Source organism: Bartonella senegalensis OS02 (genome assembly GCF_000312545.1).
Lineage (GTDB): Bacteria > Pseudomonadota > Alphaproteobacteria > Rhizobiales > Rhizobiaceae > Bartonella > Bartonella senegalensis.
In genome coordinates this window covers 217,510-266,376 of sequence record NZ_HE997541.1, presented here as the reverse complement: position 1 = coordinate 266,376, position 48,867 = coordinate 217,510, and the positions used below count along the sequence as shown (strand labels likewise).

Below are 48,867 nucleotides of genomic sequence, written 5' to 3'. Positions count from 1 at the left end.
CTCAATCACTTTCAAGGCTTCATCACTCAATGGCACGCGAAAATCGGAAACCTTTCCTACAATACCTTTCATATTGTCTTTTGGTATTGTCCATATATTTTTATCTATTTGTTCAAGACGCAAATAGCGCAATGAATATGACCGTACTCCAGTCAAAATCAGAAGCTTCAGTGCTAAATTTGAAAGAATCTTATCATCCAAATTCTGATAAAAAGCTGAAACTTCTTGCCATGGCATAGCAGGAATATTTTGAACATTTTGAATAAATTTCCCCAATAAAGCTTTTGCTTTTGGTACCAATTGCATATCCACATCTATGCCACGCGCTGCCGCATGTTTTATAGCAATATTCAAACGTGATAAAGCTTTGCTCGCTGTTTCATTTTTTGTTTTCCAAATAGGCGACAAACACTCTTTTACATCAAATTGCGTCAATTCAGTAATTGCTATATCCCCAAGTTTAGGAAAAACATGCAATGTAAGAGGTGCTAACCACCTTGCTGCTTTACCTTCATTTTTCAATTCGCTTTTTTTAGCTTCAAAAGCACTTAAAACTATTTCTTGTAAAGAAATACTATCAACTGCCTGCCGTAATTTTTCATTTTTCCTTTTACGAATCGGGTCAATACCTTGGTGCAAAAGGTCACGGCAAGCTGTAGCTTTAAGCCTCGCTTCTTTCAAAGATACAACGCTACAAGAGCCTAATCCCATTTCACGACGTTTTTTATTGAAATCGAATCGAAAAACCCAACGCCCTTGATTTTGTGCTGTTTTGATAAGCCATAGCCCAGCCCCATCCGCATATTTGCCTTTAGATAGATTTTTTACAGATAAGACAGATAGTCTATCACGTGTCCTTGTTCTGCGAACCACCTTTAAAAAACCACCTTTTGAACCACCTTTTGTATCACACTTGGAGCGCTTTCATTTGATACCAAGATTATATACAAAAGGCAATTATATAAATAAAACTTAATAAAAACAATATATTATAAATAGAGAAAAATAAAACGCGCTATCAGGTGATAGCATAGAAAATTCTAAAGGAAGAAAAAATAGGTGCAGCGGCTCGCACTACAAAATGTGGATTTTTCCTTATTTTTCAGTAATTAAAATAAACTGCCTTTTAAAGACCTTTTTGAAATAGCGCTAAAGCGTTATTGAACAGATCCGTGATTATGGAAAATTACGAATCAAAGCTTCTTTTGAACACAACGTTTTAGCTATACTCATAATCTTAAAAGTCTCATTTTTCAAAATCGGCATCTGAGAAACTTTTTTCACCATCTCACAATCAAAATCAATGACCTCTGTCCACCACGAAACAGTATTTTATACAAAAAAATAAAGGCTCCATCAAAGATAGAACCTTTTAAACCAATGGAATTTTATAAAATTAGAATTTATAAGCTATACCTACACGGAAATCATTTGTCTTATAATCAAGCTCAATCTCGTCTTTAAATTTCTTTTTACCAAAATCTGAATAACGATATTCCGCACGAACAATAAAATCATCGGTTATTGCAAAGTCAACACCACCCCCAACAGTATAACCAATCATCGTCTTTGTCTCATCTGACGTAGCAGAAAAAGGGTCTGCTCCAGTAATCGAGGTGGACAAAATATCTTGGAATTGCCCATAAGCAACCCCACCAGAGATATAAGGCATCATACGCGCAACAGGAAAACCAATCCGTGCCCGTGTGGCACCCGTCCATTTTTGCTTCAAAGTATGACTAAAAGTGAGACTATTTTTTTCTGTTTCTTTGTGTTTCATTACAACCTGCTTCTGCTCACCCTCTTCCGTACTAGTACCCTCTGTTCCACTTTGATCAGATTCCTCATGAACGACAGTTTTCGTATCCTTTCGCCCCAAAAACAGTATGTCTGTATCAACCCCGAATATTAAACCATTTCCAAATTCGAGATTAGCTCCCGTATACAAACCACCTATAAAACCAGACAGCTTAGGCATATATTGTTTCTCAACCGGAACCCATTTTTTATTCTTACTACTCTTTTTATTCTTACTACTCTCGTCAGGATGGAGAGGAATATCAACATCACGAGTCATGGCAGAAATTTTACTCGAAAAACCACCAATTTGGCCTCCGAAATAAAAACCTGCCCAAGAAAAAGGAGGAGAAGTAATAACTGGTGGAATAACTTGTTCTGACTGCTGAGGAACTATTACATCTGCAGCCTGTGCTAGAGAAGCTGGAATAAAAGCAAAAACGGATGCTATTATAAATCTTGTATTCATAAAATTATACCCCATTGCTATTATTTAAACATAACAAAAAACATCATATTTAGAAAAATAGAAAAAACCGCAAAATCTTATGCTAAAAAATAACTACATGCTTTTATAACTAAATTACATCAAATATAATGACATTAAAATTTAATTTTAGCAAATAAATTTAATCTCTTTTAAGTCATTTTCTATCAGAGATAAATTAAATTATAAAAATAAAACCAAAAGATGTTATATTATGAAACTATAATACTCTTCATTATTCAAATAAGCGTATCAAAATTCTAAAAATAGAACACTCAGAGATTTTCAGAGATTTTTTGCATGAAATCCCCTTGGAAGAGTACATTTTATTTTTATCATAGCAGATTTTTTTGAATTTAATAAATAAATTACACAAATAATTAAAATCAATATATTATAAAATATAATATTTCAAAAAAAGCTTGATATTTTTATTAAATCTTAAATAATAAAAAAATATTTATAATCACTTTTAATAAATTTTATAAAAATAAAAAGTAAACTGAATTTATTTTAAATTACTAATTTCTATACTAGATACGCAAATCTTATAGAAACATTTGAGACGTATTAGGCAAAAACACATATTACAGATACTATAAAATCCTCCATATCTTAAAAATCAATACTAAACCTCCCTTTAAGATCACAGCCCCTTATTACCATTGCTTCATCAATAACATCATTAAAGAAAGCCAAAATGGTATTATTGCTCTTCTAAAATTTCTCTCATCATAAAAAAATCTTAAACTATTTTATTTAAAAACTGCTCTACCATCACTGATTTCTATATTATCTTCTCCCCTTACTGCAAAACGATCTTGATTAGGAAAAGTAATAAAACATCCCTTCATACAAATTGTGACTGTTTGGTAAGGATACAACGAAATATTTGCAGGGGTACTCCCTTCAACAAGGGTGAAAGACTGTACCTTTAAATCGGTATTCTTCACAGTTGCCGCAAAAGCTGTCATGATAAAAAGATCCAACAAGATGACTGCAACAAAAACACGAAGATATTTTAGCATTCCAGGATTCCTTCCTGAACAAAACGCTTATATAATACAAAGCGAAGAGCATTTGTTACCTTAAAAGATGAAGTAATATTAGGCACATAAATAGCCAAATTAAATGAAAATTTCTTACTGTCGAATGCAGTAAAACTCACCTGAGGGGCAGGATTTTTTAGAACACCTTCTGTCGCAGCAGCAATCTCTAGCAAGATTTCAACAACACGTTCTGGAGAAACATTAGGAGAAACAGCAATAGGGATATCAATCCGCCCCATTTTGCTCCTTCGAGTCCAATTACTAACGTTATTATTAATAAGACTTGAATTAGGAATAATAATCGTTTTGCGTTGCAATGTTTCAAGTTCTGTCGCACGAATACTAATACGTTTGACAATCCCTCCAACTGATCCAGCTTCCACATAATCTCCAAGTTTAAATGGCCTTCCAACCAGAATAATAAGTCCCGAGACAAAATTTTGAACAATATTTTGTAAACCAAAACCTATACCAAGTGAAAGCCCGCCAGCAATAAGTGCAAAATTTTTGAGATCCAAACCTGCCATTGACAATCCTATCAAAGTAGAAACAACAACACCAGCATAACTGATGACTGTTTTGATAGAATTACGGACACCAGCATCAAATTCCCCATGCACCAATACCGTTTCATCTAGCCAGCAGATAAAACGGTGAATGAAGAACCAACAAGCAAAGAAAGCAATGATTCCAACAGCAATAGAAATTAAAGAAACAGAGACATTTCCAATTTGAAAGCCCGTCATAAACTGCCACAACACCGTCCGCAAATCAGAATAGGAAAATCCAAATTGCACAGCAATAGGCATCGCACAAAATACAACCACAATGAAACTGAGGAAAACACTTATGATAACCCCAAATTGATTCATTGTTTTCTCTTCTAAATGGAGCCATTGCATCAAAGCATGCCCAACTCTTGTTTTCATGAATTGCCCTTTAATTCCAATCACTTGAGCGCTTTTAATCCCCAAATACATGAGAATCAAAAATGCACCACCAATCACGATTTGCTGCATAATAAAATGCGCAAAACCAACATATCCTAAGGAATTCATCATAATGAGCAAAAATCCCAATACAATGAGAGGAATACGTATATAAAGTGGAAAAAAGCGCAGTTTCCTCTCTTCAACTTGAAAAAATTTACGTCTCAACTGCAAAGGCACCAATGAAATTATAAACAGCAGTATCGCAAACAAAACAACAGCAATAAAACTTTTGGCAATTGTCAAAGAAAGAGAAGCTGAGACGACTTGATAAATACTATCAAGAACAGCATCAAACGCCAAAATACCACCGAGCAAAGTGAGCGAAATGACTAATTGATGTGCCTCAAATGGCCTAAGATCGAAAAGACGCCCATGAACCTTATTTGATGATAAAAGAACAAGAGCTAAACGATTGATAAAAAAGACTAAAATAATTTGATGTCCAATGGTATAAAATATCGTTGCGAGTTTTCCTAGCTCCAGGCCAAAACTATGAAACAAAAAAAGCACCAGATAAACGCAAACAACACAGACAAGCAGAGGCAAAAGAATTGAAACAAAAGCAATTAACAAACGTTGTAAATAGGATATTTCCTCATTGCCCTTTGTAAGATGGCAGTCCACATGTGCGAGAATTTTACGAGAAAAAAAAGAAAGCCCCACAGCAACAAAAAGTGGAATCAAAAAGGAAAGAAAAAGCTGTAAAGACTTGAAATGAAATACAAATTTACACCAAGAACTAAACAGTAAAAGAAAATCAGAGGAAGCCTCTTTTGTTTTTTCAACGAAATGTTTGAGCATCGGTATCGAAAACTTAAGTTTGTTCGTAAAGGTACGTTTAAAAAGTTCTCGAGACTGAGAAAGAGAAAGTTCATCTATTCTATTTGTAGCTAAAAAGATCTCTTCGAACTGCAGCACTATATCATTAATCTGTGCTTTTTTCTTCATCAGATGAAAGCGCTCTTTCAATTTTTTTGGCTCATCTTGCAACTGTGTCAATTGATCAAGAAGCACGTTGATATCATGAAGAGGAGCACGCAAAACAAACGCTGCTTCTATGGCACGTCTATTGATATCACGCGCGCACAAGCGCAGCTTTGCCAAGACATGTTCATCTCCTGATTCGTTTGTAAAGTCTTTTTCTAATTTTTTTGTCTCTTGTTCAAGTGTTTTAAGAATTTGCTGTTGCTTTTGAATAATTTCATCCGTTGAATAAGAATTTACCGATTGCTCAATAAGAGCTTGTGATTCCAGATGCGCCCATACGCAAGAGCTCGATTCTAAAACACTCCCAAGAGTGAAGAGAAAAATGCATATTTTTTTTAAAAAAAACGGATACATATCTACCTTAAGTCTAAGATGTGGAATCCCCTCTTCGTAGAAATATGAAAGAAGACAAATATTTTCAACTTGGTTAGAATAATTTTTATAAAAGCTTCCCCTTATCCTATAATACTGATAAAAGAGAGAATAAAGCAAGTTGACATCAAATAAGATAAAGAAAGCAAACAAGTATGTTTTTTTTGCACCTCTATTGCAAAAAAGAAAAATTTCCTTCTTTCACGATCTGGCTTCTTCTGTCGAGCTTCGGCGTGTTATTAAAGAATGGTCTAAGCGCGTATGCTCATTTGATGGTGCAACCACGTGTGAACAATGTCATTACGACTCATACATTTGGCTTGGAAAACAAGTATGATCAAGTGAACATTACAACAGCTACAAACAAAGAGTTTTCAACACTCGATACAAATTATGTTTTGCCTTTCAAGACGTTTCAAAAGATCCTAGGCACATCTTTAATAGCTACCATAGCTATTTGCACAGGACTCCGTAATTTTCACACGCAATGTTTTGCAAAAAAACGTGCCCCTCCCCTTTTCTTGAACTATGAAACCATCATCCTATTTTACTCCCGCGTTTCATTTTAATAACCATTAGATTGCCTATTAGCGGAATATATTATGCGCACACCCAGTTGGTTAATTACCCTTTATTGTTTTATCCTTTTAAGTAGCATTTACGTTGCCTTGCCCAATTTATTTTCGCAAGAACAAGTTAAAAACTCAAAATTCTTAACTGACACCCGTGTAACGCTTGGTCTTGACCTTCAAGGAGGCTCCTCTCTCCTCCTAGAAGTTGACACAAAAACTCTAAAACGTGATCAACTCCACATGGTTTTGGGCAGTGTGCGCAATACGCTTCGTGAAAAGCAAATCCGTACATCAAGCGTTCGTGTCTTAGAGGATAGTATCATTGCTGTTATTTCCGATCCATCAGAAAGTGAAAAAGCTGTCTCTGCTTTAAAAACGCTGATGACACCTATACACAGCAGTTTTGGAACTACAGCCAGTGATATCACGATCAGTGCTCAAGATAAAACCATCCGTGTCATGTTAACCGAAGCTGGTGTGAAAGAACGTATCAGCAATGCTATTGAGCAAAGCTTAGAAATCATCCGTCGTCGTATAGATCAGGTTGGTGTAACGGAACCAGCCATTCAAAAGGTAGGAATTGATCGTATTATGGTTCAATTACCCGGTCTACAAGACCCAAAGCAACTACGCGATCTTTTAGGAACAACCGCTAAGATGACCTTTCATCTTGTTCCCTCCAATGTGGATATAAATAACTTACCCACAGGTGTTTCAATTCTCCCCGGCTATACTGATGAGACACAACGTTATGCAATTTATGACCAAATTGCTTTGGATGGAAATGTCCTCAAAGATGCCCGTGCAGGTTTTGATCCACAAATGCCAGGGCGTTCTATTATTTCATTTACCATGAATTCAACGGGATCAAAAATATTTGCAGACATAACACGGCAAAATATTAACCGTCCCTTTGCAATCGTTCTTGATAACAAAGTTTTAACCGCTCCAACCATCAATAGCGTCATTCCCAACGGACAAGGCCAAATTACAGGAAATTTTGATCCCAAAGAAGCATCAACTCTAGCAGCTCTCTTACGGGCTGGTTCCTTACCGGCACCGCTAACGGTGATTGAAGAAAGAACTGTAGGCCCAAACCTCGGTGCTGATGCCATCCAAATGGGGCTTTACACAGGCATCATTGGCTTTGTTCTTGTTACGATTTTTATTTTTCTTCTATACGGAATTTGGGGGATTATTGCAAATATAGCCCTAGCGCTTCACACTATTCTAACATTTGCGGCATTAAGCCTTCTGGGTGCTACACTTACACTACCGGGTATTGCTGGTATTATTTTAGGCATCGGGATCGCTGTTGACGCCAATATTCTTATCAATGAACGTATCCGTGAAGAAAGTCGAAAAGGCATCAGCGCCTTTGCTTCCTTGGATCGTGGTTTCAAACAAGCTTTCGCAACCATTGTTGATGCCAACGTTACTGCAATTATTGCAACTATCTTATTATTTTGGTTTGGCACTGGTCCTGTTCGCGGTTTTGCTGTCACAATGTTGCTTGGTATTATTATCTCCATGTTTACAAATATTACCATTGTGCGCATTATGATGATTTGGGTTGTCCGTAAATGGAAAATTAAGACACTGCATATTCACTCTGTTTTCAATGTCATCTCCCAAAATACAACTTTCCGCTTTATGAAAGCGCGCTTCATTGGTATTGGTATCTCAATTGTTTTATCTCTTGCTTCTATTTTTCTGTTTTTTAAACCGGGCTTGAATTTCGGAATTGATTTCATTGGCGGTAGCCAAATGAGTATTACCACAAAAACTCCAGCAAATTTAGCAACCTTACGTTCACAGCTTTCTGCTCTTAATATCGGTGAAGTGACCCTACAGAATATGGATAATGCAAACACCGTGCTCATCCGTATTCAAAAGCAAAGTGGTGGCGAAATACAACAAACCGCTACCATTGATAAAGTTAAAACAGCGGTACAAAATATCTATCCTCATGCCACATTCGATCAAATAGAAGTCGTTGGCCCCAAAATTTCAGGTGAACTTGCTACAGCTGCTTTTACTGCGGTTATTCTTGCCGCAATTGCTATGTCTCTTTATATATGGTTACGCTTTGAATGGTTCTTTGCAGTTGGAGCAATTGTAACACTCATCCTAGACACCACAAAGATGATTGGTTTTTTTGCTTTATTTCAATTTGATTTCAATTTAACTGCCATCGCGGCTCTTTTAACAATTGTTGGTTATTCCATAAATGATAAGGTGGTAGTTTATGACCGAATGCGCGAAAATATGCGCCTTTATAAAAAAATGCCCCTGCGTGAACTGATTGATCTCTCCATTAATCAGGTTCTTATACGCTGTCTTTTTACATCCGCTACCACAGTTCTTGCTATGCTTCCTATGGCGTTATGGGGCGGAAATGCTGTGCATAATTTTGCATTTCCTATGGTGTTTGGAATTATTATTGCAACATCATCTTCAATCTTTATTGCTGCTCCTATTTTACTGTTACTCGGGAATTGGTGGCGTGAAAGAAATAATCGCACAAACACGAAACTACAATGAAAATGCCGCGTTAATTCATATATGAAATAGCATTCCTTCCCTTCTTATAAAAAAGCTATAATCGCTTGAATGAGTTTATTTTTTTGAAAAAGTTATAAATATTATGCTCCATGATACACCACTTATTACAACAATCGTCGCAGGTTTATGCTTAGCATTTCTTTTAGGAATGATTGCCAATCGTTTGCGTATCTCACCACTCGTGGGATACTTGTTAGCTGGTGTTATTGTGGGGCCAAACACAGGCGGTTTTAGAATAGATTCTGGTATTATCAACCAACTTGCTGAAATTGGTGTCATTTTGCTGATGTTCGGTGTTGGACTGCATTTTTCATTAAAAGATCTATTATCTGTCAAAGCGATTGCTATCCCTGCTGCCCTTGCACAAATGGCATTTTCTACTTTTCTAGGCTTGTGCCTCGGACTAATTATGGGATGGGGTTTCAGCAGTAGTATAGTTTTTGGTTTAGCTTTATCAACAGCAAGTACGGTTATTTTGCTACGTGCTTTGCAAGAACGCCATCTGATTGAGACAGAAAAAGGACGCATTGCTGTTGGTTGGTTGATTATTGAAGATTTAGCGATGGTCCTTATACTTGTTCTCATACCATCACTGGCAAACATCCTTGGCAATACAAAAAAAGAAGCTATTGATCCTCTTATTCACTGGTTAGACTTAAGCATTTGGGGAATCTTTGGGCTCACTATTCTCAAAGTTATTCTATTTATCATTCTCATGCTCGTAATTGGACGACGCGTTATTCCGTGGTTACTAAAAGTAAGTGCACATTCAGGATCACGAGAATTATTTCGCCTGAGTGTCTTTGCTACCGCACTAGGAGTAGCTTTCGGAGCTGCTCATTTATTTGGTGTTTCTCTTTCTCTTGGGGCTTTTTTTGCAGGTATGGTTATGGGTGAATCAGAATTAAGCCACCGTGCTGCTGAAGAATCTTTACCCCTACGTGATGCATTTTCTGTTCTCTTTTTTGTTTCCGTAGGCATGTTATTTGATCCAGAAAAAATATTAACGCACTTTTTTCCTCTCTTAGCAACATTATCCATTATTATCCTAGGAAAATCTGCTGTTGCCTTTTTCATCCTGAAAGCTTTTCGCTATTCTAATGCAACAGCTTGCACAATTTCTGCCAGCCTGGCTCAAATTGGAGAGTTTTCTTTTATCCTTGCAGGTTTAAGTTTAAGCCTTGGACTTTTAAACAACGATGCTCATGATTTTATTCTTGGAGGAGCAATTCTTTCTATTTTAGTCAATCCCCTTGTTTTTATTGCCTTTGACAAAATTAAAAAGCATTTAGAAAATGTGCCTAAAAACTTACAAGATACACAAAAAATCATCGATATTGATCCGCAAGATCCTGACCAAGAAATTTTACCAATGACCTCAAAAACCAATCATATCGTCATTATTGGTTACAGCCATATTGGTAAATATATTGCTTTATCTTTAATAAACAGAGGTGATTCTGTAGTTATCGTAGAAGAATCAAAGCGCCTTACGGATAAAGCGATTGCAGACGGTTTTGAAGTTATTTGTGGCAATATCATCAAACAAGATGTCATGAATGCAGCAAATGTGAACAATGCATACAAAATTGTTATTACAATGCGCAATACTATTGAAGTAGGAGAATGCATAGTGAATATACGTGATATGAATAAGGATATCCCGATAATCGCACATGCACTCTCCGATGTAGACACAGCTTACCTCATTGATCTAGGAGCAGATATTGTAGTAACTGATGATGAAGAAATAGCAAATGGTTTTATTGAGCATATAACTGGACAAAGATTCATCAAAGATATTATACAATCATGAATGGCATTGACAGAAAATATATAAAAACAAAAACGGATAAAGCAGCATGAAAATGAAGCAGTTAATATGGCCATTTATCGGTATCTTAGCCATGCTGGTATCTATCCGGATTCTTTATATAAAGCTCTCTGCCATTTCATTCAGTGATGTACTGGAACGACTAAGCAATTTAAGTGTACAACACTGGCTATTAGCTTGTTTATGCTCTCTTTTAGCCTATGCTGCTCTTGCTGGATATGACCGAATTGCTTTGCAACATCTCGGTCATAAGATTTCTTGGTTTTTTATTGCTCTATGTTCATTTACCACCTATGCACTTTCACACAATATTGGCGCCTCAGTTTTTTCTGGTGCAGTCGTGCGCTACCGTGCTTATAAAATGAAAGGATTAAGTGGTACGGAAATTGCCATATTGGTAGGATTTTGCTCTTTTACTTTTGTAATAGGGACAATCTTGCTTTTTGGAATCGTTTTAATTTTGCAACCGAAAATTATTACTCTTATTTATGATGATCTTCCTGAATGGCTTGGCACAACAGTTGGTGTGATTTTACTTGGTTGTACAGCACTCTATATCTTTGGTAGCTGGCTTCAATTAAAACCCCTACATTTTGGGAAAAAAATTCAACTTTCTTATCCAAAGTTGAGAATTGTCATTCAACAGCTTCTCATTGGCCCCTTAGAGCTTTTAGGAGCAGCAGGAATTATATACGCAGTGCTCCCAGACAACGCAGATATTCACTTTATTTCTGTGCTTGGCGTTTTTCTGGCATCTTTCACAATAACCCTTCTCTCCAATGCCCCTGCTGGAGGAGTTGGTGTTCTTGAAGCTTTATTTATAACAGGCATGTCCAGTGTAAATCCAACCGATGTTGTTGCAGCACTTATTGTATTTAGAATGCTGTATTTGATCATACCGCTCATCATATCGTTATTTGTTGTCGCAATTTTCGAAACTCTACAATATTGTAAAAAAACACGAAAAATACCACCTGAATAAATAAACCCGCTCTCTTTTTGTACACATATGAATAAAGATAATCATAGTAAGTTTGAGTTCATTGTGTGTAGACTTGCCGGCGTTTTCATTTATCTTGTTTGAGACTGTCTCTTGAAGTATCTCTCTTTCAAAATCGACCGCACTCACTGTTCGAAATACAGAAAAATATTTGATACTTAAATTCTTTTTCAAAAAGCCGCTTAATTAGCCCTCCTAAACAAATTCAACCATGAAAAACAATAATATTGCCTATCATCTCCAATTGATTTGAAATATTGGATTTCTTTATAAGAGCCTTCTTGCATATTTTTTATACAAGAAAAGAATAAAAAAAATTTCTATAAACAACAATATAAAATACAATCAACAATTTGAAAAAAATTGTCTTTAAAAAATGCAGAAATAAAGCAGGTATAAGCACTCTTTTTGAGATTTATGGCTATTTAAAAATCACCACACACCTTTTTTTCTCTCCTCGAATTCCTCCAGCAGATTATCGATGAAAGCCCTTTTCTGACATGGGAATTCATGAATAGCTCTTACTATCCATTATTTGATATTTAGAAGCCTATGAAGAATAAAAATACCATCCTACAGCTCAATTTCTCATTCTTTTCACTCTTTCTAAAAAGAAAGCATTTTCCTCTCACCTGTCCCCAATTATTAACTTCTCTCCGGCAACACAAGCGGAGAGATAAGAATTTTAGAAATATTACGACGATCCATTTCAATAACTTGAAAGCGCAAACCATCAGCTTCAAAGCTTTCACCTTCATTCGGTAAATGACCAAACCGCCAAAGCATAAATCCTGCCAAAGTAGTATAACGGTCTGCCTCATCAACAAGATTACGTTCAAGATAACCACTTAAACGACGGATATCAGCATACCCTTCAACAAGAAGGCTTCCATCTTCAAGCTTTTCTGCTATCATGAGTTCCTCATCATCATCAGGAAAGTCACCTGCAATAGCCTCAAGAATATCGGTTGGTGTAGCAATTCCTTCAAAAGATCCATGCTCATCAACAATAATTGCAAGCTGAATTGAAGAATGACGGAATTGCTCCATCAATCGTAATACGCTTGTATTTTCATGAACAACGAGCGGCTCTCGCATCGCTTTTTTCCAATTAATCTTTTTCCCCTCAGCCAAATTCAACAGAAGATCTTTGGTCAAAGCAACGCCAACAAATTCATCCACTTTTTCACGTGCAAGAATTAAGCGGCTATGTTTAACCTGTTGTAATTCTTCACGCATTTCATTCTCGTCACTATTGAGATCTAACCACTCAATCTCATTACGCGGCGACATAATAGAACGAACAGGACGATCAGCCAAGTCAAGAACACCACGAATCATTTCCTTTTCTTCAGGCCGAAACAGTTCAGAAGCTGCTGCCTGTTCAGCAATAACATCTACAGTGTCACTCAGATTACCATCTTTGTTTCCACCTCCTAACAATCTCAAAACAGCATCAGCTGTTCGACCACGCAAATCATTTGTTGTAATCATCTTTTCACGATTACGACGTCCAATTTGATTAAAAGCTTCAATAAGAACAGAAAAACCAATAGCGGCATATAAATACCCTTTTGGAATATGAAAACCAAACCCTTCAACAATGAGAGTAAAACCTATCATCATCAAAAAGCCAAGACAAAGGATCACAATAGTAGGATGACGATTAATAAAACGCATAAGAGCGCCTGATCCACACATCATCACGCCCATAGCAACCATAACTGCTATATACATAACCGCTGGCTGCTCTTTTGCAATCATCCCTGTTGCAGTAATAATACTATCTAAGGAAAACAGAGCATCAAGCACCACAATTTGAACAATTACCTGCCAAAAAACAACATAAGCACCACCTGTTTTTCTTTCATGTGCGGCACCTTCTAATCTTTCATGTAACTCTAGCGTTCCCTTTGCCAGCAAAAAAGCACCACCACTAATTAAGATAAGGCTATGCCAACTAAAAACAAAGGATGAAAATGCAAAAATCATCGTATCGAGATTCATCACCCATCCAATAACCGTAAGTAGAAAAAAGCGCATCACTAATGCTAAAGTGAGACCTATCAGGCGCGCGCGATCACGCAAATGCATCGGCAATTTTTCAGCTAAAATTGCAATAAAGACAAGGTTATCTATTCCTAAAACAATTTCAAGAAAAATCAAAGTAACCAAGCCAAACCACGCATGGGGATCAGTGATCCATTCCATCATAGTTCACCTTTTAAAAATGCCTTTAAAAACTCAAAAGCATGCGGTTGACAAAACAAACTCATGAGCTTTCATTCTCATAATTGAACAAAACCATTGAACGCAAAAAAACTGCCTGCAAAGCAAGCAATAAAAAAACACTGCCTAAATACACAAAATTATTGATAAAGTTTATAAAACAGAATGATGGCCCACACCATTTGCAACCACACCAAGGTCCCTCTGTATTTTGCTCGGGCATTACGCTCGACAATCCTCCAACTCCAGTTCTGCATAATAATCAGAATACTTAATTATAGAGCCTTTTATAATGGGTCTATTTTTAGATAAGATCAAGGGGTAGTATAATATATTTTAACCTTATTGTATTTTGAACCCTACAACGAGTTTAGCTAGAGACTTTACTATTTTCATATAAAAACAATAAAACTATCTAGACAGAATTCCTTAGGAGCGTTATAGAACCTTTCATTGTCCGAGTAACCATGGGTGATTAGCTCAGTCGGTAGAGCAGCTGACTCTTAATCAGCGGGTCGTGGGTTCGATCCCCTCATCACCCACCATTGAATTTTATATTACAAATAAGTTATTGATTTATTGCTGTATGTATGTAGCTTGCCACTGGGTTTTGTATATTTTGCCACCAGGTTTTGTACCAATTTATTTTGTTTCACATGATTTTTAAGGGGTTCTCAAAGGGTCTTCAAAGGGTGTTTTAAGATTCGTCATTTTTTGTGAGAATCTATCGGTTTTTGCTTCTCAAGCATCGGATCACTATTTTGTGCTCAAGCGGATATTTCTAAAAAAGTTGTCGTTATCCGTTAGGTCACTAAAGCATGTAAAGTCAGATTGGAAAGCCAGAGGGACGATTCCTGTTGATCCATGACGTTGCTTGGCTATGATAACCTCAGCTTTGCCCTTAACTTGCTCCATTGCTTCTTTCCATTTGTGATATTCAGCACTGCCTTCTTTTTGTTCTTCATTTTTGAGATAATATTCTTCACGATAAACAAACAACACAATATCGGCATCTTGCTCGATTGAACCTGATTCACGTAAATCGGAAAGTTGGGGGCGTTTATCTGTTCTATTTTCAACTTGTCGTGATAATTGCGAAAGCGCAATGATGGGAATATTGAGTTCCTTTGCAAGCGCTTTAAGCCCCATAGTAATGGCTGTAATCTCTTGAACGCGGTTTTCAGAAGAACGCTTTGAACCGCTTGTCATCAGTTGAATATAATCAATGATCAAAACATCTAAACCATGTTGTCGTTTAAGACGCCTTGCACGCGCGGCTAGTTGCGCAAGAGATACAGCTCCCGTTTGATCGATATAAAGAGGAATGGTTTGAAGGGAATGCATAGCATGAATGATATTGGTAAATTGATCATCAGAAAGATTACCCCGTCGTATATCAGAAGAAGAAACCTTTGTTTGTTCTGAGATAATACGGGTTGCAAGCTGTTCTGTTGACATTTCAAGGGAGAAGAAACCGACAATCCCCCCTTCACTGGCTTGGCTATCATCATGTTGCTTGCAAGCATTGGCAATATTAAAGGCAATATTGGTTGCAAGGGACGTTTTACCCATCCCAGGGCGCCCTGCTAGGATAATCAAATCAGATGGTTGCAACCCGCCCATTTTATCATCAAGAGTTTTAATATGGGTTGCCATGCCAGAGAGCTGTGAGGAACGCTGTTTTGCAGCACTTGCCATGTTAATGGCTTTTGTAATAGCAGTATCAAAGTTTTCAAAACCAGCTCCATATTTGCCTTTTTCTGCCAATGCAAACAACTGATTTTCAATCGCTTCAATTTGTTTAGAGGGGGTAAGTTCTAGGGGAGAATCAAAAGAACTATTGACAATGTGAGTGCCAAGGTTAATTAAAGAACGCCGAATAAACAGATCATAAATAACCTGTCCGTAATCTTGAGTATTGATGATTGTGACAGCTTCTTTGGCTAAACGAACAACATACTGGTATACAGTAATGTCGCCAATTTTCTCATCATTTGCAATAAAGGGCTTCATGGTAATGGGGTCTGCAACTTTTCCCTTTTGAATAATTGTTAAGATGATATCAAAAAGCCTTTGATGGAGAGCTTCAAAAAAATGTTCTGGTTTGAGAAAATCAGAAACGCTCTCAAGAGCATCATTATTGATCATGATTGCCCCGAGCAAAGCTTGTTCTGCTTCAATATTATGGGGAAGTTGCCGAAAAGAAGGGGCAAAATTATCTCTTGGTTTTTCTATTTCTAACACGTTTAAGTTTCTCATGCCTCTTTTCCTTGATTGGGTGCCTCTAAGGTGATTTCTGTGATGTATCCGCTTTGTTTTTCATAGCGATGGGTCACGGTTGCAGCCTTCCATGGACCATTGATTTCGCCTCGAAACCCTTGAAGCAAAAGCGGTTGACCGGCCATGATTTCAGGGCGCCCCTCAAGGCTTACAGAACCACTGCCCATGGCGCGGCAAAGCCTATCCGACTCAGAAGCTGCTGCTGCTTGTGCTTGCTGCTCACACGGATAACACCTCCGCAGACGGCGAATGGGCCCCGTATACCCTGTGCGATGCGTAACAACGTGCTGTTGCCCTTTTGTGCGATCAAAATACCGTGCTTCTATCATGCCATATTGGGTGCGCGGCTCGAGACTAAATTCCCAATGGGAACACTCCTGTTGATGGATTGTCTGGAGGGGCAGATTATCCCCGCTTAAAAATAAAAACCTATTGTCTTTGATCAAAAAACGCGCCTGCATCCGATCTGCAAGGCGGGTTAAAAAATCAATCGCCGATTGATCTGTCCGAATCACATAAGGCAAGGCTTGTTTGGTAAATTGTGGACTGACCTTTGCTTGATAGCCATGGCGTTTGGCAAGGCTCTCAACAATCTCAGCGATGGTTTGATGATCAAAATGTTCGCTCACCTGTTCTTTGATCTCCTCACGCATCGAGGCACTTTTGCCACAAAGGCGTAAAATCTCTCCCTCACTGCCCCCACAACTGATCACCGATTCCACAACAAAACGCCCCATAAAGGCACGAATGCTGTCCTGATAACCAAAGGTGACATGGAGTGCACTGTTACTGGAGGGAATCTCTAAATCATTGCCGCTATCATCAAATTCTGCTTCAAAGCTATCGGCTTCATTACTCGCATGGTCTGTGATGGTTGCCGTTAAAAGACGCTGGTAAAAAACCTCATGAACAAGTTTATCCCCCACCCTTACTTCAATAAAGGGATATGTGCGCATTAGTCCCATAGCCGTTTGACCACACTGTTCTTTTCGCATGATACAAATTCAGGCAGAAAGACTTTTAAGCCCCGCGGCAAAAAAGCATCATACCCAGCAATCTCTGGATTAGCCTCCAGCGTGGCTTCTACATAACCCCTCAATGACCCAGCTTGCCTTCGGTCTCCTAAAACAGACAAGGCATGCTGATAACAAATCAAGTCTAAACTCATATCCTCTAATTCTACAACGAGATGCTTTGCGGGGATCCTCATGGGGTGTCCTCCTCTTGATACTGATCACCTTGATATTGCCCCACTTGATATTGACCTTGCGGCTTGCCCCCATCAAAAAACGGCAACAGGCTTATGGAATAGCGAATACGCCCCGATTGACCAGAGCGACTAATATAGTCATGGTCTTTACGAATATGGGTAATGACAACGGATCCATGCATTAAGGCACTGTAGCTATCATCACCCATCCAACGGATCATCTGAACGGGTTGAGCTGCCCGAATGGTTCTGGTGATGGCATCAATGGCAACCCGGTCACCAAACTCTTCTGGAAACAACACCCCGTGGAGGGTTTTGGGATCATTGCCATAACCAGTAAATTGCAAACCAGGGGCCCCACCAAAACGCTCTAAGCAAACCCATGAGGCAGAGAACTCCTCCTCAAAAGATTGGAAGTTCAACCAGTCCACATAAAATTGATGCGGTCCTAACATCAGCAAAGGATCTTGCATGGTCTCTCCCCTCTCATTCTATTGCCCTCATTCTGTTCCGCCGTGCAAAGCATTGGCCCCTGCCCGTTGCAACGCATGGCGAACCGCATAACCAGTTGCAATGGGATCACGCGCGCCATTGACATGCACCGTGACATTTTGATGGTGGGTGATGGGGACGCGCTCTTTCTCTTTTGTTTCTGGAACAGAGCTATGGCCATGCCCTACCCCCGCAAATTGCACAATCGGTTGAATAGCTGTTTTGCCTCCCAAAAAACTTGGTAAATAATCTCTTAAATCAATCGACCCAATCCACCCCTTTATGCGGTGAGGTAAAGATTGACAAAAATCCGTCAATTGTGAGATGGGGCCCATAAAACCATCAACAATCCAACTGGCTAAATCTTCACCGGCTTGTTCCATGCTCGCCTTAGCACTCTGCGAAAGCTTTTCCTGTGTAAAAAAACTTCCCAACCACCCCCAAAAATTGGAAAGGTTTTGTTTAATCCCCTCCCACAAACCTTCAAAGCTTTGAGCAATAGAGGAAAGACCCTGTTTGAATTTTTGCCAAGTTTGAGAGAAATCAAAGGCAGCGGCAATGATGTTTTTCCAACGTGTGATGGTTGCCGTGTCAGCACCAAAAAAACGCATAACCGCCTCAAAGGCACGCCCAAAAGCGCGTATTAGCCCCCGTGCAAATCCTTTGACAAAGGAAGAAAAGCGATCCCAATATTTCCACAAAGTAAAACCAGCAGCCAGTATGATCGCCACAACAGCGGTAATCACAGCCCCTACGGGGCTAAAAACAGCCCCCACAACAGAGGCTATGCCAGCAGCAACCACTTCTATGGCTGTTCCTATCCAAGCAAAGCTACTCGCAAATGCTGCACCTGAGACGGCAACCCCTTGGAACGCAGCCACCAGTAAAGTCATGGGGCGCAAAAGTTTGAGGAAACGTGCCCCAAGTCCTGTGGTAAGCAAACCCAGTGAGCGCCCTGAAGCCAAGAGCCCGCGCCAACTTGTCTTCAGCGCACCGCTCACAGCCCTCATCTTGATAAAAGAGGCAATCAATTGCAGGACCCCAAGGCGGGTTCCCGCCATGGTAAAACGTACAACCCGTAAAGCAATATTAAAAGCCATCAGGGCAGCAATGGTTTTGATAATCACACTAGTTAAAACAGGGTGTTCATTAGCCCATGCCATCAGCACGTTTAAAAAACCACCAACACTCGCCATTAAACTGTTCACATGGGGCAATAAAACCTCACCAATGGTGATGCCTAAAGCCACGATACGGTTTTGCAACAGTTCAAATTGCCGCATGGCACCGGTTGCTTGTTTGTCTGCCTCTTGTTCGACAGAGCCTTTAAAGACTTTTGGGTCTTTCACAGACTCTAAAGCTTGCCCTAACAGTTCGGGGTTACCCACCAGTTTAGCAAAATCCCCAGTAAAGTCGCGTCCTGCAATGGCAATCAGTGAACGCATCCCCTGTTCGGATTTGCCCAACACATCAAAAAAGCGCACCAAGGTACCGGTGGCATCTTTCTCCAAATCTTCCATGAATTTTTGGCGAGAGAGACCAATATTACTAAAGGCATCTTCAATATGTTTGCCTCCCGCCTGAATACGGGCACTGATAGAGTTAAACCCACGTGCTGCACTCTCTGGAACAATCCCAGCAGAAATCATCGCCGTCCCAAAGGCTGCGGTTTCGCGGGCTGTCAGTTTAAACATGGTTGCCGCACCGGTGGCCCGATTGGTAAAGTCTGTAACTTCACTTGCCTTTGCCGCCATGTGATTGGAGAGATGATTGATGGCATCGCCTAGATCTTCAATGCCTGCCTGATTAAGCTTGAAGACATTGCGCAATTTGGCAAAGCGTTCCCCAATCTGGTCCCCCGTCATATCAAAGGCGACCGCTGCTTTGGCGGCATAAATACTAAAAGCCTCGAGATCTTGTTCACCAATCCCTGCTTGGCTGGCACTGGTCATCAGTTCTAAAACTTCACGAGCGGCGAGAGGAATTTTGGTAGAGGTTTCAAGCGCAAAGCGGCGTAATTCTTTTAAACGATCAAGGGGGGCATCCAGAACCTTTTCCAAGCCTTTCATCGATTGGTCAAATTGCATGGCTTTATAGAGAGGCGCAATTAAGGTTGCCGTTTGGGCAATGGCGCCTACCATGCGCCCACGTGCATGAATATAAGCATTTTGCGCTTTTTCTGTAGAGTCCTTCAAGTGCTCAGGGTCAAACCACCCTTTAAAATGCTGGCGTGTTTGGTTTTGGAAATGCGCAATATCGAGGCTAAAGGCTCTTAAGTCTCGCTTGGCAGAGGCGATCCCCTCTTGCAGATGATTCACAAAACGCACAACAAGAGAAACATCCATGATCGCATCTTATCCTAACATTTGGCTTTCATATTCTTGGGCTTTCAAGCGCACTAATTCATCGCGATAGGCAATCACTTCCAGCCAATCCATCTGATTGATTTCTAAAGGAGACCAGTGGTAATAAAGGGCTAGTTCGGCTCCAAATTGTCCGACATAGGGGATTGGTGTTTGGGAAAAAAAGCAAAAAAAACCTTAAACACGGCCACAACATCAACAATATCAAGACGATTAATCAGTTCAACGGATTCATGAGACATCTCTGCCAGAAGCGCGGCGATTCCTTCCATGGCTTCATGGGTAAATAAAGCCTCACAAAGCTTGGCAATGAGAATATCATTGCTCAAAGATATTTTATTCTCTTCTACAGCGGGCAAAAGTAACTTTGCCAGCTGTGGTCCAATCAGCACAGCTAATTGGCGTGCTTGCTTGAAGTTTGGGCGATAAAAGATCAATTTGTGCCGTGTTGATTCTTTGCCATCCTTGTCTTGATAAACAAGGGGAACCTGCAATTCCACCTCAACACTTGCTTGTAAACTGGTCATCAGAAATTCCTATCAATATTAATGAGAACTTATAAATTGAGAATAGAGCGGCGGCGCCCACCGATCTCTTGTCCATTGCGCACCAGCCAACCACCCCGTTTAAAGGAAAAGCGGTGTAAAACAGAACCATCCCAAAATTCCGTATAGTCCCAAATATTTTTGATCTCGCAATCATAGCCTGTGGCTTTTCCAGCCGTTAAGCTTTCGCTATCGACTTTGACCAAACGCCCCGTGACATCAATGGAATGTTCATGCTCGCGTCCATCTTCTTCAGACACCACATGTTTTTTGCCGGTAAATTTATGACGAAGACCAGGAGGACCACCAAAGATACCGATGATTTCGGGCGTGTGGCTGTGGATCTTCATTTGTAAGTTCAAAGCTTTCACACCAAGACCACTCACATCAATTTGCATGTCAGAGCCCCCTGGTTGATAGGTTTCGGTAATTTCTTCCAACGTGGGAAGTTTGAGGGTTTCAAGATCAAGATGAAGATTGACATCATCATCAACAATCAGGGTAAAACCACGAACAATTCTTAAAGTCATACATCACTCCTTGCTGCCTTGCGATAACCCTCAAGCGTATCGCCAAAAGTGTGGGTCATTTTCTTTTGGATATCTTCAGCGAGCCGATTAAAGTAAGCGCCATTGCGCCGGCTGCCAAAGCTTAAATCTTCGAGAGGAGGGACTTCTTCTGCATCAAATTCCACCCGCAATTTGCCCAATTGCAAATTGCTGTTTGAATTCAAATCACGGTCAAACCAAACCCGCCCCCCTAAAAGCGCTCCACAGGCAATCATATCATCAAGAAACTGTGTAAGGCTGCGAATAATGGCAATGACATGTTGGCCGGTCAGATTTTCGTCATTTGCCCAAGGGCGTAAATTGTTAATGATGGTTTTTTCCAAGGCTGCGCGGGTACGCACCACATTGACAAAGCGCCAGAGTGGATCATTCGAGGTGGTGTGATTGCCCCATAAAATGCGTCCATTGGCAGCCAATTGCCCTTGCGCATTTTGGCTAAGGCGGGCGGGAATAAAGGTGGCAATATCGGCTTGATTAAGACGATTAGCCTCATGATCAATTTCCCCATCAAAATAGCTAATGGGGCGCGCTGTGCCTAAAATACCTTTGACATCTTGGTTAGAGGGGGACCAAAAAACACCCCCCTTTTGTTTGTCCCGTTTGATAAACATGGCGGCTGCAAAAGGACTTGCTGGTTTAATACTAACACTACCCTCACTATTTGCCACCCGCACAAAGGGATCAATCAGATAACAAAAGCGTGAGGAAAAATCCGCCCGAAAGGCAAGGCTTTCTTCCGTATTTTTGCCCCCCGTATCAAACACCGCAATGGCTTGTAGCTTTTCGGCAACCTGTTCTAGAGCATCTGCTAGCGGATTTTTAGCATTATCAAGGCGCCCTGCACTATAAGCTGGTGCTAAGAGAATTCCAGGTTCCACACCTAAATGCCCTCGTGCATGCGCTAGGGCATGAACACCGGTTAAAGCAACACTTGACCCCACCATTTCGGTTTGGGTCTCAGCTATGGTTGACTTTTCCTCCACCCGCACAAGGATCACTTGTGCCTCAATTCCTTGCGCGCGCACGGCATTGATAACATCAAGGGCTGTGCCTTTTTGCCCAAGCTTTTGGATTTTCTCTGTCTCATGGGTAAAGACCAACACGGGCTCGTTAAGGGGATAGGTCTGTGCATCCGCATCAGGGGCTGTAACAACCGCCCCAATGGCGGTTTGGCTAAACATCTCCAAAGGGCGAGAAGCTTGACCATCTTCAATGAGGTGAATACCATGATTAAATTCTGTTGCCATTTTGCTCTCCAAATCAATGAAGAGACAATAACAACCATCACCCTACTCCATAAGCCTGACACTGTCAGTCAAAAAAGCCCTTTAAAAGGGCTTTGAAAGAGTTCTAAAAAGGACTTTAAAGATCATATGAGCCTTTAAGCTTTTATACAACAAGCATTCCTATAACTTAGCTTATTCACCTTTTTTGTGGCTCCCCTATAGGTGGATCTAAGATTGTGTCTTTCTCTGCTGGTTGCGTGGATGCAGATTGTTTTTTGTTTTCATCCAACAGGGGAGGAGAGAATATTCCGTCTTTATAACTCCAACCAATTTGTGCTTCCTTTGAAGGGATCGCTTCACCATCAAAGGCGTGAACATAATCTTTTGATGCGACAATAATATTTGTCACCACACCCTTTTCAACAACTGCATATTCCATGAAGTGCTCCTAGATAAAAAATCTCAACAATATTGCTCCGTTACCACCGGCACCGCCTTCGTCACCGTTCTTTCCATGAAAATAGCCGCCACCTCCACCAGCTTTATCGTTGCCACTACTTCCACCATTTCCACCTTTCCCACTATAACCTCCTTTTACATCGATATCACTGCTGCTACCACCGCCACCACCAAAAATAGAATCCCCACCATGTCCACCAGCTCCTACTTTTTTTCCATAAGAGCCGCCGCCACCACCGTTGAAAGTAGTATCACTTCCATTCAAACTGGGGCTATCAGAATAGTAGCTGCCACCATTGCCTCCACGACCGTTACCATTAACATCTCCAACGCTTCCACTCCCACCATTATTTCCACCACCACCTCCTCCACCTGCCTTGACAATTCCTTGAATAATTGTAGCACCACCACCACCACTATTACCACCACGCCCAATTTGGGCACTTCTTGAACGTCTTAACTGAGATCCCTTAATTTGAACACGAACGCAACCGCCACCGCCTCCACCACCACTGTTACTAAAGCCACCACCTCCGCCACCACCCCATGCCCATATTTCTACCTCTGTGTCATCACTAACACCTTCAGGAAAGGGTATAGGACCACTTTCTGTCATGAGGATTTCGACAGGTTGTTTGACGAATGAAGCTATTAATTGATCCACTTGTGACTTGGTATAAACAGCTTCACCATCAACTTTAAGTGGTCCCTTCAATGTACTTCCCGTTGCACTTAAACGTGTCACCACTTCACCATTATGGGTAAGGTTCAATGATGAATTGCTCAAGAGTTCCAAATCGCCGCCAATGGTGACTTTGCTGGTAAATTTATTATAACTTTGCCATTCATTGGGGCTGGCTAGACGACCATAGGCTGTGAGGTCTTGGTTAATCTTGGCTCTAAAGTCATCAAGCCCCACGATATCTTCTGTTTTATGTTTGTGTGCCCCTAATAAGGAAACGGCACTGCCAAAGGTAAAATGATTGTTGCCTGCTTTATAGAGCACATAGTTATTTGCGGCATCTTTTGCGCCCTCGATATCGCTTAAATCAGCAAAGGTGAAGGTTTTATCGGCGGACATCTTGCCATTAAGAGCGCTTTCTAAACCCGTCACATCACTGATTGTATGCATATGTTGCAAAGGGGCTTTTTGGTTTATCTTTTCCTCAACAGTTATAAGAGCTTGATCAAGTTTATTGAGGTTATCACGCAAGATTGGAAATTCAGAACTGATAAAACGTCCTTCTTTGGGCAATTCCATATCGAGTTTTTTGGTTTTAGTCATTTTTCGTTCTCCCATCATATGATGCCGGCACCAAAATCACACACCATGGAGCGTGCAGCAGGTCCACCAGTAAGGGTAAGTTTAAGGCGTGCTTGCCTTCCTGTTTTGTCACCACTGATAAATTTGCGCTCTGTGAGGAGCGGTTCAGAGAGTTGTTCTGTCTCATCCAGTTTTAAAGGGACAAAGGTACCATCATCCAGTTGCATCTCGAGGGTGAAAGAGGAACCGCCCGGCAAGAAGGTTTTGATATAGCTGGTCAATCTTGCCTTTTCCCCAAAGGCAAAAGCTCTTGTGATATAGGTTGCTTGCCTGTGAATCTTTCCTGCAATCAACTGAACCGGGGAAAATAAGACGGGGGAGAGCTTCTCTGTGCCTTTGAGAATGGCGCGAAGTTGAACTTTTTCACTGATATATTCAGTTAGACTAAGCAATTGAAAGGGCAGCAATTGATAAACCGTGCCATTATTGCGTTCAATTTCAAACACAACAGAACAATCGCTTGAAGGCAATTCAACGGCAGCACGGATTTGCAAATCAGAGCAGTCCACAAGATCAAAGGTGCCTAAATCCACCGTTTTTTCTGTTTGCGTATAGCGGGCAGCCAACACCCGAAATGCCAAGGCTTCATCTTGGTGCGCTGTCCAACTCTGCGCATTAACAGAAGAAAAGCGCGGACCCGTTACATAAGGGTGGCTTGAAACATACCTTTGATGCTCTTGATCAAAATCCCCAAGTTTGGCGAGTGAGAGGGAATGATCCCCATCATCAGTTTTAATGACAAAAGCAGTGAGGCGGTCATTGGGCACTAACAAAGGAACAGCGTAGCGTGCGCCAGCCCATCCTACCTTTGCACCCTTCATGGAATAGGAGGTTTGGGCTTGAATATCAGCCGTGGGATAGCCGTTTTCAGTAGTGACCAAATCAATGACGAGATCATGGTTTTGATTGCCTATTTTACAAAGATGGAAATCAATGCCCGTTATTTGTCGTGTTTCATCGGGGGTAAAGACTTGCGCTTGCGGGTCTACTTGTGTCCAGATTTTTACCGTGGTGGTGCGCCGCATCACCTTCACATCAATCATCCCTTGACCAGTAAAAAGTCCCGTTGCTGTTGTTCCTCCTCTGCCTCGTGCGATAACATTCTTTGTCCCAGAGGTAATATTTTTAGGAATGGTAAAGGTTCCTTCTATGACCCCCTTGGCATCGGCAACAAGGCGGCTTGTTGGCAAGACATTCACGCCATCAAAGGTAAGATTGTCCAAGATTTCGCCACTGCCAAAGCCTTCAATCTTAAAGTTCAGCTTAATTTGTCTTAAAAAGTCGATTTGCTCCCTCGTTGTATTCACCAAATCATCACGCACTTCTGTCTTAACGATGCTTCTCCCACGGTTCCAGCCCATATTGAGTTGATTGGTCACACTGGAGAGCCAATCGGTGCGCTCAACATGCCAAAAGTCTGTTGCGGGGGTAAGGGTGATGGTTCCAGGGAGAGGCGCAAAATTTTGATAAGGATTGATCTTTTCACAAGCGGTTGTCAATTCTTGCGCAATGATCACTTCATTGCTCCAGTCAAGCGTGACAGGTTCGGTTAGATGAGCGGTGTAAAATGTTGGATCAATAGCAAGCTGTAAAATACCGTTTCCCACAGCCCCTGTTTGTTCAAAACCTTCATCTCTGTAACTGTCATCGAGAAAAGGATCAGCGAACATGCCTTTTTTAGCAACGGGCTCTTTAGAATCCACATTGCTTTTAATACGCTCTAATTGCATGAGACGGTCAAGGGAAAGCACCCGTTGAAAATAGCGCCACATCTCATCATAAGGGGCAACACGCGTGCCATCATTGATCACAAGGGGTGTTTCAAGCCAATTATTGGTAATAGTGGCAAGAGAGAGCACATCATCAGGAACACTTGGCGCCATGGGTTGGTCTGCCGAAACCCCTTTGATATAGACCACATTGCCCCCAGTATTCAGCCCAATACGGTCAATGCGGGGGAGTTTGTAAGAGTAATTCACGATAATATCACCGCTCGTCGCACCTCCTGAGACAGTGATTTCTTGTGCTGTGACTTTATCAGCCTTCACACTTGCGCGGTATTGATAGGTCACCGTATAGCTACTGCCAGGGAGTGGTTCATCCCCCACAGGTGCCCAATCAATGGTGTCACCGGTTTTTTTAAAGTCCTCGCCTTCTTTAAATTCCTTGCCTCCTTGCACAATTTTAAGAAAAGAAGTGATACTTTTGTCAGGAACGCCATCACGCCCAGATGCTACAGCCCCGCGCGTGAGTGTGACGGTTTTTTCTTTGGTCAACAAAATGGAATGAACAGTCGCAATGGGTGCATAATAGGTTTTAAAGGTAAAGCTTTTTTCTTGGTTTTTGGGTGCAAAAATATGGGTTTCACTAGGAACCGCGCTTGTCGAAAAGTCTTCCACCTCTTCATGGCGCAAAGCGGCTAAGCGTTTGCGTTTAAAGCCATTGATATTGGCTTCTCCTTCTTGAATACTGAACACTTGCCTTTGTCCCTCTTGGCCCAAAGCTGTGACACGGCAACCACCCACGATATAATGCCCATGGGCGCGGTCATAGGTTGCAATAGCTTGCATGGCGGGTTCAAGCAGTGAGGGTGATTTTTGATCGATCAGAACACCATCTTGCAAAATATAAACCGGAAAGAATGTTCCTTGCTGTCCATCATCTTTGAGAGCCCAGACAAGTTTTGCCACCTCACGGGCAGCACCAGGCTCTCCTTCTGCTAAAGTGCCTGGAACTTGCCCCAAGAGCTGTGGATCATCTTCATGAGTTACCCAGCTTTTTTGCAGCTTCACACCGATTTCCACGCGTCCTACCATGGAAACATTCTCTAAGAGGGCTTGCGAGACCGGAAAGATATCGCCGGCGATATAAATCTTGCCCTCTGTTAAAGTGACCGTCTTTGTATCTTTATTGACAAAGGCGTCCGCCCGTTCAACGCGGTCTCCTTCTTGTGCCACAAGGCGCCCCAAACGGTTATGGCGCCCCCTTATGATGGTTTGAACTTCATTGAGTTCTCCTGCTTGCAGAAAAGGGCGCTGTCCATAAAACACAACGCTTTGTTGTTCCTCTTTGCCAACAGATCTATCGATTGCAAAGGGTAAGCCACTTTCATGTTTCATATTAAAACCTCAATAAAATCTTGAATTGTTCGCGAACATCTGCGCGTAAAGGAATATCGACGGGTGTTTTAAGGATCTCTACACCCCCATTCAGTTCACCCTCGTCACACCAAAGTTTGCCTGGAGGTGTCTGCTCTGCTGGCGTGCCATGAACGAGGAGGGAAACAGAGGCGGCTTGTTTGTCTTCAACATCCTTAAAATCGGTGCGCGCTGCAAGAAACAGCATTGTCCCTGTTTTCGAGGGATTAAATCTGTTGCCACAATGGCTGTAAATACCCTCCAAAGCTTGTTCGACAGGCTGGACAGCATAGCATCGGCGATAGCCAATCAGAGCGTCGTCTTTATCTCTTAAAGCCAAATAAAGCGTGCGGTTTTGGAACCATTCTGTCATCAAGATATCGCGTTCATGTTTTTTCACCGAACACCAAGGAAAATTTGCCAAATCCCATGGATAATCAATTTGGTCCCAGCTTAACTCTTCGTCACCATCATCAATCCAGTTGCCAATGCGTTTGCCTTCTTCTTTTGTGAGAACGTGATTGATTTCTGTTGTGCGTCCAAAGGAAAACAATGTTTCTCCAGCGGTTAAGCGGATGCCACTCTCAAAATCCAGCATACTGTCATCAAGCTTTGACATATTGGCTTGCATAGCCCCCACATCATACCCAGTGACACCGCGGCGAAAATCAGAGCGCAAGCTTTTGGAAAGCTCGACAATCGCTTCAATAGACTCAAGATTACCTCGTTCAGGCAATTGATCAAATTCGAGTTGGAAGGAATTCCACCATGCACGCTCTGACCACGCGGGTGTAAAGTGTACTGAGAGTCCAAGCCATTGAAGCCCCCTATCAATTGCAGCGACAGAGCCACGTATTCGCTGCCATTCAAGTCCCTGGTCAATCAAATCATAAGAATTCGAGAAATAAGGGGTGAGTTCTTGTAAACCATATTCGTCAATTAAGAAGGGCAACCAAGAAGGGGGACGCGTAATCAATTTGGCACGCACAATATCTTCGAGCACCCTTTTGACTTGCGGGGAAAAAGCCATGGCCCCAGCCAAACAGCGTTCAAACAAGCTTGAATTTTGGGGCAATAATAACGCGGACATCAATAAGCATGCCCCCGTAATGATAAAGCAATTTTCCCTAGTGCTACCGCCTCATGCGGGGCAACCAGAATATCTTCCTGTGGCTTTGTAACCTCCACATGATGGACACCTTCAACCATCAGGCGGCTTAAGATCCAACTTAAAGGCAGATCACGCCCAAGCCTGCCCGCACGCGCCCATTCTTCTCTTAAATTCTGCTCTGCCCTTTCTAAAAGCTGTTCTCGCTCACCGGGTAACAACCAAAGGTCAGCCGAAATATCAATCACCCGCTGTACGGCACTTTTGACCAAGAGGGTATCATTGGTCATTTTAACATGAGGGTCATCAAGGGCTCTTTGCACCTTAGCAATCAAAGCTTCATCGGCCACTCCTGAAGGGGCATCACTAAAAAGAGCCACATGAATAAGCGGGCTTTTGCCCATACGGTAAACAAAAGCATCTTTGACACGGATATCACTAGAGAGAGCAAAATATTGATAGCGAGGTGCTGTACCCCCTGTGGAATGTCCTTGCCGGCTCAAACGAATGCGGCGGCGAAAACGTTCATCATCCTCATCTAAAAGGCGCGTGACCCCATGAAAATCCCCCAAATGGTCTAAACTTGTAGCGCGCGCAAATTCCAGCAAATTATCCCGTGCTACCTCGTTGATCCGCCGGCGCAACAGCAACTCTTCATAAGCGGCAGCTTGTAATTGAATGACCACGGGATCATAAGCGGTCTTTTCCACATTATAAGGAATGTGATGGGCGGCAAAAACATCCACCAAACGCGTGATCTTTTGTTCCAAAAGCCTTTCAACAGAAAGCTCTTCAATCACTTGCGGTAGCGGAAGCTGTAGAAGGGGTAAATGTTCAAGCTCTGCCATAGGAGACCTCTAGCGGAAATTGCCTCTCTTGCCCATGGGACCAATCCCCCAAATGCCCATCGGGATAAAAAATGCCCCTTAAAACAAAGTGGAATGTTCCCTCACGCGTTGCTTTGATCAAATCAATTCTCTGCAGCGAAAACCCAGGCTCTCCGCATTCTGGATCATCGAGTGCACAGGCAATGGCTTGATAAAGACGTAAAATCGTTGCAGGATTGGCATTGGCATCTTGGAACTCTCTAACATCACACCCATAATGGCGACGCAAAACCCGTGTTCCCATCCGTGTCATTAAACATTTATGGATCGATTGTTGGCAATGTTCAAAGCCATACAAGAGAGAGCCATCTTTTTCGCTCACCCCACAACGCATGACTTAAGCCCCCTTCGTTGTCTTTGTAAGAGAAACCGTTGGGGCTGGTTTTTCAGCAATCTGACCAAGGAGAAGCGGATATTTCGCTGCCTCTTCACTTAAACGAATTTCCTCACCCTTCCCCGGTGAACGTTGACCTGCCACAAAATCGGCATTGGTTAAAATAACATACGTTTTCTCACCCATCATAAAACTCCTTTAAAGAGGGCTAGAGGTTGTGGAGGGCCCCATTTTGACCCCACCATGTTTGTGGCTTGCTCCAACAGATTTTTGATTGTGCTGCAAATCTTCTGCTTGAATCTGCACGCAGTCCGTTAATTCAACACGGGTTGATTGATGACAAAGCATGAGACCTTGTGCACTCAAACGGATTTGGTTTTCCCCATGGGAGAGAATAAGTTCATCTTTAGTCATCCGCAGTGCGCCCCCCGCATAACAAAGCGCAAGCTCTTGCGGAGAGCGTGCTGGATTTTGTGCATCATCGCTATAGCTATCGCGTACAACCAGAGAAGCAGAGCCAATTTCGCCATGGGGGTTTAACAAGCGCACCGGATCACCAATGTTTAAAGGCATATTGCTTGAAACAGCACCAGCCGCTTCTTGCGCTTGTAGCCAAGGCGATAAAACCGCTTGACCATTGGCACCTTTAGAGAAAAGTTTCACCCGCACCTTATGCCCATTAACTTCAGCCACCCGCCCCACCATGTGCTGGTTGGCAAGACAGCGTTCAAGCGCATCAAGGCGCTTCATGATTTGTCGAAAGGTCTTGCCCAACAAATGCGCATCATTCATGAAAACACCTCATTGTTACACGCTTGCCCCATCTCACATGATTCATTAGCCCATGAGATCAACCCAGCTTTAAGTTGTCGTTTGTCTTCACCCGCAAAAATATCTTGCCCCAAATGATGCAAATCTTGACGCCATTCCACCACGCTTATCGATACACCGCGCTGCTTAATCGCCGCAGAAATAATGGGGTCAATTGCCACATCCCGCGGGGCGCTCAAATGCGTTAATCCCCACAATTGCCCGCTATGGCATAAAACCCCTATCGCTTCTGCCAAAAGCCAACTGGAAATATCCCGCTCTTTGCCCGTGGTGATAATAAAAGCCCCTAAATGAAGCTCAGCACTCATCTGTCCAGAAGGCGTAGGATTTAAACGACTTTCTAACACTGCAACACGTATTGCTGGCGCAACAAGCATCTGTGTTTCAAGTTCTTCTAGGTTAAAACGCCCAAATTGACAGGCACAATCGCGCACATCCGGCAGAGCGCGTTTAAGGCTCTTTATCACCGCCTCACGAAACTGATTGATGCGCCCCAGACTCTCAACAGCTTGTCTCATGAAAAGACCCTTTCCAGCCAATCCTCTGCTGCTTTGACAATTTCCACTTTATTGTGTTCTGAAAGCCCTAAATAGGCACGTGCCGGCATGGTCACTTGCGGCACACAAATAAAGTGCTGTGCCTTGCTGCTTTTCAAGAAAAAGCGCAGGGTTTTGCCATTTTTCGGGCGAATGACCCCACCCAATTGATGAATCCGCGCATAAACCAACCCAGAGCCCACAATCACCTGTTCTGGTGAGGCTTTCATATCAATGGAGCGTGAGAGCGCCCCACTGGCATAAAGAATGGAGGAACAAGCATAATTGTTTTTCCACTTCTCTCCTTGGGGGGAGGTTTTTTCGCTTTGAATCCGCCGCCTTGTGCTTTCTTGAATGAGGCGTCCAACCCCTTGTGCTAGAGTTCCCATCGGGGGATGGGCACTCTTTTGTAAAAAGGATAAAGCGGCTTCAAGCCCCGTCTCTTTAATCTCAATAGGACTTGAAACAGACATGTTATCTTCCCATCACACGCGGTTTTGCGTGAAAAAAAGCCCCATCACGAAGCGGTCCATCTTCACTCATAATTTTAGGTTCATCGACCCCCAAACCCGCTTTGCCTTCTGCAATGCGTTTTAGTAAATCAACCGCCTGTTTGTAGCGATCTTCAATGGTGGTGGTCAGTGCCGTATGGCGTATGGCTAAATTATAAACAGCAATATTGACACAGATCATGCCAAGAGCCGCCGGCTGTCCGGCAATGGGGACCAAGTAGCGATGAGAGAGATGCACATCAATCTCACCGCTTGCCTGTTCGAGGGCAAGAGCAATGGCTTGATCGAAAAGCACTGGATCAGACTTCTCATCATCAAAAGCACATAAGTCTTTCAAGAAATCATCACCCCAGAGCTCTTCAATCAATGTTTTGCTTGCATAGGCCATTAAGTCTTTTCCTTAAACAACATCTTGCAGCAACACACCGGCATCTTTGGCGGCGACCAATTCACAGACCCGTTCACCCACACGCACCCGTTTACCACCCGATAAACCGATATCGGGGTCTTGGATCACCCCAGAGATACGCTCACCCAACTGAGCACTAAAGCCCCAACTGATGACCGAACCATCTGCTTGTTGCTTGGTCGGATCAATGTAAAGCAGAGCGATCTTATTGCCCCAAACGCGTGCCAATTGCGCTGTGCGTCCTTTGCGAGCTAAATTCACTTGCGATTCACCAATCAATAAACGATTGGGATCGATCTCCATCAAATCAGCAAATTGCGCCTTGGTGACAAAACCATCAGCAGTGCCACCCCCCTTAACGGCTTTGATGATTTTGGGATGACGTTTGAGTTTTGACCAAACAACTTTACCCATGACAATGGTGTTGGGTGTATAGACGAGAGCTTTATCCTTCGCCTCATCTAAGGTGGCATAAGGATCTGATTTGTCATAATCACTGAATTTATTCTCACCCTTAAGGGTCATCACCCGCTCTGGTGCATAGTTTTTGCTGTCTTGCACAAGTTCTGCAACGCGCACTTCACGCCCCAATTCCAGCAAATTGGCAAGCCCCTCTACAGCGGTCTTTTCAGGGTTATAACGAGAGCGCTTTTCTGCCCGTGCGCGGGCTGCTGCTTCAATATCTGAATTGGGAATAAGGTCATCAAGCCCGTAATCTCTCACACTGGCTTCCCGTTCAAAGGCAGAAAATTCCACCACATTCGGGCGTCCTTTACGCCCAATTTCAAGTTCAGGCACCGTAAAACTTTCCGCCAAGGGAAATTCACTATATTTAAACACTTCACTTAAAACACAAACACGGGGCAAAACTTTATCGCCAATAAGAGAACCTGCTGGATTGCGATACCCAATAGCAATAGCGGTAAGGGTTGGATCAATGGGAAAAGGTCTGTTCATCATAAGCCTCGATTAATTAATTTTAAAAGAAATAACATCACCAACAGAACCATCACTCATGGCAATGCCAATGGTGCGGTCTGCCGCTTCTGCCTTAATGGCTTGCCCCTTGGGGTCAGAGGTTAAAAAGTCTCCAAAGGAAACATTGCCTCCACACACCACTTCGCCCCAACCGCATTGACCAACATCGATCATTTCGCCAGCCTTGGCTCCACAAGAGCCCGCACTCCCTAATAATTTATCAGCCTTCCCAGAAGCTGTTGCCACCATTCCATCACTGCGCGCTGCAACAATAAAGTAAGGAGAGATCTCTGCAAAAGCGCGAAAAGATTTCATCAAAATCGTCGTACTCATGATTGGCGTTCCTTTTGTTCATAAATATAATCAACCGCTTGGCTAATGGTGATGTCGAAGCCTTGTGCTTTCTGCTCTTGTTGATAATGGCGTGCGGCAAGTGCAATCTCTTCTGGCGCAAGTTTTGGTTCTTGCACCAAGGCACATGTTTCTAAAGAGCTTGTCGATGCGAGAACGGGCAATTTCTCAACCAAAGTTTGAAAATGGTCCAGGCCCCCTTCAAGGCAACAAAGCGCACGATAGTCTTCACGTGCAGCCGGCAAAATCTTGCCCTCTTCAATCGCTTTGTCTAAAAGACTCTCAATCGTTGCCTTTTTTTGCTCTTCGCGCAAAAGCGCTAGATCTTCTCGCGCTTTTGTTAATTGGGCATTTAATTCCACCCGTTCTTTTTCGCGCGCTGTAATGCTTGCTAAAATTTCTGCAGGTTTTGCATCTTCTGCCAGCTCCAAAGCACTGGCAATGGCTGTTAAATCCATCATTTTCTCCGTCAAGGTTGTTGGGGACACCACAAGAGGTATCAAAGGGGGTGTTAAAGGGTGTTCACGACTTAAAGCCGTCATCACAAGAGCAGGACGGTTCACCAACCCTGCCCCTGCCAAACTTAAAATCTCACCATTTTTAGAATGACGAAACTCAGGGGAAAGATAGCGATATTCCCGCCCCACAATCTTTTTAGCTGCCATATCGGTCCATTTAACCCGACCCCAAATCGCACCATCCCGTTCTGCGAGTTCTTCAATCCAACCGCTGGCAGGCGCTTCCAAGCCGTTCCTCGCTCTGTGATGTTGCCCATGCTCATAATCAATCACAAGCGGTCCTTTATTGGCTGCAAAAGCCTTTAAAATCCTTTGCGGACTATAATGCCATTCTCGTCCATCACGGGCCTTCACATTTGGCGCTTTGGGCAACAGCTCAACCCATTCCGGTGCTTGGCTAACGGTGCCGTCTTGGCATAAAACGTCTGAGCAAAGATCAATAAACTTGCCATGAAATGTCTCATCATGACATATCTCAGCCTGCCCTTCTTTTTGATCTTCGTAAAATTCTTGCTCCATACATTGCCTATTGCTTTACAATTATCATTGGCAATACAATGCATGAAACCCCTTCACCTTATAAGTCTGACAGTGTCAGTCAAAAGAGCACTTCTTTAAAAAAGCACTTTAAAAACACTTTTTTCACTTGCTTCTAGCTTATGAGAGAAACCCCAATACCAAACCCTCTCATAAAATCGTTTTCAAAGGCACTTCAAAGGCGATAGAGCGCCGTTGTGAAGTTAGAGGTACAAATCTATCACTCCATACAAAAAGCCTCTCTCAAGGCGCATTTTTTTAAAGATTGCTTTTGAACGTTTAAACTGTTAGAGTGCTCGCGAGGCGTGAGCCAGTTTTGCCAGGACGGCTTTGCCGGATCTGCGAGGAGTTGACCGCCCTCCACGCCTTCTCATTTTCCCCTCACACCGCTTCTTCTCACAAACACCAACAAAGTTTTCCGCTGTTCGTTTTACAACAACCGTTCATCCTTCTTTTCAGCAGCATGTAACAAACGTTGAATTTCACGAAAGCTCTTTTTATGCATAGAAGTCAGCCACCATTCTTGTTTGCTTGCCACCCATTTGACTGCAAAGCGCCACCATGCCCCACCACTTTCCCCAAAAAACAAAACACCCTGCGTATCTTTTCGCCTGATGATACCGTAAGGTTTTATGAAGGTTTGAATAGCACCCCGAAAATCCTCCAAGTGAAGAGCACGCGCTTGATGTTCTAACAAAATATGTTTCACACTGTCTGAAGATAAACGAATAAGAGAATTGTCCCCACCAAAAACATCACGCACTTTTTTTATCATCGGGGCTATGGGAAGAAATCCACGCGGCATACGACCTTCAAACATCGCTTCCAAAAGCGGTGAGCCCACAATATCTTCAATAGCAATGCGCTTGCGATTGTCCTCCATGACAGAGACTTTATCACTCAAAAAATTGCTTAAATTTTGTGCACGATGTTTTCCAGGATTAGAATGCCATCCAGGATCAATTCCCTTTGGTATCTTTTCAACGCGCCCCGTCCGCTTATTGCGCCAAACCCGCTCCTCCACATGGGGTGGCGCTGCACCCTCTTCATAGCCTAAATTGTCCGCCTCATAACGGCTTACCTGCCGCACACTGCATTTACACCGCCAACCATTGGGCGGATAAAGCCAATCCCAAATGGGATCATCAACCGGTGCCGTAAAACCCACCCAACTTTCATGTTCTAAACGCTTATGTTCTGAACTCGACAACGCATAGGTCAGATAAGGTAAAAACTCTTTATTATTTTGCGTACGTTCCCATTCACCTGCCGCATGGGCACTCATGGTATTAGCCCAATAGACCGTTTCTAAACGCCGCGGGCTGCCCAATTGCACCACACTCTTTTCACCCGTTTTCGGGTCAATGCTGGTCTTTTTCCCCCACCAGCCCTTTTCCTGTAAAATCGGCATTAAATTTTTTTGAAAATCCTGAAAAGGAACGTGATGCTTTATGGCATCTCCAACCGCTTGTTTAAAATCCTCTAAAATGTCATAGCCTACCGATTTTGCCACCGTAAAGGAAAAGGCATGCTCTTCTGCTGCCACATCACGCCAATCAAAGCTTGGAACAATATTTTTGGCGGCAAAATAACGGGTGACCTCTTGAGGTGCCGTTTTAAAAAGTTCCTCATCCATGATACCCCAGTCCCCGCGCAATCATTTGCACCTTTGCCAAGCGTGCTGCCAAGGCATGATGGTCCATCTCGCCTAACAATTCATCTAAGCCTTCGAGGATATCCTCATAACTTTTAGCCTCTCTCACAAGCTTTTTAAAAGGCTCTAAAAGGGGTTCTAAATCCTCTTCCCAGTCACTTAAAGCCTCACTCGAAAGCCGATCCAATTCGTCGTGATGTTTTCCACCCTGCTCTTTTTCCACCCCTTCTTTTCTTGTCACACAAACATCAAAAGCACCCCCACAATCAGCACAAACATGAGCTTTTTGTTGCCCCGCATCATCCTTTTGTCCCCTCTCATCATTAGGCCTAAGAGAAGCAGCCCTTAAAACATCCTCGCCCCTTTTTGGGTGCGAAAAGCCAATCTTATTGCGCACCTCTTGCGCCCCAACACGCAATCCTAGAGGCACAAGTTTTTGCAGCGCATCACTAATGGCTTTAATATCTTCATTTTCCGAAATCGGCCAATAGACAAGGGGAGTGCGCTCTTGGCGCCCAAAATTAATCTCAACAAAGGGTACAATCAAATCACGATTAGCCGTCAAAGCCAATTGCCGCGCATCAGCTCTGGCAATATCATGGCGGACATTTTCATGAATGCGCGCTTGCGAAAAAGACGACCCATCATCCGTCGTCATCGTTTGCCCCAACACCCCTTTAGAGATCTGTCGATCTAAATATTCCGCCTTTGCGGCAAAAACCGCATTGCCACTGCCCCCAGCTGCCTCAATAAACTCTATCTCCATCTCTTTGGGAATAATCGCCGCCGCATCACTGGATAAATCACGTACCGCTTGAATAAGAACCCGCCGCTCTGCTTCAGAAGAACTTGCCCCATATTTGCCCACACGCAAAGGCATGCCATACACTTCTAAGAAAGCCATCCAATCCTTCAAGGTATAAGACTTAAACAAAAATGCCCAAGCCGCAAGTCTGGCAAGCCCAGAACGAATAGGCAAGCCACTTTTCAACTTTGGGCGGTGAATAGAAAATTTATAAGCAGGCAATTCACTTCCATAAAGAGACCCCTCTTCTTTTAAACGCAGATGAAAGCCATCTCGCCGATCCAATTGAAAAAACCGCTGGTCACGCCACCGCCAAGCAACCGGCCACCATTCCTTAGCACTCTTGTCCCACAAGGTCTCAACAACCGCATAGCCTTTGCCCAAAGCATCTAACAAATCCGCCACATAATCATCAACAAAAGTCGGCGCGCTAATCACCTCGCGCACCGCATCAGCAATCTTTTTGTCCAATGCACTGTTGCTTGCCGCAATCACCCCAGGCTCCACCCCCGTGAGGGCATTTTTACGCATGCCCAGCACCGCACGATAATGCAAATCACGCTCTTCCATATCATCAGCAAGTTGGAAAAACTGCTCTGGATGCCCCCGTGCTGCCTGTTGCAAAATATCGGCAAGTTGGGCAGGTGTTAAACCACTCACAATAGTTTGTGACCACACATCACGAACACCGCCAATGCTTGGGATTGCCACCTCCCGCTCCAATCCCTTTATATGAAGGGCTTTTCCCCATTGATCAACCAGTTTTACCATCTCAGCATCCTATCAATAAATCTTTGATCTTGTTGTCAAAAAGAGCGGATTGTCATCAAAACCATAAACCTCTCTCACAGGCGTATATTCGTAAATTTCCGGCGTCTGGCGGCTGGCAAAATAAGCCAAAGCGCAAGCAATAGCACTATCTCCATGGCGCATAAAACCATCACTGCCTTTAAAACGATGATTGTCTGGAATTTTCACAATGCCATTGACATAAGCAAGCGCCTGATGATCCGCCACAATGTCACTATCGCGCGGCAAAACAATGGACCCATCCCCAAAGGCTTCTAAATAAGCCGGCATTTCTTTGCTATACCAACTTTGCGACAATTGTACTTCCTGCACACACGCCCCATAACGCTGCGCTGCTTTTTCGGCTAAATAAGCCCCATTGCCCCGCGCATCTAACGCGCCCCCTAACAAACGTGGCAATCCACTAACCCCATAAAATAAAATCTCTCTTTGTTGATCAAACGGCATATTGCGCAATTCCACCATAAACCGCACACGGCGTACCAAATCTTGTCCCACTTCCAGCACCACAATCGAGGTGGCATCACCGCTGCGCGCAAAATCAACCCCAAAAACATGTTGACGCCGCCGGTCAAGCCGAACATGCAGAGGCTTTACATGCTGCTCACACCAAGAAAACGCCGCTTGGCTTCGTTGATCATCCGATTGGTTTTTAAAACCATCCGCACAAGCAAAACGCAGCACCGCAATATCTGGCGCACAACAATTTTCAATCTGCAAGCGCGTTAAAGCTGCCCCTTCTTGATCAGCCGGTATGGCATCCAATTCTTGCCGCATAGCACTCAAACGCACCCCATAAGAGGCGCGGATTTGTTTCTCCCATTGTTGTTGGGAAGCTAAACTCCAACCCTCCCCCTTCATGGCGCAAACCCGTTTAAACAAGCCATTTTTAACCGCTACACTAAAGGGGTAACGATGCAGAGAAAAAGGAATTTTGCCTGTGCGCGCCTCACGGATCAGTTCATTGAAAGGATTAAGCACCCCATTGTGTGTTGAGATCACACGGATTTTACCGCCCCAAATCAACAGAGCATTCACCGCATCTAAAACAGCGCGCACATCTTGATGAAACGCTGCCTCATCAATCACCACAATGCCCTGGAGACCACGGATATTTTCAGGGCGGCTTGAAAGCGCTTCAATACGAAACCCCGAAGCAAAGCGTACCCGATAAGCAGAGATATAGTTTGTCGACCCATCCTCTTTTTGATCTGGAAATAAAAATTCTTCCACAGCCCCACTGTGGCTGGTAAGTGCCCTCGCAAAATTGCTCACATAGCCAATAAATTCACGCCCCTTTTCTTTGGTGTCACCAATGTAAAAAACATTATCGCCCCCTGCTTTAAGCGTTGCCGCCGCAATCAGCGTATCATCTAAAGCCTCTGCAAAAGTAATGCCGGTCCGGCGCCCTTTCTCAACCAACTTTAAGGGGGATTTATCTTCAATCCATGCCCGTTGATGCGCCATCAAAACCCCTTCAGCTAAGGGATCTTTCTCTTTTGGAAAAGCACTTGTCTGCCAAAGAACAAAACCCAACCGATCACCATTTGCATCATTGTTTAAAGGAGTCTGTTCAAAAGTCTCACGCCCTTCAACCATGTTTTATCCCCAACACCTGCGCGCGAATAGCCCGCGCCGTCTCTTCTGAGAGCCCCGCTGCTGCCGCTGCCACCTCAACCGCTTTACTTGCCTTGCTTGTAAAATCCTTCTCTAATCTTTGCCGTCTGGTAGTCGATAAATGTTCAGCAGCCAAAACCCCTTTAAGCGCATTGGCCAACTCTTGGGCAGCCTTTGGCGAAAGGCTTTTTCCACTGCTTAACGTGGAAAAAATAAGCTCTTTAATCGCTGCAGCTGTTAACAGAGTAATATTATCAGAAGCTTTGGCATCAAAGCGCTGTGAAAGGCTTGCTGCTATTTCACGCGTTTGTTCTAAGCGGCGTGACATCACCGCGAGCCGCAAAGAATAACGATTAAAACTCGAAAAGGAGGGAATGGAAAAATTGAGACCCGTTTCTTTTTTTAAAGCCTTCAAAGCCGCTTTAAATTCATCATAAATGGCTTTTTGCGTCTTTTCACGCCCATTTAAAGCTTCAGCCGCCTCTGCAATAATTTGATCACAAGCTTGTGGCAATAAATCAATCGCCGTTAAGCGCCCACGCCCGACCTTGCGCATCCCTCACCTCGTCTTTTATGGATGAACGTTTGGGACGCTTAATCCCCTCAATGGAAAAACTCCGATCTAAATGACGCGCCCCCCGTTCTGTTAAAGCCGCAAGCAAAACAGACCCCACACATTTTAATGTAACAGCGCCTTGCTCTTCCATAAAAGCCAGTTCATTGTGCACAAAATCGCGATCACGCCGGATACCATAACTGTATAAAAGCCGCTCAATCATCGCACTCGATAACGTTTCGCTGCGCTCACAAGCAAGCCCTTTTAAAATAATCAACCGCGCTTCTTCACGGATGATTTTATCCATATCTGCTTTCATTTCTTGGCATTCTCCAATAAAAACTCTTGCAAGCGCTCACCTATGGCTGCCACCGGCTGCAACTGTGCAGAAAACGTATTAAGACGCCCATTTAAGCGTTCTATATTCACTTCCAACCTTTGCATGGCATCACGATCAGGCAAAAAATCCATCTCCGTCTCTAACTTTTGCATACGCTCTTTAAGCACAACGACCTCTTTTAACGTTTCCCGTGCACCAGAAGAAAAATAGGCTTTCAAAACACCACAAATCGCAACAATGGATAACAACAACGAAAGCCAGCCATTGGCCACACTGATATCTAAATTCACGAACCCCTCCTTGACTTCATTAAAACCGCTCTTACAGCAGCTTTTCTGCGCTGTTCGCAGATCAATAAAGCCGCACGATCACGCCCCCAATAGCGTACAACCTCTTGCCCATTCAAAGCACGCTCTGGCAACAAGGATGGCCGCTCACAGGTTTCCTGTGCAAGTGCCGGCAACTCAACCGATAAAGAGTGATAAAAAAGATTACTCACTGGCTTGCTTGTTGAGCAAGCGCACACGCTCAACCCCAAGGCCACAGCGATTAACCGGCAATGCCCCATTTGCTTTCTCCATATTGATAAGCTCTTGTCTTAAAGTAGAAATTGTCATTTGTGCTTGATACGCAGCTGCCTGAGCCGCTTGCCTTTGCCGATTTTGCTCAAGCTGTGCCTGTAAAGAAGCCTTGGCAATCTCCAAGCGCCAATACACATCACGCGCTTGTTCTGCTTTTAAAATTTGCCCCTTCATCCAACCAAACAACGTGAAAAGGAAAAGCGCAAAAAAAAGCACCCCAAAAGACAGCTTTAAAGCAGGATTAAACATTCACCTTCACCCCATCCATAAACCATCATTGCACCCGTATTTTCCGCTCTTAGGAGGATTAAAACGCTTGCTATTGGAAAAATCCAAAGAACCAAAACCGCGATGCACCCCCAAATTCCCAACAATAATCGCCACCATAGAAGGAATAGCAATCGCCGCCATATCAACAAGGTGCGGCACCCCAAACAAACCACCCAAAATCAGCAAAAAAATAACCCCCCAAGCAAACCAAAAGGACCACCATAAATAACGCCGAGACCCCCGATACGATGGCTTCATGACGTCACCTCGCATGAAAGCCCTAAAAGCTTTTTTGCCCGATTAAGATACGTTAAACGCTGAACAAGTCCATTTTTCCCCCCATTAATCGCTTTGGTAATGCTGAGCAAATCATCTTGATCCGCAAACCTGTTCAAGCCTTTCTTCTGCCAAAACCAAACAGCAGACCAAAGCGCTGCTGGAAATTGTTCCACCACTTCTGGAAAAGCTTCACAATCAACTGCTTGTTCATCGACTAAGCACCAAAACTGTGTAAAACGGCGATAATTCTTCCGCCCCGTTAATTGGATCAAACCACGCCCCTTAAAGCGTACCCCATCACCAGGGTTGACATTGCCTAAATCACGCCGTCCTTCATAAGCGCGCCCTGAGGCATATTCACAAAGGGTAAAAAAGCCATCACTTTCATGGGCGCATTGGCTTAAAAAATGCGCAATACGCAAACGCGTCGTGAGTGCCCCATAAGAGAAAGCTTTAGGCAAGAAGCGTGCCATCTCAACAATAATATAATCTTGGCGTGCATGATGCGCCAGTTTAGGCGCAAGGCAATGAAGAAAAGAAGCATCTATTGAAATCATAAAAAAAACCGCTCAATGAATAAAATTCATCCGCAGTTTATGAAATCTCACGCCCCCCATATAAGCCTGACACTGTCAGTCATTGATTTCTTGCCCCACCCTCGTAACACTTTTACAGCAACAAAAAACCAATATGTCCTTCACGCTCAAGGCGATTAAACACGAGGCTCATTCAATTCTGGAAATAAAAAATCCTCTGATGTCAAAGAAGATATTTTCTTCTTCAAGCGATAGGCTGTGCGCACATGCATACCAGAAACAGCCGCCGCATCATCCGCAGACCAGCCTTTTTGCAAGGCTTTTATCATTTTTTGCCGACGCGAGACATTGGTACAAAGAGGTATCAGAAGGCGCACACCCGAACCATTAAAACAAAAATAGCGAATAAGTTGCTCTGCCTCCTCAAATCCTACAATTTCAATCAACCAATCCGCATTCTCAACGCGCCCTGGAAGATAAACTTGTCGCCCTCCAAAAGCCCGCACCATATTCCACGCCGCTTCCATACCAGCAACCGTCACAATCTCACGCAAAATAAGAGGAAAATGGCTATAAGCTTCACCCTGCATCCATGCTTATCTCTCTTGTTTTATACCTCGACGGATAGCCCGCCCCCAAGCATTCATCACTTTTATAAAATCGCCCCCATCCATCTCGCTCAAAGCTTTACCACTTAATGCCATAACACTTTGATGAAACGCTTTCCCATCAAACAAAACACTAGGATGCAAACGCTTCCATTGGGCACACAAAATAGAAATACTAGGAGTTTCCCCCTTAAAATCTTGAATCTTTTTTCCTCTCCAGTCAACCCCACCCTCACGCTGCAACCAGCTTTTCAACGCCTCAATAGCTCTACACGCATCATCGCTATCGCGTAAAAATCGAATATGATCAATCCCTGTCTGTCTCTTCACAAAGGCAAGCAACGCCTTATCTGAACGATCACGAATGATGCCAAGATTCCACCCTGCAATCCATAAAGCTTGAAGCTTTTTGGCATATGTGCCCTCTAAAAGCTTAGCTTTTGCTTGAAAGCCCCAAGCGCGCATTTCATCCATCACCAAACGCTTCTCTAAAACACTCAAATCTTTTGCCGAATATTTGCCTGTCAGGCGATAAAGCATCGCCCGATAGGTTTCATCATCAAGCGCTAAAGCACGCCTTCCCATATGAAGTGCCGCTAAAGACATGGTTTCCCTCACGTCTTCGCCATATCAAGGGTGACCGCACGCCAAGGGCTTTCTAATGTGTCTCGTTCATAAAAACGCACATATTCCTTAGAGGTCGTCACACGGATGGCTTCACGGATTGCCCGCATCGCTTCCCTCCAACGGGGATCACTAATATCCAAGCGCAACAGCATAAAAATTTCGCCCCGATTCACCTTGCCTTCCTTATCCGTATTAAAAGCACGCGTAATAATCGCACGGATTTCAGGGCGCGCATCCGCAGACCATTCATTCAAACACTCATCAAGAAGGCTTTTGGCAATTTGCAATTGCGGACCAAAATCAAAGCTTTCTTGCACCTGCACCTTAATACGCTGCAAACCATCAAAGCTCTGGTAAGTACAATTGCCCTTTTTACCACGCCGCGCCACACCATATTCTTGCGCAAGCAAATTATCAAAATCACTCAAATCCGCAATCGTATGGTTGTTAAAACGCGCAATCCGTGCTGAGAGCTCTTTAGCATACCCCATAACCTTACGCACCGTCTCATCTTCCAACAAATCCGCAGGACGGATCATATCCACTGGCACCAAAGCGCCTTTCGCATCCTTCATATAACGCGTGCCATCAAGTTCAATCTGTTTATTCATCGCAGAACTCCTCCTTCTTTTCTTGAAAACGACGAAACGACACAACATCCCCTGAAGAAGGCGCACATCCCGCTTTCAATTGCCAACGACACCGCATAAGCTCATGACCTAAAATGTGGTTATAGCCTGCTAAGCGCCGTAAATACGCATTCAATTCTCGAACATCTTGTGGATGCAAAAAAATCCATCCATCTCATACTTCAAAAAGCCAGAGCGCAAAGCCATCAAGCAATCTCTCACCATATAAGGGTTCCGTTCCATTATTTATCTCCTCCAAAATCCATATAAATCACACGATTGCTCTTATCCGCATCAGTGCTGTCACACTCACTCAAAACTTCTGAAACTTGGCCTTCCAAAACTGCACCCGCTTCCCCCAAACGGTGAACACTCAATTCCAATTCAAGCGATAAAGCCAAATCCACACACAATTTAAGTTCTTCGCTAATATCCAAACCGCATTGATAATCATCATAAAGACCAATAAGCGTATCGGATAATTCCTTAGGGCTTAAGCTCATCATGCCAATTCCTCCACATTGCGGTTTTTCCATGCGGCTTTGACATGTTTAAGCGTCACCTCACTTCCATCTCCAAGGGCTGCCATGCGTGCTAACATCATGGTTTTATCAATCTGCCGTAAAGCCCCAGCTTTCAAACCAATACCGGTCAAAAACTTTATCGCACCAGCATCTTCAATCCCCCAATCGTGAATGCGCGCCGCAATATCCTCACTATAAGGTTTGCGACGTTTCAAATGCATCGCCAAACGGCTTTTAATTTGCGCATAAGAAGGACCATTTTGACGATGCACGAGACGTCCCGAAATCTCATCATTGCCAACCAAAGCGAGCCCCGTACCATTGTTATCAACAAAATGACGCAACTGATTAATCGCCTCATCCGTTAAATTTTGCGCCTCATCAACGATCAACAATGTTCCACCACCCACACGCTCTAACTTTTTACCAATGGCACGTGTCAGACGCGCAGGATTATATTCCACCACTTCCAATTCTGCTGCCATATCATTCAAAATACCATGAACACTGCGTGTATACGGGCTTGCTGTGACCAGATAAACATGCGGACGGGTCGAGCGGTAATAGCGGCAAGTTTCCGTTTTGCCACTGCCCGCATCAAGGGTAATCATCACCATATCTCCCGTACTTTGCGCCAGTGTTAAAGTGTCAATGATTTCACAAGCTATACGGTTCTTTTGAAAAGCTGGCTTTTCAGGGATCATCTCCAAAAGCCCTGCCGTTTCTTTTAATGCTTCAACCCATTGTTGCACTTTCGCATTTTGCTTGCCCAATTGCCCCGCATAACTGCCCGCATACCACTGCGAAAAGGTGCCATCCGGCATGCCAATACGCCGCGCCACTTCTGCTTTAGTCCAGCCATTCGTCCGTGCCAGAGCGATCACTGAATCCACAAGCGTGTTCCATAAAGCAATATCATCACTATTGCGGTTTTGTGCTGTCCCATCGGGCTGTTTTTTTGGTCGCTCCCAAGGATTTTTATCAACGGTTGCATTTATCGCGTACTTCATATATATTCCCCTCTTGTATTGATTTAGACGTCGACAAGGGGAAGGGCTAAAACTTGCCCCTTGTCTTTTATCTTCAATGAACATTTAAAGCCGTACGCGATACAAAACCGGCTCCCTGACAAATCCCCCTCTCTATTCTCACACATCGGGGAACTTGCTAACTTCATGGCTCCTCACCTCTTAAGGCAAAACAACCTGAAAACTTAATTGTATTGATTGAGAATATTGAAATGGATTAAGACTTCTCCTCCCCCCTTTCTTTGTTAACGCTTCAAGCTGGTACGCGATACAAAACCAGCCCCCCTTATAGGCACTCTTGTAAGTCCCCCCCTCTCTTTTCCTATCTTCTAGGAAACTTGATCACTTCACGCCCCTCATCAGAGACAGAAAGGCGTCTTAAAGCTTGGTGCAAATGTTGACTAAATTTTTCTTCCTCTAAAGCCTCATCATCCCCTAAAACCGCATCAGGGGCTTTTAAAGCGAGATTCCCCGCATTCTTTGGCATCAAACGGCTTACCTTTGGGGAAACAGAACGCTTGGATTTTGCATCATCACCCCTCCTTGCAACTTTTGCATAAACATCCGCCAATTGATCCGGCGCAAGTTTTGCCGCCAACTGCTTTTCTGCTTTAACTGCCTTCACATATTCTTTACGCAAACGCCCATTCAAACGCGCTGCCTGCTGATCATAAAAACCCACATCTGCAAGGCAAGGCGCCATGCAAAGAAACTGATTATTCAAATCATACACCCGCAAATCTTGCTGTAAATGATCCGGGTCAAAGCGCACAATCACCTTTTCTCCCGCATAGCTATTCAACGCCCGCGCCCAATAACGATTGCCATAAAAATGAATCTCGCCTGTGCCCTTTTGCGTACGCAATGCCTCTGAAGTCAAAAGCCATAAAGCCCTCTGTGCCGCGGTTGCTTGCCGAACAATCGTCCCTTCTGCCTTTAAACTTTCTGCAAAAGTCTCATCAAAACTGCGCCCCGCACATGTCAGCGCCTTGCGTCCTGCTTGCGCATTATGCGCCACAATCTGCACCCCAACATGGGCTTTGAATTCTTCCAAATCTATCGCCCGCTTACCATAATCTTCCGGTTTCGCATCCGGCTTATTCCCCGTATAAGCCCCCGCACATAACGGGTGTTTAGAAATCGCTTCTGCCAAATCACGCCATGCCCGCTCAATCGGTTTTGACTGCCCGCTATAAGGGGTCGTCCATTGCAATTGAATGCCCAAACTGGTCAAAAGACCCTGCGGTTCATCCGCCTTAATCTTAAAACGAAAGCGGTTGGAGACACCTCCAGAAATCCATTTGCTGGTAAAAGCACGCCCATTATCCAAAGTCATACGCTCTGGTATGCCATAAGCCTCCACCATATCCCCAATCACCAAACGTACGATTTCCCAAGTCTCAGCATCTGATAAGCGCCATGATAAAATCTTGCCTGAATAAAGATCTTGAATGGCAATCAAATAAAGCCGTACAGGCTTTTCTACCCAAGGAACATTCACAAAAACATCCAACTTATGCCCGTCCATATTCACCGCTTCCATTGCATGCAGGGCACGCCGATCACGCCGTTGGGAGGGATAAAGCTTTTTTGCCTTCTCCTCGCCCTCACGCGCTAACGCGACAACAGCTTTGGAAACTTGCGCCTTAAAACGGCGGCGTAACGCCCGCTCTGAAGGAATAGGCGCCCACCCTTTCTCACGCGCAACCCCAACCATCCGCCGATAACATGCCGAAAATGCAGGGCGAGAAGGGCGTAAATAATCCGAACATAAAACCTCAAAAGCCCCCTCATGGCAGGGCGCAAACGGCGAAGCAGTCTCCTCGCCATAACAAGGCGCCAGCGCCGCTAACCAATCACAGCGCGCGACCCCTTCAACCATCTGCCGCCAATTAAAAAGCGACATCCGGCTCACCCCAAACTGCACCGCGCACAAACTTGCTCCATCATGCACCCCCATACCAGCTTGGAGTAAATCTTCCCAAAAACAAAGTGCCTTCAAACGCTGTTCACAACGGCTTTTATGCTCCTTTGAAAGCCCTTCATAACGCGCCCAAAGTGCTTCTTTTTGTCTCTTTTCCTCTGTCTTTTGCAAAACATCAACACTCCCCTCCCGCAACAACAATGCTGCCCGCGCCCCCTCCGGCAATAAAGAGATATGAATCTCCACAACAGGACGAGAAACGCCTTTAACTTTACGTATCAATTCACTTTGATGACGCCATGTGGTCGCCAAAATTTTACGCAATCCGCCCTTACTTTGCGGCAATCCTGGCAAAGCCGCCTCAGCCAACTCAGCGATACTAAACCATTCCTTCATGGCTGCCCCCTCTTAATGCGAACCGGAACCGCACGCATCGCTTTTAATTGTGCGGCAATCTCACGCTGTTCCTGCTGCAATCTTGCAATTTCTGCCAAACGCGCTTCATCCCCTTGCAACAACAGCAAACCATCCTCACTCACCACCTCATCCCAAAGCCAAAAGGCGCCCGTCGCCCGTACAAAAGCTTTAAAACGTGGCAAAGAAATATCCACCTGCTTACTTTCCGCTACATAAGCATCCAAACTCGCCTTACTCAAACAACCAATGCCTAAATAATGCGCCATACGCTCTGCAACCTCACTGCGCTCAGTGCGACATTCTCGTAAAGCCCGCGCCATCGCTCGCTTAATGCGTGAGCGAAACCGCTCTAAATCAATCTGCGCAACGGGTTCACGACAGGGAAAAACCGGACGTTGAAAAAAATCAAGTTGATGGGAACCACGCGTCTTCATGCCTGCTCCTCCCCCGATTGCTTGTTCAAATAATCATAAAACCGCGCCCGTGTCTGTGCATCGGCTCTCTGCCATACCCCCAACAATTGAGCAAAAACCCGTTCCTGCTCATTAACTTTCGGGGGTATATTAATCCCATTGACCAAATCAACAGCCCGCCGTAAATCCCCCTCAACCTGTTGCAAAGCAATCGCCACCCGCCGTTGCGCAACCGGCTCCATCTTCGCCAACTTCAACAACTGCGCTTGATTATCCGCCAAAGCGGTCCCCCGCAAAACAGACCGCAACTCCGGCTGTAAATGCTGAGCAATGCTGTTAAGACGTCTTACTGATTTTGAAGACAAACCAATACGGTCCGCCACATGTTCGGCAAAAGATAAAACTGTCCCTTTGCCACTTTCTTCATCTGTATAAGAAATAGGGACAACTTGTCCCAATTGCTCTAAATCTGCATCACCACCGATCAAAGGGACAACTTGTCCTTTTGATTTTTCATCCCCTTCACCCCCAGTTTCATGATGCTCTGAAGAACCATCATTTGGCAAAGGGACAACTTGTCCCTTTGCCACTTTGTCCTTTGTATATTGCTCACCACCGATCAAAGGGTAATGTTTACCCTTTGATTTTCTGTCTCCACCAACCTTAATTTCCCCATACTTCTTTTCCCATAATTCACGGTAAGTCTGCACAAACAAGGCGCGGTCAATTACTGACAATTCATTGCGAAACAAATTCTCT

48 protein-coding genes, 1 tRNA gene and 1 pseudogene are annotated in these 48,867 nt (G+C 43.6%); 4 read left to right on the top strand and 46 right to left on the bottom strand.

What is annotated here, in order from left to right:
• The 4 genes from BN200_RS05680 to BN200_RS05665 all read right to left on the bottom strand — a co-directional run.
• On the bottom strand, positions 1-873 hold an 873-nt coding region (locus tag BN200_RS05680), incomplete at its 3' end, for a tyrosine-type recombinase/integrase (protein WP_019221580.1).
• Positions 874-1,396: 523 nt separating this feature from the next.
• Positions 1,397-2,266, bottom strand: coding sequence for an outer membrane protein (locus tag BN200_RS05675; RefSeq protein WP_019221579.1), 870 nt, complete (start codon positions 2,264-2,266; stop codon positions 1,397-1,399).
• Between the two features lie 773 nt (positions 2,267-3,039).
• Entirely contained in the window at positions 3,040-3,312 is a 273-nt protein-coding gene (locus BN200_RS05670) for a hypothetical protein (protein ID WP_019221578.1), read from the bottom strand.
• The gene (locus BN200_RS05665) at positions 3,306-5,666 is read right to left on the bottom strand and encodes a mechanosensitive ion channel family protein (RefSeq protein WP_019221577.1); all 2,361 of its coding nucleotides are present in this window, start codon (positions 5,664-5,666) and stop codon (positions 3,306-3,308) included. The genes BN200_RS05670 and BN200_RS05665 overlap by 7 nt, the downstream gene beginning before the upstream one ends.
• Positions 5,667-6,286: 620 nt before the next feature.
• Here BN200_RS05665 and secD point away from each other — a divergent pair.
• From secD to BN200_RS05645, 3 genes are all read left to right on the top strand, one after another.
• The gene (gene secD, locus BN200_RS05655) at positions 6,287-8,800 is read left to right on the top strand and encodes a protein translocase subunit SecD (protein ID WP_019221575.1); all 2,514 of its coding nucleotides are present in this window, start codon (positions 6,287-6,289) and stop codon (positions 8,798-8,800) included.
• 103 nt (positions 8,801-8,903) lie between these two features.
• The gene (locus BN200_RS05650; protein ID WP_019221574.1) at positions 8,904-10,637 is read left to right on the top strand and encodes a cation:proton antiporter domain-containing protein; all 1,734 of its coding nucleotides are present in this window, start codon (positions 8,904-8,906) and stop codon (positions 10,635-10,637) included.
• A gap of 46 nt (positions 10,638-10,683) precedes the next feature.
• The gene (locus BN200_RS05645; protein ID WP_034989116.1) at positions 10,684-11,637 is read left to right on the top strand and encodes a lysylphosphatidylglycerol synthase transmembrane domain-containing protein; all 954 of its coding nucleotides are present in this window, start codon (positions 10,684-10,686) and stop codon (positions 11,635-11,637) included.
• 663 nt (positions 11,638-12,300) lie between these two features.
• Here BN200_RS05645 and BN200_RS05640 read toward each other — a convergent pair.
• The gene (locus BN200_RS05640) at positions 12,301-13,869 is read right to left on the bottom strand and encodes a TerC family protein (protein WP_034989114.1); all 1,569 of its coding nucleotides are present in this window, start codon (positions 13,867-13,869) and stop codon (positions 12,301-12,303) included.
• A 484-nt stretch (positions 13,870-14,353) separates the two neighbouring features.
• On the opposite strand from BN200_RS05640, the gene BN200_RS05630 reads away from it, so the two are divergent.
• Positions 14,354-14,429 (top strand) — tRNA-Lys (locus tag BN200_RS05630).
• 211 nt (positions 14,430-14,640) lie between these two features.
• Here the strand turns inward: BN200_RS05630 and BN200_RS05625 are convergent.
• The 41 genes and pseudogenes from BN200_RS05625 to BN200_RS09690 all read right to left on the bottom strand — a co-directional run.
• The gene (locus tag BN200_RS05625) at positions 14,641-16,143 is read right to left on the bottom strand and encodes a replicative DNA helicase (RefSeq protein ID WP_019221570.1); all 1,503 of its coding nucleotides are present in this window, start codon (positions 16,141-16,143) and stop codon (positions 14,641-14,643) included.
• Positions 16,140-17,120 (bottom strand): phage late control D family protein, encoded by a 981-nt coding sequence (locus BN200_RS05620; protein ID WP_019221569.1) that lies wholly within the window; start codon positions 17,118-17,120, stop codon positions 16,140-16,142. Before BN200_RS05620 ends, BN200_RS05625 begins: the two co-directional genes overlap by 4 nt.
• On the bottom strand, positions 17,120-17,374 hold the full coding sequence (locus tag BN200_RS05615) for a tail protein X (protein WP_019221568.1): 255 nt from the start codon (positions 17,372-17,374) through the stop codon (positions 17,120-17,122). The genes BN200_RS05620 and BN200_RS05615 overlap by 1 nt, the downstream gene beginning before the upstream one ends.
• Positions 17,371-17,847 (bottom strand): phage tail protein, encoded by a 477-nt coding sequence (locus BN200_RS05610; protein WP_019221567.1) that lies wholly within the window; start codon positions 17,845-17,847, stop codon positions 17,371-17,373. The genes BN200_RS05615 and BN200_RS05610 overlap by 4 nt, the downstream gene beginning before the upstream one ends.
• Before the next feature lie 27 nt (positions 17,848-17,874).
• Positions 17,875-20,211: a phage tail tape measure protein gene (locus tag BN200_RS05605; RefSeq protein ID WP_019221566.1), complete on the bottom strand. Its 2,337-nt coding sequence runs from the start codon at positions 20,209-20,211 to the stop codon at positions 17,875-17,877.
• Between the two features lie 131 nt (positions 20,212-20,342).
• Complete coding sequence (locus tag BN200_RS05600) at positions 20,343-20,756, bottom strand: hypothetical protein (protein WP_019221565.1); 414 nt, start codon at positions 20,754-20,756, stop codon at positions 20,343-20,345.
• 29 nt (positions 20,757-20,785) lie between these two features.
• On the bottom strand, positions 20,786-21,304 hold the full coding sequence (locus BN200_RS05595; protein WP_019221564.1) for a phage major tail tube protein: 519 nt from the start codon (positions 21,302-21,304) through the stop codon (positions 20,786-20,788).
• Positions 21,301-22,590, bottom strand: coding sequence for a phage tail sheath C-terminal domain-containing protein (locus BN200_RS05590; RefSeq protein WP_019221563.1), 1,290 nt, complete (start codon positions 22,588-22,590; stop codon positions 21,301-21,303). The genes BN200_RS05595 and BN200_RS05590 overlap by 4 nt, the downstream gene beginning before the upstream one ends.
• 175 nt (positions 22,591-22,765) lie before the next feature.
• Positions 22,766-23,008 (bottom strand): hypothetical protein, encoded by a 243-nt coding sequence (locus tag BN200_RS05585; RefSeq protein WP_019221562.1) that lies wholly within the window; start codon positions 23,006-23,008, stop codon positions 22,766-22,768.
• 9 nt (positions 23,009-23,017) lie between these two features.
• Positions 23,018-24,313, bottom strand: coding sequence for a Bgr_08870 family protein (locus BN200_RS05580; RefSeq protein WP_034989171.1), 1,296 nt, complete (start codon positions 24,311-24,313; stop codon positions 23,018-23,020).
• 14 nt (positions 24,314-24,327) lie between these two features.
• Positions 24,328-27,471: a DUF4815 domain-containing protein gene (locus tag BN200_RS05575; RefSeq protein ID WP_019221560.1), complete on the bottom strand. Its 3,144-nt coding sequence runs from the start codon at positions 27,469-27,471 to the stop codon at positions 24,328-24,330.
• 1 nt (position 27,472) lies between these two features.
• Positions 27,473-28,579, bottom strand: coding sequence for a phage tail protein (locus BN200_RS05570; protein ID WP_019221559.1), 1,107 nt, complete (start codon positions 28,577-28,579; stop codon positions 27,473-27,475).
• Entirely contained in the window at positions 28,579-29,445 is an 867-nt protein-coding gene (locus tag BN200_RS05565; protein WP_019221558.1) for a baseplate J/gp47 family protein, read from the bottom strand. Before BN200_RS05565 ends, BN200_RS05570 begins: the two co-directional genes overlap by 1 nt.
• Positions 29,432-29,818, bottom strand: a complete 387-nt coding sequence (locus tag BN200_RS05560; protein ID WP_019221557.1) for a GPW/gp25 family protein — start codon at positions 29,816-29,818, stop codon at positions 29,432-29,434. Before BN200_RS05560 ends, BN200_RS05565 begins: the two co-directional genes overlap by 14 nt.
• A gap of 3 nt (positions 29,819-29,821) precedes the next feature.
• Positions 29,822-30,004, bottom strand: coding sequence for a hypothetical protein (locus BN200_RS05555; RefSeq protein WP_019221556.1), 183 nt, complete (start codon positions 30,002-30,004; stop codon positions 29,822-29,824).
• Between the two features lie 12 nt (positions 30,005-30,016).
• Positions 30,017-30,610, bottom strand: coding sequence for a phage baseplate assembly protein V (locus tag BN200_RS05550; protein WP_019221555.1), 594 nt, complete (start codon positions 30,608-30,610; stop codon positions 30,017-30,019).
• Positions 30,607-31,167 carry a hypothetical protein gene (locus BN200_RS05545; protein WP_019221554.1) on the bottom strand — a complete coding sequence of 187 codons (561 nt, stop codon included), beginning with the start codon at positions 31,165-31,167 and terminating at the stop codon, positions 30,607-30,609. Before BN200_RS05545 ends, BN200_RS05550 begins: the two co-directional genes overlap by 4 nt.
• Positions 31,164-31,658 (bottom strand): phage virion morphogenesis family protein, encoded by a 495-nt coding sequence (locus tag BN200_RS05540; protein WP_019221553.1) that lies wholly within the window; start codon positions 31,656-31,658, stop codon positions 31,164-31,166. Before BN200_RS05540 ends, BN200_RS05545 begins: the two co-directional genes overlap by 4 nt.
• Position 31,659: 1 nt before the next feature.
• Complete coding sequence (locus BN200_RS05535) at positions 31,660-32,085, bottom strand: gp436 family protein (RefSeq protein WP_019221552.1); 426 nt, start codon at positions 32,083-32,085, stop codon at positions 31,660-31,662.
• A 12-nt stretch (positions 32,086-32,097) separates the two neighbouring features.
• Positions 32,098-33,063 (bottom strand): major capsid protein, encoded by a 966-nt coding sequence (locus BN200_RS05530; protein WP_034989110.1) that lies wholly within the window; start codon positions 33,061-33,063, stop codon positions 32,098-32,100.
• Between the two features lie 12 nt (positions 33,064-33,075).
• Complete coding sequence (locus BN200_RS05525; RefSeq protein ID WP_019221550.1) at positions 33,076-33,417, bottom strand: hypothetical protein; 342 nt, start codon at positions 33,415-33,417, stop codon at positions 33,076-33,078.
• Positions 33,414-34,472 (bottom strand): phage protease, encoded by a 1,059-nt coding sequence (locus tag BN200_RS05520; protein ID WP_019221549.1) that lies wholly within the window; start codon positions 34,470-34,472, stop codon positions 33,414-33,416. The genes BN200_RS05525 and BN200_RS05520 overlap by 4 nt, the downstream gene beginning before the upstream one ends.
• 448 nt (positions 34,473-34,920) lie before the next feature.
• On the bottom strand, positions 34,921-36,126 hold the full coding sequence (locus tag BN200_RS05515; protein WP_019221548.1) for a phage head morphogenesis protein: 1,206 nt from the start codon (positions 36,124-36,126) through the stop codon (positions 34,921-34,923).
• Entirely contained in the window at positions 36,119-37,720 is a 1,602-nt protein-coding gene (locus BN200_RS05510; RefSeq protein WP_019221547.1) for a DUF935 domain-containing protein, read from the bottom strand. Before BN200_RS05510 ends, BN200_RS05515 begins: the two co-directional genes overlap by 8 nt.
• 12 nt (positions 37,721-37,732) lie before the next feature.
• Positions 37,733-39,226: a hypothetical protein gene (locus tag BN200_RS05505; protein WP_425277065.1), complete on the bottom strand. Its 1,494-nt coding sequence runs from the start codon at positions 39,224-39,226 to the stop codon at positions 37,733-37,735.
• A gap of 124 nt (positions 39,227-39,350) precedes the next feature.
• Positions 39,351-39,932: a phage protein Gp27 family protein gene (locus BN200_RS05500; RefSeq protein ID WP_019221545.1), complete on the bottom strand. Its 582-nt coding sequence runs from the start codon at positions 39,930-39,932 to the stop codon at positions 39,351-39,353.
• Positions 39,895-40,251 (bottom strand): VpaChn25_0724 family phage protein, encoded by a 357-nt coding sequence (locus tag BN200_RS05495; RefSeq protein ID WP_019221544.1) that lies wholly within the window; start codon positions 40,249-40,251, stop codon positions 39,895-39,897. The genes BN200_RS05500 and BN200_RS05495 overlap by 38 nt, the downstream gene beginning before the upstream one ends.
• The gene (locus tag BN200_RS05490; RefSeq protein ID WP_019221543.1) at positions 40,248-40,562 is read right to left on the bottom strand and encodes a DUF2730 family protein; all 315 of its coding nucleotides are present in this window, start codon (positions 40,560-40,562) and stop codon (positions 40,248-40,250) included. Before BN200_RS05490 ends, BN200_RS05495 begins: the two co-directional genes overlap by 4 nt.
• Positions 40,559-40,771, bottom strand: a complete 213-nt coding sequence (locus tag BN200_RS05485; protein WP_019221542.1) for a hypothetical protein — start codon at positions 40,769-40,771, stop codon at positions 40,559-40,561. Before BN200_RS05485 ends, BN200_RS05490 begins: the two co-directional genes overlap by 4 nt.
• The gene (locus BN200_RS05480; protein WP_019221541.1) at positions 40,764-41,102 is read right to left on the bottom strand and encodes a hypothetical protein; all 339 of its coding nucleotides are present in this window, start codon (positions 41,100-41,102) and stop codon (positions 40,764-40,766) included. The genes BN200_RS05485 and BN200_RS05480 overlap by 8 nt, the downstream gene beginning before the upstream one ends.
• Before the next feature lie 6 nt (positions 41,103-41,108).
• Positions 41,109-41,381, bottom strand: coding sequence for a hypothetical protein (locus BN200_RS05475; protein WP_019221540.1), 273 nt, complete (start codon positions 41,379-41,381; stop codon positions 41,109-41,111).
• Positions 41,378-41,959, bottom strand: a complete 582-nt coding sequence (locus BN200_RS05470; protein ID WP_019221539.1) for a glycoside hydrolase family 19 protein — start codon at positions 41,957-41,959, stop codon at positions 41,378-41,380. Before BN200_RS05470 ends, BN200_RS05475 begins: the two co-directional genes overlap by 4 nt.
• Positions 41,960-42,114: 155 nt before the next feature.
• Entirely contained in the window at positions 42,115-42,528 is a 414-nt protein-coding gene (locus BN200_RS05465; protein ID WP_019221538.1) for a helix-turn-helix domain-containing protein, read from the bottom strand.
• Positions 42,529-42,534: 6 nt separating this feature from the next.
• Positions 42,535-43,152, bottom strand: a complete 618-nt coding sequence (locus tag BN200_RS05460; protein ID WP_019221537.1) for a phage protein GemA/Gp16 family protein — start codon at positions 43,150-43,152, stop codon at positions 42,535-42,537.
• An 8-nt stretch (positions 43,153-43,160) separates the two neighbouring features.
• The gene (locus BN200_RS05455) at positions 43,161-43,784 is read right to left on the bottom strand and encodes a DUF3164 family protein (protein WP_019221536.1); all 624 of its coding nucleotides are present in this window, start codon (positions 43,782-43,784) and stop codon (positions 43,161-43,163) included.
• Positions 43,777-44,045, bottom strand: a pseudogene (locus tag BN200_RS05450) (hypothetical protein). The gene BN200_RS05455 and the pseudogene BN200_RS05450 overlap by 8 nt, the downstream one beginning before the upstream one ends.
• Complete coding sequence (locus tag BN200_RS05445; protein WP_019221534.1) at positions 44,045-44,308, bottom strand: hypothetical protein; 264 nt, start codon at positions 44,306-44,308, stop codon at positions 44,045-44,047. Before BN200_RS05445 ends, BN200_RS05450 begins: the two are co-directional and overlap by 1 nt.
• Complete coding sequence (locus BN200_RS05440) at positions 44,305-45,336, bottom strand: AAA family ATPase (protein WP_019221533.1); 1,032 nt, start codon at positions 45,334-45,336, stop codon at positions 44,305-44,307. The genes BN200_RS05445 and BN200_RS05440 overlap by 4 nt, the downstream gene beginning before the upstream one ends.
• Before the next feature lie 340 nt (positions 45,337-45,676).
• Entirely contained in the window at positions 45,677-47,674 is a 1,998-nt protein-coding gene (locus BN200_RS05435) for a transposase domain-containing protein (protein WP_019221532.1), read from the bottom strand.
• On the bottom strand, positions 47,671-48,129 hold the full coding sequence (locus BN200_RS05430) for a hypothetical protein (RefSeq protein ID WP_019221531.1): 459 nt from the start codon (positions 48,127-48,129) through the stop codon (positions 47,671-47,673). The genes BN200_RS05435 and BN200_RS05430 overlap by 4 nt, the downstream gene beginning before the upstream one ends.
• On the bottom strand, positions 48,126-48,867 hold a 742-nt coding region (locus BN200_RS09690), incomplete at its 5' end, for a chromosome partitioning protein (protein WP_034989167.1). The genes BN200_RS09690 and BN200_RS05430, both read right to left, overlap by 4 nt.

Bases quoted from the DNA above. Each gene is read 5' to 3' on its own strand.
- BN200_RS05520 (WP_019221549.1), bottom strand. From the start codon at position 34,472: ATGGAGCAAGAATTTTACGAAGATCAAAAAGAAGGGCAGGCTGAGATA.
- BN200_RS05475 (WP_019221540.1), bottom strand. From the start codon at position 41,381: ATGAAGCCATCGTATCGGGGGTCTCGGCGTTATTTATGGTGGTCCTTT.
- BN200_RS05515 (WP_019221548.1), bottom strand. From the start codon at position 36,126: ATGGATGAGGAACTTTTTAAAACGGCACCTCAAGAGGTCACCCGTTAT.
- BN200_RS05530 (WP_034989110.1), bottom strand. From the start codon at position 33,063: ATGAACAGACCTTTTCCCATTGATCCAACCCTTACCGCTATTGCTATT.
- BN200_RS05540 (WP_019221553.1), bottom strand. From the start codon at position 31,658: ATGTCTGTTTCAAGTCCTATTGAGATTAAAGAGACGGGGCTTGAAGCC.
- BN200_RS05675 (WP_019221579.1), bottom strand. From the start codon at position 2,266: ATGAATACAAGATTTATAATAGCATCCGTTTTTGCTTTTATTCCAGCT.
- BN200_RS05600 (WP_019221565.1), bottom strand. From the start codon at position 20,756: ATGACCAGTTTACAAGCAAGTGTTGAGGTGGAATTGCAGGTTCCCCTT.
- BN200_RS05505 (WP_425277065.1), bottom strand. From the start codon at position 39,226: ATGGCGCATCAACGGGCATGGATTGAAGATAAATCCCCCTTAAAGTTG.
- BN200_RS05650 (WP_019221574.1), top strand. From the start codon at position 8,904: ATGCTCCATGATACACCACTTATTACAACAATCGTCGCAGGTTTATGC.
- BN200_RS05545 (WP_019221554.1), bottom strand. From the start codon at position 31,167: ATGAGACAAGCTGTTGAGAGTCTGGGGCGCATCAATCAGTTTCGTGAG.
- BN200_RS05510 (WP_019221547.1), bottom strand. From the start codon at position 37,720: ATGGTAAAACTGGTTGATCAATGGGGAAAAGCCCTTCATATAAAGGGA.
- BN200_RS05590 (WP_019221563.1), bottom strand. From the start codon at position 22,590: ATGGCAACAGAATTTAATCATGGTATTCACCTCATTGAAGATGGTCAA.
- BN200_RS05435 (WP_019221532.1), bottom strand. From the start codon at position 47,674: ATGAAGGAATGGTTTAGTATCGCTGAGTTGGCTGAGGCGGCTTTGCCA.
- BN200_RS05605 (WP_019221566.1), bottom strand. From the start codon at position 20,211: ATGGATGTTTCTCTTGTTGTGCGTTTTGTGAATCATCTGCAAGAGGGG.
- BN200_RS05445 (WP_019221534.1), bottom strand. From the start codon at position 44,308: ATGATGAGCTTAAGCCCTAAGGAATTATCCGATACGCTTATTGGTCTT.
- BN200_RS05595 (WP_019221564.1), bottom strand. From the start codon at position 21,304: ATGACTTTAAGAATTGTTCGTGGTTTTACCCTGATTGTTGATGATGAT.
- BN200_RS05500 (WP_019221545.1), bottom strand. From the start codon at position 39,932: ATGCGCAAGGTCGGGCGTGGGCGCTTAACGGCGATTGATTTATTGCCA.
- BN200_RS05620 (WP_019221569.1), bottom strand. From the start codon at position 17,120: ATGCGCACATATCCCTTTATTGAAGTAAGGGTGGGGGATAAACTTGTT.
- BN200_RS05610 (WP_019221567.1), bottom strand. From the start codon at position 17,847: ATGCAAGATCCTTTGCTGATGTTAGGACCGCATCAATTTTATGTGGAC.
- BN200_RS05550 (WP_019221555.1), bottom strand. From the start codon at position 30,610: ATGAATGATGCGCATTTGTTGGGCAAGACCTTTCGACAAATCATGAAG.
- BN200_RS05585 (WP_019221562.1), bottom strand. From the start codon at position 23,008: ATGGAATATGCAGTTGTTGAAAAGGGTGTGGTGACAAATATTATTGTC.
- BN200_RS05470 (WP_019221539.1), bottom strand. From the start codon at position 41,959: ATGATTTCAATAGATGCTTCTTTTCTTCATTGCCTTGCGCCTAAACTG.
- BN200_RS05570 (WP_019221559.1), bottom strand. From the start codon at position 28,579: ATGTCCGCGTTATTATTGCCCCAAAATTCAAGCTTGTTTGAACGCTGT.
- BN200_RS05555 (WP_019221556.1), bottom strand. From the start codon at position 30,004: ATGGGTGAGAAAACGTATGTTATTTTAACCAATGCCGATTTTGTGGCA.
- BN200_RS05640 (WP_034989114.1), bottom strand. From the start codon at position 13,869: ATGATGGAATGGATCACTGATCCCCATGCGTGGTTTGGCTTGGTTACT.
- BN200_RS05565 (WP_019221558.1), bottom strand. From the start codon at position 29,445: ATGGCAGAGCTTGAACATTTACCCCTTCTACAGCTTCCGCTACCGCAA.
- BN200_RS05460 (WP_019221537.1), bottom strand. From the start codon at position 43,152: ATGTCTTTAGCGGCACTTCATATGGGAAGGCGTGCTTTAGCGCTTGAT.
- BN200_RS05480 (WP_019221541.1), bottom strand. From the start codon at position 41,102: ATGTTTAATCCTGCTTTAAAGCTGTCTTTTGGGGTGCTTTTTTTTGCG.
- BN200_RS05465 (WP_019221538.1), bottom strand. From the start codon at position 42,528: ATGCAGGGTGAAGCTTATAGCCATTTTCCTCTTATTTTGCGTGAGATT.
- BN200_RS05615 (WP_019221568.1), bottom strand. From the start codon at position 17,374: ATGAGGATCCCCGCAAAGCATCTCGTTGTAGAATTAGAGGATATGAGT.
- BN200_RS05580 (WP_034989171.1), bottom strand. From the start codon at position 24,313: ATGACTAAAACCAAAAAACTCGATATGGAATTGCCCAAAGAAGGACGT.
- BN200_RS05535 (WP_019221552.1), bottom strand. From the start codon at position 32,085: ATGGCCTATGCAAGCAAAACATTGATTGAAGAGCTCTGGGGTGATGAT.
- BN200_RS05495 (WP_019221544.1), bottom strand. From the start codon at position 40,251: ATGAAAGCAGATATGGATAAAATCATCCGTGAAGAAGCGCGGTTGATT.
- BN200_RS05430 (WP_019221531.1), bottom strand. From the start codon at position 48,129: ATGAAGACGCGTGGTTCCCATCAACTTGATTTTTTTCAACGTCCGGTT.
- BN200_RS05525 (WP_019221550.1), bottom strand. From the start codon at position 33,417: ATGAGTACGACGATTTTGATGAAATCTTTTCGCGCTTTTGCAGAGATC.
- BN200_RS05665 (WP_019221577.1), bottom strand. From the start codon at position 5,666: ATGTATCCGTTTTTTTTAAAAAAAATATGCATTTTTCTCTTCACTCTT.
- BN200_RS05625 (WP_019221570.1), bottom strand. From the start codon at position 16,143: ATGAGAAACTTAAACGTGTTAGAAATAGAAAAACCAAGAGATAATTTT.
- secD (WP_019221575.1), top strand. From the start codon at position 6,287: ATGCGCACACCCAGTTGGTTAATTACCCTTTATTGTTTTATCCTTTTA.
- BN200_RS05645 (WP_034989116.1), top strand. From the start codon at position 10,684: ATGAAAATGAAGCAGTTAATATGGCCATTTATCGGTATCTTAGCCATG.
- BN200_RS05440 (WP_019221533.1), bottom strand. From the start codon at position 45,336: ATGAAGTACGCGATAAATGCAACCGTTGATAAAAATCCTTGGGAGCGA.
- BN200_RS05670 (WP_019221578.1), bottom strand. From the start codon at position 3,312: ATGCTAAAATATCTTCGTGTTTTTGTTGCAGTCATCTTGTTGGATCTT.
- BN200_RS05455 (WP_019221536.1), bottom strand. From the start codon at position 43,784: ATGAATAAACAGATTGAACTTGATGGCACGCGTTATATGAAGGATGCG.
- BN200_RS05575 (WP_019221560.1), bottom strand. From the start codon at position 27,471: ATGAAACATGAAAGTGGCTTACCCTTTGCAATCGATAGATCTGTTGGC.
- BN200_RS05560 (WP_019221557.1), bottom strand. From the start codon at position 29,818: ATGCGTTGTGGGGTGAGCGAAAAAGATGGCTCTCTCTTGTATGGCTTT.